Origin of the sequence: Pseudomonas sp. 2995-1 (genome assembly GCF_002742505.1) — a bacterium.
In the GTDB taxonomy this organism is placed as follows: domain Bacteria; phylum Pseudomonadota; class Gammaproteobacteria; order Pseudomonadales; family Pseudomonadaceae; genus Aquipseudomonas; species Aquipseudomonas sivasensis.
This window is the reverse complement of sequence record NZ_LJSA01000580.1, coordinates 1-56,331: the sequence shown is the minus strand read 5'-3', so window position 1 is coordinate 56,331 and position 56,331 is coordinate 1. Positions and strand designations below refer to the sequence as shown.

Here is a 56,331-nt window from a genome sequence, read left to right as displayed (position 1 = left end):
GCTTGAGGACGAAAGCCGCATGATCGGCAGCTGCGCCTTGCCGCTGAACCTGCACCGGGGCATGCAGGTGTATCCAATGGTGTGGCTGGAAGAAAGCCTGGAAAACCGTGTAGAGCGGGTATTACGCGAGTACGTGACCGATCTGTGTGCGCAGTTCTCCGTAGCGTTTGGCGAAGCGGGTTTCGAGCGGTTTGCCGAGCGGCTGACCCAGAGCCTGGCCAATATCCACAAGCGTCTGGGGGGCGAGCGCTATCAGCGTTTGCACGCGCTGATGCAAGCGGCCCTGGCTGAACAGGCCCGCAGCGGTAGCGTGGATTTGCATCGGGGTTGGATCGTGGGGTTGCGTGAGTACTACGACCCTATGTACGCGTTTCAACGTGAGAAGAAAGGTGCACGGATCGAGTTTGCCGGGGAGCAGGCAGCGGTGGTGGAATACTTGCGCGAGCGTGGGGCTCGCTCGCGCAACCGCCATCAGCCTAACCACATAACTAAAGAATGACCGCCCCGATCAGCCCACACACCACTCCCACCAGCATGGTCAACCCGGCCACCGTCACCAGCACCCGCGCATCGAAATCCTTACGCAGCATCAACAGCGACGGGAGGCTTACGCTCGGCAGGGTCATCAGCAAGGCCACGGCCGGGCCGGTGCCCATGCCCAGGGCCATCATGGTTTGTACGATGGGGATTTCAGCCGCTGTAGGAATCACAAACAACGTGCCGACAATCGCCAGCGGCACCAGCCATACCAGGCTGTTGGCCATGGCGCCGTCCACATGGGGGAACAGCCATACACGCGCAGCACCCAGGATCAGCACCGCCAGGATGTAGATGGGGATTGTGTTCCAGAACAGCTGCCACAGGGTGCGCAACCAGCGGCTCAGGAAAGGTTGCGCCTCGATGGTGCTGACGTCGGCGACAGCGTCCAACGCCGCTTCAGGCATCTGGTCCGGGCGAGCAATGCGCTGCGCCACCAACGACACGCCCACCACCAGCACAATTCCCGCCACCAACCGCAACGCGGTAAATCCCCAGCCGAGCACAAAGCCCATGAACACCAGGGTGGCAGGATTGAGCACCGGGTTAGCAATCCAGAAAGCGAGCGCCGCGCCCACCGACACCTGCTGGCGCCGCATGCCCGCCGCCACCGGCGCCGCGCAGCAACTGCACATCATCCCCGGCAAGGCGAATAACCCGCCGAGCACGGTCGAACCGAGGCCGGCGCGGCCGAACAGGCGCAGCAGCCAGTCACGGGGGATCAGCACTTGCAGCAGCGAGCCCAGGATCACCGCCAGCACCGCGGCTTTCCAGATCGCCAGGAAATACACCTGGGCATAGGCCAGCGCTGCCGCCAGGGGCGAGCTTTGTTGATCGTTGAGAATCGAGGCGCCGATGCTGTGATTGTCGGCCGCTACAAATGCCTTGAAGTAGTAGGGCGACCACTTCACGTAATAGAGGCCTATGCAGGCCACCAAGAGGAACAGCGCTGGTTTCCACCAGAACGACCAGCCCCGTACGGGCTGGGTGGAGGAGAGTTTAGACATGCTGATGATCCGCCGGTGAGTCAATAGCGACGCATCATACGCTGTCAGCTATCGGCACTCACCTGTGTCGGTTCCGGGCAGGTTTCATCGCCGTCGTTCAAGCCCTGCTTGTAGTTGCGGCTCAGCAGCGAGGCCTTGCCGTTGTGCCAGGTCAGCGTCAGTACATACAGCGTGTCGTAGTCACTGCCCGACCAATCGTCGGTAATTGTGTGTTTTTCGCCGGACGCTTCACTCGCCACCTTATTGATCAACTCCGGCAGGTAACCGTGGGACCAGGCGGTGTAGATGGTGGCGTTGTGGTATTTGTCTTCGACCAGCTCATCGGCGAGGTCGCTGGTGTCATTCGCCGAGAATTTGATATTCACCGGCAGGCCCAACTTGATGGCGCTGGGGCTGATGGTCATCAGTGGGCGGATGTAGCTGTAGGAATTGTCCAGCTCACCTTCCTCGACATTGCGCGTCGGGTTGGCAGCAAACACAAAGTTGGCCTTGCCGAATTTTTCCGGCAGCAGGGTGGCCAGGTTCATCGCGCGGTTCAGGCCCTGGCAATTGAGCTGGCCGAGTCCGCCGGCGGGTTTTTCGCCGTGGCGCAGGAACACCAGGGTTTGCACACCGTCCACCGGTTGGGCGCGGCTTTCACGGGCATCGAGGGCTGCAACCATGGCGCCGCTGACCAGCAGCAGCGGCAACATGACATACGAATAGTGTTTGAGTCGTTGCACAAGGCGCAGAGGCTTGATCTTCATTATAGGTTCGAGTCTTCGTGCGTCACGTTAAGGCGGACAAGCCTGGCCCCAATGACGCCGGTGGCGTCCTGCGGTATTCCGTGTCGTTATAGCGAGGCGCCTCCATTCACCGTTTAAGCGCACTTATGAGTGCCGGCAGGCGTATTGGTTCGCCTGCGCGGGATAATAGCCCGCTAATGTTGCGCATTGATGACCCATGCAGGACACCGGGGAGATGTCTATCATGGGGACTTTCTGCCTAGCCAGGGATTTCCTGATGAACCCACTTGCCGCATTCCCAATCAATAGCAAATGGCCTGCCCAGCACCCCGAGCGCTTGCAACTGTACTCGTTGCCCACGCCCAACGGGGTAAAAGTCTCGATCATGCTCGAAGAACTGGGCCTGCCTTACGAGGCGCACAAGGTCAGTTTCGAGACCCAGGACCAGTTGTCCCCCGAGTTCCTGTCCCTGAACCCCAATAACAAAATCCCCGCGATCATCGACCCCGACGGCCCGGCTGGCCAGCCGTTGGCGCTGTTTGAATCCGGCGCGATATTGATTTACCTGGCAGAAAAAACCAGCCAGTTGCTCTCCGAAGATCCTGCGACACGCTATGAAACGATTCAATGGCTGATGTTCCAGATGGGCGGCATCGGCCCGATGTTCGGCCAGTTGGGCTTTTTCAACAAATTCGCCGGCAAGGCCTACGAAGACAAGCGACCCCGCGACCGCTACGCCGCCGAATCCCGCCGCCTGCTCGAAGTCCTGGAAAAACGCCTGCTCGGTCGCACCTGGATCATGGGCGATGACTACAGCATCGCCGACATTGCTACCTTCCCATGGATTCGCAATCTGATCGGCTTTTATGAATCGGGCGATATCGTGGGCATCGCCGACTTCCCTAACGTACTGCGCGCGCTGGACGGTTTTGTTGCCCGCCCGGCAGTGATCCGTGGCCTAAATATTCCGAGCTGAAGCATGCCGACTTTCGATTTCAAACAACTGGATGTGTTCAGCCGCGTGTCGCTCAAGGGCAACCCGCTGGCGGTGGTTTTGGGGGCCGACAGCCTCAGCGATCAACAGATGGCGGACTTCGCTAAATGGACCAACCTCAGTGAAACCACGTTTTTACTCACACCGCGCGATCCTCGTGCTGACTACCGAGTGAGAATTTTCACCACTGTGCATGAGCTGCCGTTTGCCGGGCATCCGACGCTGGGCAGTTGCCACGCGTGGTTGACGGCGGGCGGGGTGCCCAAAGGTGAAGAGATCATCCAGGAGTGTGAAATCGGCCTGGTGCGAATCCGTCGTCAAGGTGATGAACTGGCGTTTATCGCGCCGCCGTTGTTGCGTTCGGGGCCGCTGGAGGAAGACCTGCTGGAGCGTATTCGCCTGGGGTTGGGCCTGGAGCCGGGCTGCATCCTACGCAGCCAGTGGGTCGACAATGGGGCGGGGTGGCTCGCCGTGATGTTGGTGGATCGTGATCAAGTCCTGGCTTTGCAGCCGGATTATTCACAGCTGAAAGGGCTGGCCGTAGGCGTGATTGCCCCCTGTAACCCTGAACAAGACGACGTGGATACCCAATTTGAAGTGCGTGGCTTTGTCGCAGGCGACGGCGCGCCGGAGGATCCGGCCACGGGCAGCCTGAATGCAGGCGTTGCCCAATGGTTGCTGGGTGAAGGCCTGGCGCCGGAGCGCTACGTGGTCAGTCAAGGCACAGCCATGGGGCGCGCGGGGCGTATAAGCGTCGAACGCCAGGGCGATGAAATCTGGATCGGCGGCGCTGTTGCGGTGTGCATCGAAGGGCGTCTACAGCTCTAGATCAATACATTATTACGAGCGTCGCAATACACTGTTGGCCCCTTGGTATTTGTGCTGCCGGGGCCTGGGGGCATAAGCTTTCGCCCCAAAGTTTTAGCCTTTATGTCAGGAAAACCATGACCAGCCAGTTCCCCCAAGCCCGCCCACGCCGCCTGCGCCGCTCTCCGGAGCTGCGTGGTTTGTTCCAGGAAACCGAGTTCACCCTCAACGACCTGGTGCTGCCGATTTTCGTTGAAGAAGAAATCGACGACTTCGTGCCAATCACCAGCATGCCGGGTGTGCAGCGCATCCCTGAGAAAAAGCTCGCTGCCGAGATCGAGCGCTATGCCCGTGCCGGTATCAAGTCGGTGATGACCTTTGGCGTGTCTCACCACCTGGACGCCAACGGCAGCGATACCTGGAAAGAACGTGGTCTGGTCTCGCGCATGTCCTCGATCATCAAGGACGCCGTGCCGGAAATGATCGTAATGTCCGACACCTGCTTCTGCGAATACACCGACCACGGCCACTGCGGCGTGATGCACGGCGCCCATGTCGATAATGACGCGACCCTGATCAATCTCGGCAAACAAGCCGTAGCCGCCGCCCGCGCCGGCGCCGACGTGATCGCCCCGTCGGCCGCCATGGACGGCCAGGTCCAGGCCATCCGCCGCGCGCTGGATGACGCCGGTTTCATCCATATTCCGATCATGGCCTACTCCACCAAATTCGCCTCGGCCCTCTACGGCCCATTCCGCGAAGCCGGCGGCAGCGCCCTCAAAGGCGACCGAAAGAGCTACCAGATGAACCCCATGAACCGCCGCGAAGCCGTGCGCGAATCGCTGCTCGACGAACAGGAAGGCGCTGACGCTCTGATGGTCAAACCGGCCGGTGCCTACCTCGACATCATCCGCGACATCCGCGAAGCCTCACGTCTGCCGGTGGCGGCTTACCAGGTGAGCGGTGAGTACGCGATGATCAAGTTTGGTGCCCAGGCGGGTGCGATCGATGAGGATCGGGTGGTGCGTGAGACGTTGGGTTCGATCAAGCGCGCGGGTGCGGATTTGATCTTTACTTACTTTGCGATGGACTTGGCGTTGGCTGGGATCTGAGGGCGGCGTTTAACACTGTGGCGAGCGATATTGGTCGCTCGCCATGCCTACTAATAACGGTTGATTATCTTTTTGCTTCGCTCAAGGTTAAATAGACATGTTGTAGCCATAACATCCCATTTTTCCATTCGTGAGGATAATAGTAGTTACAACCTATGCCATAAAAAAGAAAATCTTGAATTTCCTGTTCGGACTGTTCAGCTAACATTAATTTATTGAGCTCTTGCTTTACGTTGGTTATTGTTTCTCTATCTGATTCAGATATAAAGCTCGCAATAACTTCATCTGCATTTTTATATTCATCTACCCAGTCTTGATGAAAGTAACCAGCTAGAAATTGTTGTAGTTCGGGGAAATCTTTATTCATGGGTTTGGATATCCAGTATGGATTCTGTAGCCGTCTGGCATCTTTTTGTCTCTGCGAATGATAAGGTAAATTTCTTTCCCAGGAACGGTTGTCAGAGAACCTCTTTTTAGGCTGGTGCCTACACCTTCTTTAACCTCTTGAGTAATGACAATTTGATTATCCTTTCCTCTGAGAAACTTGCTTATTTTTGCGTGGTTTTGGGCGAGCACTTTTGAAATTGCTGACTCAGCTGTTGCACGATCAGGGAAAGTAGACGCGGTAGGCACGTGAGGTTCTTGCTTCAATCGTTCAGCGAGTTGTTCATCCGTCCTGCCAACATGCTTTTGTATGAGGTGTCCGCCGGCCGCTTCGTGGGCGTCCAAGCCCCCACCAGGAACGATTACGCTATACGGGCCTTCAGGGCAGTTAGTGGTCTTACAACTCAACCCTAATGGATCCACCCACCCCGTAGGATTAGGCACGTACTGGTACGCGTTGATCCCCCCCGCCAACTTCACCGGATCCGGCGTCAGGTAACGACCAACATCCGGATTGTAGTAGCGATGCCGGTTGTAATGCAGTCCGCTTTCCTGATCAAAGTACTGACCCTGAAAGCGCAGCGGATTGTCTATTTTGCCTCTGTCGAGACGGCTGATCTGGCCGTAGGCGCGGTAGTGCGCGGACCAGACGATTTCGCCGTTCGGATCGGTCAGTTCCTGCGGTGTGCCGAGGTGGTCGAGTTGGTAGTGGTAGGGCTTGGTTTCCTCAGGACCCAAGCCTTCCAGCAGTGCCAACGGGCGGAAGCTGTCGGGTTCGTAGACATAGCTGCGGTGGCTATCCGTACGATGCTCGGCAATCAGCTTGTCGCCTTGCCAGAAAAACTCCGTGGTTAAACCGTCGACGGTTTTGCTGATACGTCGGCCGAACGGGTCGTAGCGGTAGCTGGCGGTTTGGCCGTTGGGCTGGGTAATGCCAATCAACCGGTGTTGGCAGTCGTAGCGGTATTCGGTGACCAGCGCGTGCCCACGGCCGCGCCGTTCGCGGATGAGGTTGCCGAAGGCGTCGTAGTCGTAATGCCGGTCGCCTTGGATCATCAGGCGGTTGCCGGCAACGATGTCGGGGCCGGGGCGGTCGTGCATGAGCAGGTTGCCGGCCGGGTTGTGGCCGAAGCGTTCCTGTAGGTCTTGGGAGTGATCGGCGCGGGTGAGGCGGCCTAGTGGGTCGTAGTGGTAGTGGTGTTCGCCTTTGCGGGTGTCGAGCAGGCGGGTGAGGTTGCCGGATCTGTCGTAGTCGTATTGGCGTTGGAGCAGGTGGTGTTCTTGCTGCGTTACGGCATGGGCATGCAGGCGGTGTTGGTCGTCGTAGTGGTAGTGGCTGAGCAGTTGGCCTTGTTGGCGTTGGTGTTCCTGGCCGGCTTTGAACAGGTGCGAGGTGAGGGTTTTGCCGTTGAGTTCGACGGTGGCGAGGTGGCCGCCTTTGCTGTGGTTGAAGGTGAGGCGGTTGTTGTCCGGCAGGCGCAGGTGTTGAAGTTGGCCGCAGGCGTCGTAGCCATAACGCAAGGTGCCCCAGCCTTGATGCTCGGCGGTGAGGCGGTTTTGCTGGTCGTACTCGTAGGCCAGCGCCCAGTGGCCGTCGTCGACGCTGAGGAGATTGCCTTGGCGGTCGTAGGCGTAATCGGTCTTGCTGCCGTCGGGTAGCGTTTTTCTTACGAGGCGGCCGGCGTAATCGCGTTCATAACGCGTGACGAGCTGACTGCCGTCGTCGCCGTGTTCGGTTTTTTCCTGCAGGTTGCCGTTGAGGTCGTAGACGTAGGCGGTGCGTTGCCCATCAAACCCGACTTCCTGCTGGATCAGGCCGTTGGGGTGGTAATCCAGCCGGTAGGTTTCGCCGACTTCGTTTTCAATTTCGGTCAGCAGTAGACGGACGTTGTCGTAGCGATAGTTGACCTGAGTGCCATCGGCGTTGATGCGACGGCTGATCAGGTGCAGGCCGTCGGCGTATTCGTAACGGGTAATGCGCCCCAATTCATCGCGTTCGGCGGTGATTTTTCCGTAGGGGTTGTAGCTGTATTCCCGAGTTGCGCCGCCGGGCAGGACAATACGAACCAATCGACCGACTGCATCCCACTGATACTGGGTCAGCGCGCCATGTTCATCCTCGCGGGCAATCTGCCGGCCCAGGTCGTCGTAGCGATAACGCTTGATCCCACCATTGGGCAGTTGCTCTTCAACCCGTTGGCCGCGTTCATTCCACACCAACCGCTGACAACTGTGATCGGGATGCCAAACGCCAATCAGTTGCCCGTATTTGTTGTAGCTGTAGTCGGTGATATGGCCGTCGGGATCGGTCCTACGGGTAACGTCGCCCTGGTCGTTACGCTCGTACTTCCAGACCGCTGAGCCACGCCTTACAACCCGTACGAAGCCATTGTCATGCTCGTAGGACGTTGGCTCATCGTCTCCAGGAAACAGCGCCACCAAACGTCCGGCATCGTCGTACTGATACGCCGTTACTGCACCGAGCGGATCCTGCTCGACCGTCAGTCGACCCTGGGCATCGTAGGATTTGAAATGCTTAGCGCCGTCCGGATCGATGCGCTGCACCAGCCGTGCGCGGTCGTCGTGGACGTAAATTTCCTGGCTATCATCGGCGTTGTGAACGACAACACTGCCGTCGTCCCCCCAGACATACCGCGTATCCATCTGCGAAAAACTGGCCCAATGCCGGACACATCGCGCCGCTTTGCCGGACCGTTCCCACGCCCAAAAGAAACTCGCCCCACCGGCCAGACCGCGCTCAAGAATCACGTGCTGATCGTCGTAGCGGTAAGCCTCGCTTTCGCCTACCGCATTGGTCGCCGAAACCAATCGGCCAATGTCGTCATAGGCGTAGGAAACAACACTCTGCTCCGTGATCCAGGCGTAAGGCTCAAGTCCCTTGGCCCGCTGAACCTGGTAGTCCACCGCCATGATGCGGCCCGACTCGTAACGCAAGAACAGCGAAGAACCCGCACCGTTATCCAGCCGTTCAATGCGCCCTGAAAAGTCCCGGGAAATCCGCAGCCGGTTGTCGTACGCATCACTGATCGAGACCAACGCCCCGTCGCGAAAGTGATAAAACTGCGACGCCTGGGCCAGCACCAACTCATCCGGCGACGCGCCTAAATAGATCGCTGCTTCGGCCAGGCTGTTGGTGATCGAGGGGCGAGCCACCGTTGGCAAGGGCAGGGTGGTCGAACGGTTTTCATGGTCCGTCCACGTCACGGAATCGCCCGACACAACAAGCCGATGCGCCAGCGAATGACTCCATCCAAACCCCAGCCCACAATCCACTTCCACCGCACTGGTGCGATACAACCGCGTCCACTCGAACGGCAAAATCCCGTCCAACGTGCCATCGGTGAGCGTGAGCAATTCCTCCCCGGTAACCATCGACACGGGGCAGCCGTTGGTTACCGTCTTATCCGAAGAAGCCGCTGCATCGCCCTTCGGATTCGTCGATACAGCAGGCACATCATCGACAGGCTCCTGCCTGACCAACGCCGTCTTCTGTGTCCTGTTACGAACCGCCGGCACCGGGTTGGAAATCAACTGATCCCCAGCCTTCAACGGTGCAACCGGCACCGCCTTGATCGGCGTCGCCGCACTGCTCAACAACAACGGCTTGAGCGCCTCGGCATGGGCATCCAGCTTCGGCCCCACAAGCTGCTTGGCCAGCAACTCCAATAACGCCCGCGCGCGGCCGGATTTGATCGAACTCAGCGTCTGCGCACCCACGCGTACCGCCACACCTGCGCCCGCCGTCGCCCACATCAGCAGCAGGTTGATCAGCACTTCACCGGTGATCTCGCCCAGTAATTCATACATGTCTGGCGGCGGTAGCAGACGTATCCAACTGACGATCGCCGAGACATAGATGAACAGCAGTGGCTCATCGCTCAGCACCAGCAAGCCCTTGGCAATCGCGTCTGCACCCTGTTTCAGCAGCTCATCAAGCTCGGCCTGGGAGAGGTAGTGCAGCAGCTTCTCGCTATTCGCTTTGAGATCGGCGAGCAGGTCATAGAGCTGGGTGATGTTGTCCCACAGGTTGTAGAGCGCATTGGCCATCCCGGTTGAAAATGCCACGCCCTGCATCGCGCTGCGTTCCAAGGGTGTGGCGTTGGCAAAGTCTTGCCATTGGGGTTGGAACGTCTCCGTCCACTCATCCCGCAGACGACCCTCCAACCCCGCAATCACCGTCTGATAAGACGCATACAGCGCCTTGACGTGATCCTTGGAAACGTTGGGATAGAAGGTGATTTGGTAGAGCTGATTGCGATCACACTCGGTGATTTCGAGGATGCCGCTGGGGCCGATGGTTCGATACAGCGGCAGACCCATTGGGCTGCCGTCCGCCGCGATGGCTTGCAGCATCACCGGCGTATTGCCGATAGGCACGAAGCGCGTGCTTTCGAACATATGCACCAAGGTCAACGAGCCTTGGGCACTGCACATCGCAACTGTTTTGCTCGGGGCTTTGGAAGAAACCGGCGCGACCAGCGCCACCTCGTCCCCTACCTTGAAGACCTGCTCGACTTCCAATGCCGAACCGCTCCAGAAGCTTTCGGCCCAGGTATCAAAGGTGTTCAGGCAATGACGGAAGTCCCCAAAGACGCGCTCAACATCCGGCGCCTCGGGATCCATGGGTGCCAGGACAAAGCTGGCAATGACGGGAATCAAAAGACAGCCCCATCAGTTGGGGCCTTAACGAAAAAAACCATCTGCAATCCCTCGCACTGTGTATTCAGGCGAGGGACTTTGCAGGCGTTTTCCGCAGCGGGGAGTAGCGCTTATCCGGCGCTTGCGTGGGAAGTTTCCGCGGCGTTTACACCCCTTCGGTCATACAGCAGGCAGGGACGCGAACCCGCGTTAGACTTACCGGTCAATATCCGCAACGCCTGGCCCATCGTCCTCAAGGAAGCCCCATGTCCCCACGCCGCCTGATCCTGTGCCTCATCCCCTTGCTGGTGCTGGCCGGTTGCTCCACTTCACGCGGTCCGCAGCAACCGGAGCGCAGCGAGGCCGAGGTGAAGGCGCAGATCGTGCGTCTGCTTCCAGCCAAGGTGGCGGATCGCAATGGTTGGGCCCAAGACATCTACACCGCTTTCGACACCCAAAAGATCTACCCCAGCACCGAGAATATTTGCGCTGTGCTGGCGGTGACTGAGCAGGAGTCCACTTATCAGGTGGACCCACCCGTACCCAATATGGGCAAGATCGCCCAGGACGAAATCCTGCGCCGCGCCGGCAAAGTGCATGTGCCGGCGTTCGTGGTGCGCAGCGCGCTGCAATTGAAGTCGCCCACCGGAAAGTCCTACGCCGACCGGTTGAGTGCGGCACGTACGGAGAAAGACCTCAGCGCCATCTTCGACGACTTCATCAGCATGGTGCCCTTGGGCAATACGTTGTTTGGTGGCTTCAACCCTGTGCACACCGCTGGCCCCATGCAGGTCAGCATCGACTTTGCGCAGAAACAGGCGCGGGGTTATCCCTACACGGTGGACGGCACGATTCGTCGGGAGGTCTTCACTCGGCGTGGCGGCATGTACTTTGGCATCGCCCACTTGCTCGGTTATCCGGTGAATTACGACCAGCCGCTGTACCGTTTTGCCGACTTCAACGCGGGCTGGTATGCGAGCCGCAATGCGGCGTTTCAGGCAGCGGTCAGCCGTGCTTCAGGGGCTGAGTTGGCGCTGGATGGGGACTTGATCCGCTATGGATCACTGCTGCCGGGCACCACCGAACTGGCGGTGCGCTCCCTGGGCGCCAAGCTGGACATGCGTAACCCCAGCATCCGCAGCCAACTGGAGCAGGGCGAGCAGTTGGATTTTGAGGACACCACCCTTTACAAGCGTGTATTTGCGTTGGCTGACAAGGCTGCTGGTAAACCGATGCCTCGGGCGATCCTGCCGGGCATCGTGCTCAAGAGTCCAAAGATCACTCGCAACCTGACCACGGCATGGTTTGCCAAGCGGGTGGATGAGCGGTTTCAGCGCTGTATGAAGCGCTGATCACCTTTGTGGCGAGGGGGCCAGAGGACGCTCACTGGCCACAGGACGCCTGCCCCTCACGACAAACTTACGCCACAGCCAAACCCACAACCACACCACCGGGAACGCCAGGATCACGAACGGCAGCACATAGCTGGCGCGTTCCAAGGCATCTGCGGTGCCCTCTACCAGATTAGTCCCCAGGTTGCTGAACATCCGGCTGAAGCGTGAAGCTTGGTTCGCGCCATCGGATGAGCGGAAGTTCAAGGTGACGCGGTTGGTGTCGAGACGACGTTGCTGGCCGGCGGCAATCTGGGCAAGTTCCTGCAGGTCGTTTTCAATGCCGGCCTGTTCCTTGCTCAAGGCGATCAGGTCGCTAACGGTGATGTCCTTGCGCTTGGCCAGTTCGTCGAGACGTTGTTGCTGGGCCTGCAGGCGGGCTTGGCGGCGGTTTACATCGGCAACTGCGTCGGCCAGGTCTTCGGCGGTGGTGATGCGCTGGCCAAGTGTGCCGCCTTCAGCCGCCATGGCGACTATCGGTTCCACACCCGTTGGTGCGATGCGCAAGATGATCTCGCCACCGCTACCGTCTTCGGTGATACCCAGGATATTGCACGCGCCAAACCTCGCTGTTTCACACGCCTCACGGGTGGCCTGCATCCTTGGCGCGAGCAGGGCGCCGGGCAGGGCCAGGGTCAATTCATGCTCATAGGCCAATTGGGCACCGGCTTTGCCTTGTTCACCGTTGATCACCGTGGCGCGAGAGTGATCCTTGGGGGAGCAGCCGGCCAGGGCCAGGCCGGTCAGCAAGATCAACAGTGGCACGCGAAGCGATTTAAGGTTGCCGTCCGGATGGCGCATTGCAGTTCCTTGAGGTGTACGGGGAAATTGGCGGCGATTAAAGCGGGTCTGGCGGATTAACGCAAAGCATCGCGCAAGATTTGCGCAGTTGATGGTGATGGCTACCGTTTGGAGCGTGGCGTACATGTCAAACCTGACGCCAAGGAAGAACTGCCATGATTGCTCGCGCCGTGCCTGAAGGTTTTGCCCCTCTGCCTCGTAGCAGCCCATTGCTCGACCTGCTTGGCCCTGCGTATTGCCGGGGGGAGGGATTGCAACTGGAAGTCGGCCTGCGCGCCGACAATCGCCACGCCAATGGGCGCGGCACGGTGCATGGCGGGGTCTTGGCAACCCTGGCGGATATCGGCATGGGCTACGCGATGGCGTTTTCCAGTGAGCCGCCGTTGCCGCTGATTACTGCGAGCATGACCGTGGATTACCTGGGGGCGGTGCAGGTGGGCGAGTGGATTACCGTGCGCTTGGAGCATCACAAACGTGGGCGGCAGATGGCATTTGGGACGGTGAGTTTGCAGGTGGGGGAGAAGGTTGTGGCGCGGGCGAATGCGGTGTTTGCGGTGCCTCAGTCTGACACCCAATGAAGATCTGATGTGGGAGGGGGGCAAGCCCCCTCCTGCATTATCAGCCGCGTTCGAGGGCGAGGGCTACGCCTTGGCCGCCACCGATGCACAGCGTTGCGAGGCCTTTCTTGGCGTCGCGCTTGATCATTTCATGCAGCAGGGTCACCAGCACGCGGCAGCCTGAAGCGCCGATGGGGTGTCCGATGGCAATGGCGCCGCCGTTGACGTTGACCTTTTCGGCGTCCCATTCCAGCTCTTTGCCCACCGCCAACGCTTGAGCGGCGAAGGCTTCATTGGCTTCGATCAGGTCCAGGTCACTCAGTTTCCAGCCAGCTTTATCCAGGCATCGACGGGTGGCCGAGACCGGGCCGATGCCCATGATCGCCGGGTCGACGCCGGCGTTGGCGTAGCTGGCAATTCGCGCCAATACCGGCAGGCCGAGGGCCTTGGCTTTGTCGGCACTCATCAGCAGCACCGCTGCGGCGCCGTCATTGAGGCTTGAGGCGTTGCCGGCCGTGACACTGCCGTCTTTCTTGAACGCTGGTTTGAGCTTGGCCAGGGATTCGGCGGTGGTGCCGGCGCGCGGCTGTTCATCCACGGCGAAGGACACGGGGTCGCCCTTGCGCTGGGGGATCAGGATCGGTGTGATTTCGTCCGCAAAGCGCCCGGCTTCGATGGCCGCGCTGGCTTTTTGCTGCGATGCGGCAGCGAACGCGTCCTGGGCTTCACGGCTGATGTTGTACTTGTCCACCAGGTTTTCGGCGGTGATGCCCATGTGGTAGTCGTTGAACGCATCCCACAGGCCATCGGTGATCATGCTGTCGACCATTTTGGCGTGGCCCATGCGCAAACCGGTACGTGCCGCGGGCAATACGTACGGGGCAAGGCTCATGTTCTCCATGCCGCCGGCGATGATCACGTCCGCGTCGCCGCAACGGATGGCTTGGGCGCCGAGGTGAAGAGCCTTGAGGCCTGAGCCGCAGACCTTGTTCAGGGTCAGGGCGGGCACGGCGTGGGGCAGGCCGGCGAGGATCGACGCCTGGCGCGCCGGGTTCTGGCCTGAGCCTGCGGTAAGTACCTGGCCAAGGATCACTTCATCCACTTGAGCCGGGTCCAGGCCGGTCTGCTCCAGCAGGCGACGGATCACGGCGGCGCCCAGTTCCGGCGCCGGGATGCTGGCCAGGGAACCTTGAAAGCTGCCCACGGCGGTGCGGGTGGCAGCAACAATCACGACGTCTTGCATGGAATCTGTCCTCACTGGAAGTGCATTTCTGGAACGTGGTCCGGGACGATCAGTTTACCGGCGGTCTTGCTCACAATCTCTTCAACGCTGACGCCTGGTGCGCGTTCCTTGAGGACAAAAGCGCCATTTTCGATTTCCAGGTACGCCAGGTCGGTCAGGACACGCTTGATGCAGTTGGCGCCGGTCAGCGGTAGGCTGCACTGGCTGAGCAACTTGGATTCGCCGTCCTTGGACGCGTGAGTCATGATCACGATGATGTTTTCCGCGCCTGCCACCAGGTCCATGGCGCCGCCCATGCCTTTGACCAATTTGCCAGGGATCATCCACGAGGCGATGTTGCCGTGTACGTCGACTTCAAACGCGCCAAGCACGGTGAGGTCGACGTGGCCGCCGCGAATCATCGCGAAAGACTCGGCAGAGGAGAAAATCGACGCGCCGATACGCGCGGTCACGGTTTGCTTGCCGGCGTTGATCATGTCGGCATCGATGGTTTCTTCGGTAGGAAACGGCCCCATGCCCAGCAGGCCGTTTTCCGATTGCAGCATGACTTCCATGCCTTCGGGAATGTAGTTGGCCACCAGGGTCGGAATGCCGATGCCGAGGTTCACGTAGAAACCGTCCTGCATTTCGCGGGCGACGCGTTGAGCCATTTGTTCGCGGGTCAGAGCCATGGTTGTGTTCCTCTTATTCTTAGGGCTGGAGGCGGATTATTTGCGCACGGTGCGCTGTTCGATGCGCTTCTCGAACGTGCCGCAGATGATCCGGTCGACGTAGATGCCAGGGGTGTGGATCTGCGCCGGGTCCAGCTCGCCCGGTTCGACGATTTCCTCGACTTCGACCACGGTGATCTTGCCGGCAGTGGCGGCCAGCGGGTTGAAGTTCTGGGCGGTGTGGCGATAGATGACGTTGCCGAAGTGGTCGGCTTTCCAGCCTTTGACGATGGCGAAGTCGCCGGTGATGGATTCTTCCATCAGGTACGGACGACCATTGAATTCACGGGTTTCCTTGCCCTCGGCGACGGGGGTGCCAACACCGGTGGCGGTGAAGAAGGCCGGGATACCGGCACCGCCTGCGCGCATTTTCTCTGCGAGGGTGCCCTGGGGGGTGAGGACCACTTCAATTTCGCCGCTGAGCAGTTGTTTCTCGAACAGAGCGTTTTCACCCACGTAGGAGGCGATCACTTTGCTGATCTGTTTTTCTTCCAGCAGCACGCCCAAGCCGAAACCGTCGACACCGCAGTTGTTGGAAACGACGGTCAGGTCGCGGGTGCCTTTGCGCTTGATCTCGTTGATGAGGTTTTCTGGAATGCCGCACAGGCCAAAACCGCCGGAGAGTACGGTCATGCCGTCTTCCAGGCCTGCCAGCGCTTCTTCATAGGACGCTACGCGTTTATCGAAACCTGCCATATGCACCTCTTTTATTGTGTGTGGTCCAGCCAGTGAACCGAGTGTTGCGCTGACGGATTGATTTGTTAAGTTGTTTTTTAAGGTTGATTGATTTAAAAAACAGCATAGTTCATTCCCCCTCGGAGCAGCGTCATGACCGTTAAGCAGATGCGGGCGTTTCTCGCCGTGGCCCAGAGCCTGAGTTTTGCCGCCGCCTGCGAGCGCTTGCATCTCTCTCAATCGGCGCTGAGCCTGACGATCAAGGGCTTGGAGGAAGGATTGGGTGGCCGCTTGTTCAGCCGTAACACCCGCAACGTTGCACTGACCCCGGAAGGTGAATCCCTGTTGCCCCTGGCGCGCCGGCTGATTGCGGATTGGGACAATGCCGAAGATGAGCTGCGCCAACGGTTCACGCTGCAACGCGGTCGGGTCACGGTGGCGGCGATGCCATCGTTTGCAGGCAATTTGCTGCCGCCGATCCTGAAGATATTCCGTGCACGTTACCCCCAAGTGAATGTGACAGTGCATGACTTGATCAATGAGCAAGTGCTGGAGATGGTTCGCGACCGTCAGGTGGAGCTGGGCGTCGCATTTGAGCCGTCGGAAGGCTCGTCTTTGGCATTCACACCGTTGTACTTGGATCGCTTTATTGCCGTAGTGCCGGGTGATTCGCCTTTGGCGCACTGTGCCGAGATCGATTGGGCGACGTTGCTGGAGCAGCCGTTCATCACGTTGCAGCGACCGTCCACGGTACGAGTGATGCTGGAAGAGCACTTGGGCGCCTTGCGGATGAAACTGCCCGTGGCGCTGGAAAGCCATCAACTGGCAACGGTTGGCAAGATGGTTGCCAATGGCCTCGGCGTCAGCGCCGTGCCTGCGTTGTGTGCCCAGCAGATGGAAGAGGCTGGCGCCCATTGCATCACCTTAAACAGCCCGGTGATTGAGCGGCCGATTGGTGTGCTGACCAAGCCTGGGCATGAGCTGTCGGCGGCGGCGCAAGTATTGTTTGATATTTTTCGGGATGAGGCGGGGAAGGGGCGGTTTCCGGCGTTGTTATAAGGCAGCAATTAAAAAGCCCGCTCGAACTAACGAGCGGGCTTTAATATTTAATGCTGAGTGATCAGCAGTATCTATCAATCACTTTTACTTGCGATTGGCCTTTAAGGTTCTGCCATTCGGTATTGAGTGTATGAAAGACCTGTTCGATAAAGTTGCGATCAGCCGCGGCCTTCTTGCCGACATAACCCTGGCCACGGCGGTACACCTTCAGGCGCGCTGCCAGTTCACGGTTATTGCGGTCAAACTCGGCTTCTTCGGTATTGGGCTCCAGGCAGTCAAGTTGCACTTCGCCCGATTTGCCAATCCACAAGATATGGTCGTCGAGCGTGTCTTTCTGCGCTGCGAACATCTCAGCCAATTCATCGATAGTTGGTTGGTTGTTCAGATTCATGTGTAAGCCCCTTGACCAGTTGGCGATCTATCAGTTAATTCCGTTAAAACTGCTTAGTTGTCTCCGGTTCTGAAAACCGGGCGTCAGTGACGGTCTGCCGAGTACGGGCAGGGTCTTGAACCTGATGCATGTAGTCTTGCTGATGAACTGCTACGCAATGGTTTCATAACGAAGACAAGCAGCGTTTGAGCTCCTTGTACCCATCCCTCCGGGGTGGGTCAGCTTCATCAATCTGCCTTGTGGGCAGTGCACATCCGGAAAAAACAGCTCGGCGGTCAGACGAGCTCTTTCAAAACGCTTGTTACCAACGCTCCCGATCCGGGAGACGTCTCGATAATGCAAGGACAAAAAGGTTACGTCAACGGTTATGTAGTGATTATTTTTATTCACTACATAAATCATTGTAGGGACGGGGAAATGCGGGATAACGTGACTTGGGCGTCACTTTTTGGAGGTTTGGTTCGATCTTCGAAGGCTTGGCGAGCATCCAGGGTGAGCGTTCCACACGTCAGATAAGCCGTTCTGCCAGCAAGGGCAGTAATACCTCGCACGATGCTTGGACCTTCATCTGCAACAACTCATCCCCACGGGTCTTGCCCAGGTTGATGGCGATCACCGGTTTGCCTTGCTCGACCATTGCCTTGCACAGACGAAATGCCGAATAGGCCATCAGCGACGATCCCACTACCAGCAACCCCTCGGCATGTTCCACCGCAGCCATCGCTGCGGCGGCCGTTGCCGTGGCGACGTTTTCACCGAAAAACACTACGTCCGGCTTGAGTCGTTGACCGTGGCAATAGGGGCATCGGGGAACTTGGAAGCGCTCTTCAAACGCAGGGTCGAGGAGGGTATCGCCATCCGGCGCTTGAACGGCATCAACGCCCGCCAGATAGGGATTCTCGGCTTCCATCAACCGTTGGATAACGTTGCGATCACTGCGCTGCTGACAGTCCAGGCATAGCACCCTGTGCAGGCTGCCATGCAGTTCGATCACGTCGTGGCTACCGGCTTGGTCATGCAGCGTGTCGACGTTTTGCGTGATCAGCCCGCTGATGCGCTGGTGTTGCTGCAGCGTCGCCAGCGCCATGTGCGCCTTGTTCGGCGTGGCAATGCGTACCCTTGGCCACCCCAGCATCGCGCGTGCCCAGTAACGGCGACGAGCCTGTGGCGTGGCCAGGAATTCCTGGTACATCATCGGTGCCTTGCCTCGGCGCACGCCCTCGCTGTCGCGGTAATCGGGAATTCCCGATGACGTACTGATCCCTGCACCGGTCAGCACCAGAAAGCGCCGTTCGGCCATGTCCCGGTGCAGGATGTCGAGATGGTCTTCCTGGTGTTCCTGGCTGTCGAGCATGGGGTCTCCCTATTCGCCGCGGATGTACTGCTCCAGCTGTTTAATCAGGTCTGCCTGGTCGGCAATGGCTTCCTTCACCAGATCGCCGATGGACAGCAGGCCCAACAGCTGACCTTCTTCGACCACAGGCAGGTGGCGAAGGTGACTGTCGGTCATGATATTCATGCACTCATCGACCTTTTTGTGAGGGGCGACGCATATCACCGGCGAACTCATAACTTCATCGACCCGCGTCGTTACCGACGATAGACCTTTGAGAATGAGCTTACGTGCGTAATCGCGCTCGCTGATGATCCCCACCACCACGCCTTCCTTGACGACCGGCAAGGCCCCGACGTTTTTCTCCGACATCCGCACCAGCGCTTCAAACACGGTGTGGTCCCATTGGATGGTGTGGACGTCCTGGTTTTTAAGATCCTTGGCTTTGAGTACTTCTGCGACAGTTTTCATGGCGGCCACTCCGGTGTTGTTATCAGGTAGTCAAGGTGCCCTAAAGAATCCTAGACGGCCTGCGCGGGAGCAAGGTCCAAAGCGGCGTTAAACCCGTCGAAAAACGTCATTCGCCGGATTTTTTTGCGGTTTACCCCGCAGTTGTCGGCTTTTTGGCGCGCTTTGGTCCGGTAGCGGTCTTGCGGGGGGCGCTTTTGCGTTTCTTTTTCCACGGGGCTGTGCCTCGACCTGCGGGGCTCGCCGGACCGGTGATGATCATGCGCATACCATTGCATCGCGCCACTTGTTTGCTCATCCAGGCCGCCTGCTTGGCGACGAACTCTTCCAGGCTCATTTCGCCGCTTTGCACCATGTCCAGCGCTTGTTCCCAGATTGCGGTGGTGCCGGGGTCAGCGATGGCGCGGGGCACTGCGTCGATCAGGCTGAACGCCGCCGGGGTAGCCGACAGCGCCTTGCCGTTCTTCACCAGGTAACCTCGATCAAGCAAACCCTGGATAATCCCGGCGCGGGTCGCTTCAGTGCCGATACCAGTGGTGTCCTTGAGTTTTTGTTTGAGGAGCGGGTCTTCCACCAGTTTGGCGACGTTTTTCATTGCCTTGATCAGGTCGCCTTCGGTAAAGGGTTTGGGCGGCTGAGTCCACAAATCCTTGAGGTTGACCTTGTCCACTGCGTAGTCCTGGCCCTGTGTCAGCGTCGGTAAGGCCTGTGGCGCAGGTGTCTCACGGCCTCTGGTCGGCGCCAACGCTTCGGGCAGGGCGCGCTTCCAGCCTGGCTCTATCACGACTTTGCCGACCGCGCGCAATGCGAAACCTGCGCAGTCGAAATCCGCCTGGGTGCGATCGTATTCATGGTTGGGCAGGAACTGCGCCAGGTAGCGCGCACGAATCAGCGTGTACACCGCGCGATGTTTACCGGTGAGTTGCCCGACGTCCTTGCCAGCGCCCGTGGGGATGATGCCGTGGTGAGCGCTGACCTTGGCGTCGTTCCAGGCCCGCGAGCGGCGTTGGGGGTCGATATGGGGCATCAGCTCGTTGACTGCCGTATCGGCACGGCCCAGTGCGGCGAGAATCTTTGGTGCGTCGCTGTGTTGGCTCACCGGCAGGTAGCCGCAGTCACTGCGCGGGTAGGTGATGACTTTGTGGGTTTCGTAGAGGGATTGGGCGATGTCCAGGGTTTCCTGGGCGCCGAGGCCGAGCTTCTTGGAGCAGATCTCCTGCAAGGTACCCAGGTCGAAGGGCAGGGGCGCCACTTCGCGCATGCGTTCGGTTCGCAGTTTTACCAGGCGTGCGCTGGAGGCGCGGGTCATGGCATCGGCGGCTTCTCGGGCAAGTTGCGGGTTCAGGCAGCGGCCTTGGTCGTCGCAGGCATCTTCGGCAGCCCGCCATTGGGCGGTGAAGGTCATGCGTTCGTGGCGCAGGTCCACATCGATGGCCCAATAAGCCACGGGGACGAAATCGGCGATGCTGCGATCGCGGTCCACCACCAGACGCAAAGTCGGGGTTTGCACCCGACCCACCGGCAGCACACCTTGATAACCGGACTGACGCCCAAGGAGCGTAAACAGGCGACTCATGTTCATACCGATCAGCCAGTCGGCGCGGGAGCGGCCCAGGGCCGAGTGATACAGGCTGAAGGTCTCTGCACCCGGCTTGAGCGCCGCCAGGGCTTTGCGAATGGAGGCGTCATCCAGTGCCGACAGCCACAAACGCTGGATCGGCCCGCGATAACGACAGTGTTCCACCAGCTCCCGGGCGATCATCTCGCCCTCGCGGTCGGCGTCGGTGGCAATCACCAACTCCTGCGCTTCCCCCAGCAGGCGCTTGACCGCTTTGAACTGGCTGGCGGTCTTGGGCTTGACCAGCATTTTCCATTTTTCCGGGACGATTGGCAGGTCGGCCAGTACCCAGCGCTTGTACTTGGCGTCATAGGCATCGGGCGGAGCGGTTTCCAGCAGATGGCCGATGCACCAGGTGACGGTGACCCCATTGCCCAGCCAGCAGCCATCGCCCCGGCGACTGGCGCCGAGCACGGCCGCGATGTCCTTGGCCTGGGAGGGTTTTTCACAGAGGTACAGCCGCATGGTCAGCCCATTCGTTACACAGATGAATGGGGAGCAGAATGGGCAAAAGAAGGGATTTGATCAACCTTTATCTGGATGGATATACAGCAAATTATGTGAGCACTGCGAAGCCAATATGCGAGGGGGGTTGCTCCCGATTGTGGTCTATCAGTCACTGTAACGGTGACGGAACCACTGCTATCGGGAGCAAGTCCCCTCCCACAGGGGACTGTCGCCGTTCTGTAGATCAGTTGTTATCGATATCCACATGCCGCGTTTCTTTAAGGAAGAACAGCCCGACAATCAGGCTCACCCCGGTAATCACCACCGGGTACCACAAGCCGTAGAAGATATCCCCTGTGTACACCACCAGCGCAAACGACACGGTCGGCAGGAACCCGCCAAACCAGCCGTTACCGATGTGGTATGGCAGTGACATCGAGGTGTAGCGGATACGCGTCGGGAACAGTTCCACCATCAGGGCCGCCAGCGGGCCGTAGCACATGGCCGCGATCAGGATCAGCGCAACGATCAGTACCACCACCATGACTTTGTTGACCTGAGCCACATCCGCCGAAGTCGGGTAACCGGCCAAGGTTACCGCGCCACGCAGGGCTTTTTCGTCAAAACCGTCGATACGCACGTCGCCCACGCTCACCTGCACCGGGCTGCCGGCGGGGGCGGCGGCGCTGCTGTAGGGCAGGCCTTGCTTGACCAGGAAGGTCTTGACCTTGTCGCACGGGCTGTCAAATTTTGCCTTGCCCACGGGGTCGAACTGGAAGGTACAGGTGGCTGGGTCGGCCAGTACGGTGATCGGGGCCTGGGTACTGGCCTGGTCCATCGCCGGGTTGGTGTAGTGCGCCAGGCTCTTGAAGATCGGGAAGTACAGCAAGGTAGCCAGCAGCAGGCCGAGCATCAGCACCGGCTTGCGCCCGACTTTGTCCGACAGCCAGCCAAAGAAGATAAAGAACGGCGCGCCGATCACCACGCTGATGATCAGCAGCATGTTGGCCAATGCAGGGTCCATCTTCAGGAATTGGGTGAGGAAGAACAGCACGTAAAACTGCGCCGCGTAGAAGGTCACCGCTTGCCCGCCGTTAATGCTGAACAGCGCAATCAGCACGACCTTGAGGTTTTCCCACTTTCCGAAGGACTCGCGGATCGGCGCCTTGCTGGCCTTGCCTTCCTCTTTCATCTTCAGGAAGGCCGGCGACTCGTGCAGGCTCATGCGGATCCATGTGGAAATGCCCAGCAGTACGATGGAAAACAGGAACGGAATGCGCCAGCCCCACACTTCGAACTGGTCGCCAGTGAAGTAGCGGCAGGCCAGCACCACCAGCAGCGACAGCAGCAGGCCGAGGGTAGCGGTGGACTGAATCCAACTGGTATGGAAGCCACGTTTGCCGGCGGGTGCATGCTCGGCCACATAGGTCGCCGCGCCGCCGTATTCACCGCCCAACGCCAGGCCTTGCAGCATGCGCAGCACGATCAGAATGATCGGCGCCGCAATGCCGATGCTGGCGTAGGTCGGCAGCAAACCGACGCAGAAGGTGGCGACACCCATCAGGATGATAGTCACCAGGAACGTGTACTTGCGCCCGATCATATCGCCCAGACGGCCGAACACCAGCGCGCCGAACGGGCGCACCACAAAGCCGGCTGCAAAGGCCATCAAGGCAAAGATAAATGCCGTGGTGTCGTTGACCCCGGCAAAGAACTGCTTGCTGATCACGGCCGCCAGCGCGCCGTAGAGGAAAAAGTCATACCACTCGAACACCGTCCCAAGGGACGAGGCGAAGATGACCTTCTTGGAGTCGTTGCTGGCGCTCGCGTCTCTCGTCGAGCCCAGGGTTTGAGCGTGTTCTGACATCGGGTAGCCCTCACAGTGATTATTTATTGTTGTTCCACTGTCGGCGCCAGGTTTGGCGCCGCTATTCAGATTGCATGAACCAGTTCTTTCTCCGGGGCGAGACTCCTTGTGTTCGGCGAAAGGATCAGCTGCGCGGCCTTTTCCGCGATCATCAGCGTCGGTGAACAGGTATTGCCGGACGTAATGCGCGGCATGATCGAGGCATCGGCGATGCGCAGGCCGGGCACGCCATGCACCCGCAGTTGCGCATCGACCACGGCGTCTTTGTCGCTGCCCATGCGGCAAGTGCCCACCGGGTGGAAAATGGTGGTGCCGATACGGGCGGCGGCTTCGTGCAGTTCCTCTTCGGTTTGCAGCGAGTCACCGGGCAGATACTCCACCGGCTTGAACTGGCTCAGGGCGGGGGCAGCGACGATGCGTCTGGTCAGGCGAATCGCGTCGGCGGCCACGCGCAAGTCTTGCGGATGGCTGAGGTAGTTGGGTTGTATCAGCGGCGCATCCGCCGGGTTGGCCGAGCGGATATCAATACGGCCACGGCTCTGCGGGCGCAGATCACACACCGAGGCGGTGAATGCCGGGAATGCGTGCAGCGGCTCGCCGAAGCGCTCCAGGGATAGCGGCTGCACGTGGTATTCGAGGTTGGCCGAGGTTTGTTCCGGGCCGGAGCGGGCAAACGCGCCGAGCTGACTGGGCGCCATCGACAGCGGGCCGCTGCGGTCGTACAGGTAGCGCAGCCCCATGCCCATTTTGCCCCACACGGTGCCGGCGATCTGGTTCAGGGTGCGGGCTTTTTCCAGCTTGTAGATCAGCCGCAGTTGCAGGTGATCCTGCAAGTTGCCGCCAACGCCAGGCAGTTCATGCAGCACATCAATGCCCAGAGGCTTGAGTACGCTGGATGGGCCGATGCCTGAACGTTGCAGAATGCCTGGCGAGCCCACGGAACCGGCGCACAGCACGATCTCCTTGCACGCCTTCCAACTCATCTGCTGACCGTTTTGACGCCCGACCACCGCCGAGGCGCGACCGTTTTCCAGGACCACGCGGTCGACTTCGACTTCTGTCAGCACGGTGAGGTTGGGACGTTGGCGGATAGGCTTGAGAAACGCCTTGGCCGCGTTCCAGCGCACGCCGGCTTTCTGGTTGACCTGAAAGTAACCGCAGCCCTCGTTATCGCCCTGGTTGAAGTCATTGATAGCGGCGATGCCGCTTTGCGCTGCCGCCTCACGAAATGCATCCAGGATCGGCCATGACAGGCGCTGCTGCTCGACCCGCCATTCACCGCCGTCGCTGTGGAATTCCGAGCCACCGGCAAAGTGGTTTTCGCTCTGCTTGAACAGTGGCAGCACATCTTTCCAGGCCCAGCCCGGGTTACCTTGCGCCGCCCAGCCGTCGTAATCCTGGGCCTGGCCGCGCATGTAGATCATGCCGTTGATGGACGAGCAGCCGCCCAGCACCTTGCCGCGCGGGTAACTCAGGGCACGGCCTTGCAGGCCTTCCTGGGCTTCGGTCTTGAAGCACCAGTCGGTGCGTGGGTTGCCGATGCAGAAGAGGTAGCCGACGGGGATGTGGATCCAGGGGTAATTGTCGCGGCCACCGGCTTCGAGCAGGAGCACGCGGTGGGCAGGGTTGGCGGACAGTCGATTGGCCAGCAGGCAGCCTGCGGGGCCGGCACCTACTACCACGTAATCGTATTGTGCAGCTGCAATGGGCATCTGAGGCCTCGCTTGTTTTTCTTATTGGTTCCATCCTAGTTGTTAGTTTTCGTCTTAAAAATGTTAGTTTTTACCCAGCTGCTGTGCGTTTTTAAACAGCGTTGCCCTGGCTGATTGAATGGAGGCGATATGTTCGACTGGAATGACCTACGGTTCTTTCTTGAGCTCCAACGCAGTGGTCGTCTGCTTACTGCCGCGCAGCGCCTGAAAACCACCCACGCCACCGTGGCCCGGCATATCGAGGCCATCGAAAAAAGCCTCGGCACCGCGCTTTTCGTGCAGCACGCCCAGGGCTACGAACTGACGCCTTCCGGCGAGGCCCTGCTCAAACACGCTGAAGCCATGGAAAACGTTGCGCTGCTGGCCGAAGACGAACTCACGCATTCCGCCGCGCCGCTGGGCAAGATCCGCCTCGGCGTGGCTGAAGGCCTGGGCGTGATGTTTCTCGCCAGTCGCATGGGCGGGCTGTTTGAACGTTATCCGGGATTGGAAGTGGAACTGGTGGCGGTGCCGCGCTTTGTCAGCATCCTCAATCGCGAAGCGGAAATCAGCATCCACCTAGAACGCCCCAGCGTCGACCAACTGGTCACCCGCAAACTCACCGATTACCGCCTGGCCCTTTACGCCAGCCGCGCTTACCTGGACCGCAACCCTGCCATCGAAAAACGCGAAGACCTCGCTGCCCATTCCTGGATCGATTACGTCGACGACCTGTTGTTCAGCCAGGAGCTGAAATTCCTCAGCAGCTTCTGCCGTAACCCCAAAGTGGTGTTTCACAGCACCAGCGTGATCGCACAACACCAGGCTGCGCGCTCCGGATTGGGCATTGCGGTGTTGCCGTGCTTCATGGCTGCCGGCGATCCGGAGCTGGTCGCGTTGCTGCCGGGGGAGGGGATCCAGCGCAGCTACTGGATCAGCTCGCGCAGGGAGCTGCACAAGTCGGTGCGGCTGCGGGTGTTGTGGGATTACGTGGTGGAGTTGTGCGCGCGGGAGCAGCCACAGTTGCTCGGCGAGTCGACCTGAAGAAACCGAAGCAAAACTGTGGGAGTGGGCTTGCTCTCGGTAGCGGTGGGCCGGTCGCCAGATGGGCTGGCTGATACACCGCTATCGGGGGCAAGCCCCTCCCACATTGAGCGGCGGTGTTGGCTAAACATCGGGTTAATCGCGCAATTCGAATTCAGCGCTGCCGAGCCTTTCTCCATTCAACAGCACATGCACCCTATGCCGACCGGGATAGTGCTTGCGTGTAGTCAGTTCACGAATATGTTGCTCGCGGCGCAGGCTGTGTCGTTCTCCCGCGCCCAGCGTAAACGCCTTGAGCTTGAACACCTTGCTCGCGCTATGCCCGGCGCTTTTTACATAGTCGATGGCGTAATCCACCACCAGTTTTTGCGCAGTGGCCGCGGTGGATTCCAGGCTGAACGACAGGTTAATCCGCTCGCCCAGATTGATCACCGCCGGCGTCACGCTCAAGTTATGGAGCTTCACCTCGGCCCTGGCGCCGGCGCCCATGATGGTCAGCGCACGGGTGTTGCCCTGTTTGATCAGGCTGCGCAGCGCATGACGGGCAATCCAGGCAGTGTGCGGGTTATCCAGGTTCCAGCCTTCGATCAGGCTGAGCACCCATTCCGGATGGTCCTTGGTGATGTCGTTGAGGTGATTGGCCACGGACTTGCGCACATAAAGGCTCGGATCGGCCTTTAGGTTGTCGAGGATCGAGGCGCATAACGCTGGGTTGGCCTGCACTTCGGTCAGGCGAAACGACCATGGCAAACGGGGCCGCGAGCCTTCGCTGGCCAGGCGGCGTACGTGGTCGTTGTCATCCAGGGACCATGCCTGCATCACTGCCAGGGAGCGTTCGAAGTCGTGCAGCAAGAAGTGTCTTATCGCGAACTCGGCCGAGCCAAAGGTGGTGAAGTACTTGAGCGCCGCCATGGAGCGCTCGAAGTCAGCCAGGCCGTAACTTGCCACGTAGTGCGGTAGAAACAGGCTGACAAATCCACTGTTCAGGCGTGGCGCCAGGGCGTAAAGCAGCTTGAGGCTTTTGGGGTAATCCAGGGGGATCACCGTGTGTAGGCTTTCGCTGACCCGTGCCATGCGCTGCATTACCGACAACTCGTCCAGCCCGGCGGTGGCGTGTTTGAGGAAACCTTTGGCGTCGAACGCGGGATACACCGCCGTCATTTCAGTGGCGATGTGTTGCAGGCGTTCGACGTTGAAGATTTCCTTGAGGGTCGGGGCGCTTTGGTCGGTCATCGGTGATTCCATGGCGGTTGAGTCAGAGAAACCAGCGGTATTCCCGCGCGTGGATCTCTTGCTGGAAGGCCAGGTGATCCTGGCGTTTGTTCTCGCAGTACACGTCGACAAATTCGGCGCCCAGCTTATCGCGCAATACTGGCTGATGCTGCATGGCGCGCACGGCATCAAGCATTTCCACTGGGAAGTCGGTGCCGCTGGCGCGGTCCTCGTTCAGTGGCGCGATGGGCTCCTGTTTGGCTTCCAGGCCATGTTCCAAACCGATGAGGATCGCCGCCAGCACTAAGTACGGGTTGGCGTCGGCGCTGGCCAGGCGGTGTTCGATGCGCAGGTTGCGCGGGTCAGACTCAGGGATGCGCACGCACGCGTCGCGGTCCTCAAACCCCCAGCAGGCGCGGGTGGCAGCGTTGACCGTGCCGCCCAGGCGGCGGAAAGCGTTGTGGTTGGGCGAGAAGATCGGCATGCAGTGGGGCAGTAATTCCAGGCAGCCGGCCACCGCATGGCGCAACGGTTGTTGCTGATGCGCCGCCAGCAGGTTGTTGCCCGCGCCGTCGTAGAGGCTGACATGCACGTGCATGCCGCTGCCGGGAAATTGCAGGTAGGGCTTGGCCATGAAACTGGCGCGGTAGCCGTGTTTGAGTGCCACGCCCCGGGTGCTGCGACAGAACAGGGCGGCCCAGTCGGCGGCGCGCAGGCCGTCGTCGAGGTGGCCGAAGTTGATCTCGAACTGGCCGGGGCCGAGTTCGGCAGTGATCACCGTGATGTCGATGCCCTGGTCCTTGGCGGTCTGGGCCATATCGTCGAGTACATCGTTGAAGCGTGACAGCCGTTCGATATGCAGGTTGGGCTGGTCGTCGGCGTCATCGCTCAGTGGGTCACGGGCAAATTGCGGCAGGCCGTTGTCGAGTTTCTTGTCGAATAGATAGAACTCCAGCTCGAAGGCCACTACCGGGTGAATACCTTTGTGGTGCAGGCGTTCCAACACCTTGGCCAAGACTTCGCGAGGTTCGAACTCGATCGGCGCGTCGGTACCGTCCGAGGTGATCAACATCTGGCCCAAGGGCTGCGATTCCCAGTTCGCCGGCTTGAGCGTGCCCGGCACCAGGCGGCGGTTGGCGTCTGGGTCGCCGTCGTTGAAGCAGTAATCGCCGATCTTGAACAACCCGCCCTGGGCGCCCAGCAGCACCGCGTTCTGTGGCAACTTGAGCGGGCTGCCGGAGGCGACCTTTTCCAGCATTTCTATGGGATAACGCTTGCCGTAGAAATGCCCGGGGATGTCCAGGGCGATCAGGTCGACGTAGCGCACGTCGGGGTGGTTCTGGCGAAAGGTCCGTACTTCGGCCAGTAACGTGGCGGCATGGCTTTTCACGGGTGCAGCTCCTAGTTGTAAACCCACAACACGCGGGCGGGCAGTTCAGTCAAGTTGGCGTAGCGGCAATGGGCAAAGCTGGCGAGGTGGAAGCTGTCGCCAGGGCCGAGGGTGACCGAATCGGCCTCGCCTTCGACCCACAGTGTTAATTCACCCTCCAGCACAAAACCGGCCTGCTCGGCGCGGTCGCTCATGGTCTGCTCACCACTGTTGGCACCGGGAGCAAGCAGGCTGTCGAGCATCGAAAACGCGCCGTTCATGCTGGGGGAGACCAGGATGTCGGTGATGCCATTGGCGTAATACACCGTGCGCCGCTCGTTGGGGCGCGTGATCCAGTCAATGGCCTTGGGTTTGGGCTGGCTGTAGAAATACGTGGTGGGCACGTCGAGGGCGTGGCTGATGGCAGTGAGGTCCGCCACGGTCGGACGTGACAGGCCGCGTTCCACCTGTGACAGAAAGCCTACCGAACGCTCGATCTTTTGCGCGAGTTGGGCGAGGGTCAGCTTCTTGTGCTTGCGCAGGTCGTGGATCAGGATCGCCAGGGCGTCGAGTTCTTCTTGCTGGTTCATGAAATTTATATCGAGAAATTTCATGAAAAATTACAGGTTTTATTTCATGGAGGCAATGGGGGCGGTGAAGTCGTCGGTAGATGTCTTTAAGCAGCGTTCTTTGCTGAATGATTGCGAACCCTCGCGGTCCGAACCTGGGTACGTGTCATTAATTGAAGGAGCACCCATGAAGTCTAAAACCCTAGCTGCCTGCCTGTTGGTCGTCGCCAGCCTGTCCACCGCCAGCTTTGTGGTACAGGCCGGTGATACGCCTCAGGAAACTGTGCAACCTTCCAACATCAACACCCGTGACCTGAAAGAAGGCGATCGCGCGCCGGATATTCTGATGCGCAAGGAGTCGGCCGTGAGCGACTGGAAAAAGCGCGGTCTCAAGCAGCCCGAGGACGAAAGCCAGTGGGCGCGGGTGGGCGATAAATACGTACTGCTCAAGACCACCAACGGCACCATTCTGGAGATCACACCCGTCAAGAAGTGACCCTCCTTTTTGCCTTGTTCTTGCGTTAAGGTAGCCGACCGCAATGGTCGCGTTACCTTCAAAGAATGAGAGCAGGATGCTTGCCACAATAAGAAACTACCCCCGCACCGTTAACCTGTTGCTGAGCGCCACGTTGCTGCTGACGCTGGCCAAGGCGATTACGTTTCCCTACTTGGTGATCTACCTCACCCATCATTTCACCCTCGACATCACGCAAGTTGGCCTGGTGATCGGCAGCTCGTTGATCGTCGGCTCGCTGCTCAGCGTGTATGGCGGTTTTCTAGTCGACCGCATCAACAGCTATCGGTTATTGCTCTGGATGAGCGTGCTGTTTCTACTGGGGTTTATTGGCACGCTGGTGGCGCAGAACATCTGGACGTTTTATAGCTGCCTGATCCTGATCAACCTTGCGTACGCGGTCATCGATATTGCGGTGAAGGCCGGCTTTGCGAGCCTGCTGCCGGAAGAGGCGCGCAGCGAAGTGTTTTCCATCAAGTACACCCTTACCAACATTGGCTACGCGGTCGGGCCGTTTTTCGGTGCGATGGTGGCGAAGATGGATATCAGCCTGCCGTTTATGTTATCGGCGCTGCTGGGGGCGGGGTTTTTCCTGCTGTATTGGCGCTGGGGCGATCGCACGTTAACCACAGTGGACGTGGCGCAAAAGCCAGTGTCGTTTCTTGCCGTTGGCCGTGTATTGCTGCAGGACCGTCGGCTGGTGTGCTTCACGATGGGCGGTGTGCTCAGTGCAGTCGTGTTCGGCCAGTTCACGGCCTACCTGTCGCAGTACCTGGTGATCACCACCACAGCGCAACACACTTACACCGTGATCAGCGCCGTGCTCACCACCAACGCGGTGATGGTGATCGCTTTGCAATATGTGATCGGCCGGCGCATATCACACCGTCATTTGAGCCAGTGGCTCATCTTCGGCTTGAGCATGTTCATGTTGGGGCTGATCGGCTTTGCGCTGTCCACCAGCGTGATGTGGTGGGTGCTGGCAATGGCGGTGTTCACGGTGGGGGAGATTATCGTGTTCCCGGCCGAATACATGTTTATCGACCGGATTGCCCCGGACCATTTGAGGGGCATGTACTACGGCGCGCAGAACCTGTCCAACCTCGGCGCAGCCCTGGGGCCGGTGTTGTGTGGGCTGGTACTGGCCAACCTGCCGGCCCACACGATGTTCTACATGCTGGGGATGTTTATCGTGGCCGGCGGTGTGTTCTATTTCATTGGTTCGTCGTTGAAGGGAAGTCATTCAGCGTGAGCTTGCCCATGGTGTTGCTCTGCAGTTCGTAGCGCAGTTCTTCCACCATTTTTTCCACTTCTATCGGGGTCTGCAGCCGGTTGGTGCTGATCCCGGTAACCACCAGATCAACCCGGCCGGTATCGGCGTCGTAGACCTTGAGGGTCAAGGACGCATCCCGGCACAGGGTGAACTCGCAGGTCAGTGGCGACAGGCCTTCTTCGATGCAATTTCGCAGTTGGGCGAGGGTAAACATGCGTGTTCCTTCAGGGCATCCAGTTCGATGCCTTGAAGGTTATTGCTTACGCCGCCCCGCCATAAGTTGAATTCGCACTAGCTGCACTAGTGCATTTGCACTGTCAGGGCTTGTTTTTCAGACGCAGTTCACTCGCGAACAGCCCGCGTTCGCGGGCCCAAACGATGGCCGCGCTGCGGCTGTGCACCCCCAATTTGGAGTACACAGTGGCCACGTGGTTGCGCACGGTGTTGGGCGCCAGTTTCAGGCGTGAGGCGATCTCTTTGTCGGCCAGTCCTTCACAGATCAAGCCCAGCACATCGCGCTCGCGGGCGGTGAGGTCGGTGAAGTTGACGTTAGGCAGGTTGGGGCTGTTGACGCTCTTGGCGTTAGCCAGCTTTTCGATCAGGGTCTGGCTGAACCAAGAGGCGTCCTGCATCACTTCCTCGATGGCCGCCACCAACTCCAGTTCCGAGCGCTTGCGTTCGGTGATGTTCATCAGCACCAGCAGGTAGCAGGGCACGTCCTGGATGATCACGGTGTCGGCGGAAACCACGCAGTCGATCACTTCGTTGCCCTTTTTGCGCACCTTGAGGTCCTGGCCATCCAGGTTGCCGGCTTTTTCCAGGGTGGTGAACAACTGTGTGCCTGCCTGGGGGCTGTCGATAAAGTCGATGTCTTCGATGGACTTACCGATCAGTTCTTCGCTGATATAGCCAGTGATGTTCATAAAGGCTTCGTTGACGTCTACCACCTGGCGGTTAGCGGCGTTACACACCAGCGTGGGCACCGGCGTGAGGCGGAACGACTTGGCGAAACGTTCTTCACTTTGGCGCAGGGCCACTTCGGCCTTGCGTCGAGGCTCAAGGTCGGTGAACGAAAACAGCATGCAGTCTTCTTCGTTCATGTCCAGCGGCTGGCCGGCGACGATCACCAGTTTGCTGCCGCCTTCGGGCAGTTTCAGTTCGGCCTGCATCTGCGGGATGGTCGCGCCTTCGCCCAAGCGCTGGATGGCCAGGTCTTTGCGCTCTGCCTGCTCCAGCACATCCAGTTCATACACGGACTTGCCGATGACCTGGTCGCGGTTGTGGCCGGTCATCTCCAAAAAGCCCTGGTTGACCTTGATGTAGCGCAGGTCGCTCAAGCGGCAAATCACCGCGGGCGCGGGGTTGGCGTTGAAGGTTTTTTCGAAGCGCTGCTCGGCGCTGGCCCATTCGGTGGCGTCGCTGAGGATCAACACCAGTAACTCCGGCTCGCCGTGGGAGTCAGTGATCACAAGGCTGCGCAGGCGGTGGACCCAGGTTTTGTCCGGCTCGGCGATGGGCGTGACTTCCACCACCACGTCGCTGAATTCATCGCCTGCCGCCGCGCGGGCCAATGGGTAACTATCCGGCTGTACGGGATGGTTATTGCGATAACGCAGGGTAAAACGCTCGGCGTAGGCCTGGGCGTTCGCACCCAGTGCCTCCACGTCATCCACACCGTGCATGGTCAGCGCGGCTTCATTGGCCCACAGGATGGTCTGGTCGACTTCCGCGAGGATAATCCCATCGGAGAGCCCGGAGATAATCTGCTGCAGTTGGCGGCGGTTGGTTTCTTTGGCAAGTACATCCTGGGTCATGATTTCTCCGGTGTAGGGGCGCATGGACGTACGACATCCTGCCTTCACGATAGTGCAAAGAAACTGAGTACGGGGGAGTGCGAATGCACCAGGCGCACTGGTGCATTTGGGCCATGACTGAACGTATGTCGTTTCGCCAGACTCCATCCATCAAGGCATTTCGCCTTGCCTCAACAACATGTGAAGGACCTCTGTATGACCACTGTCTATGAAACCAATCGCTCGTTGTTTCGTGTGTCCTGGAGCTCGGTGCTCGCCGGTAGTGCAATTGCCCTGGTGACCTACCTGGTCCTCAGTGTGTTGGGCACTGCCATCGGTGCCAGTGCGGTTAACCCGATGCAAGCCGGTAACCCGCTGAGCGGTTTCGGCACGGGGGCCGGGATCTGGCTGTTTGTCTCCACATTACTTGCCATCGGTGTGGGTGCCTTCGTCGCCGGCCGCACGGCCCCGGATCGTGGCGGCCTGCACGGCGTGCTGACCTGGACCGTCACCACCTTGCTTACCACCTGGCTGTTGGCAGGCTTGGCCGCCAGTGTGGTTGGCACCGCCGGTAACGTGGTTGGTAAAGGCTTGTCTGCTGCCGGTAGCGGGATTGCCGCCGCCGCGCCTGGCATCAGCGATAGCGTCAAGCAGCAACTGAACGAGCAGGGCATCCAGCTGGACTGGAAAAGCCTGCAAGGCGAACTGGACACCTTGCTCAAGCAAAGTGGCAAGCCTGAGCTGGACCCGGCCAATGTCGAGCAGAAAACCGACCAGGCTGCCGCCGATGGCAAGCAGACAGCGACTACCGCAGCGACCGATCCTGCCCAGGCCGGCGATGCGCTGAAGCAGTGGTTTGAGCGCGTCAAAGCCTCCGGTGAGCCAGCGCTTAACGCGGCTGACAAAGAAGCCTTGGTCAATATCGTTGCTGCCCGTACCGGCAAGAGCAAGGAAGAAGCCACACAGATCGTCGACAACTATGCCCAGGCTTATCAGCAAGCCATGCAGAAGGTTGACGAGCTGAAACAGCAGGCTGAGCAGAAGGCCCGTGAAGCAGGTGAAGTCGCGGCCAAGCAATTGTCCCGCGCGGCCTGGAGCACGCTGGCGATGCTGTTGCTGGGTGCGGCGTTGAGCTTCTTTGTAGGGCGCATGGCATTGACTAACCGTCGCGTGCCGTTGGCTTAAGGCCGGCGATAAGGTGGCAGGGACGCCGCTTTACGGGTTGAAGCTACGCTCGACCTGATGGTGATGCGCGTAAACGGGCGACCTTTTTACGCGCATCACGCAAAGGTGACATTAGAGCGCAAGCAAAGGCGTCTAACTGATACTTCTCTTTTGTGCAGGCGCGTTCGCAGATGTATGCGGGCCACTATGCGAGGTGCAAGGATGCTTGGGGTGAGGTTCAGGAGTCGATGTTGGCAATGGCTTTAAAGGGTTGCTGTTATCCCTATGGCAAGCGGGTACGCTCACTCGCCACAGGGTATTGCTTGAAGCGTACTTGCTTAATGCGGCCGCATGCATTTCGGCAACCGATCGACCCCCACGTCCGTCAAGTTCCCAACCATCCCACTACCGGCACAATCATCAACGTACTCAATGCCATCGACATCACATTGCCGATGTACGGATGAAAGTGAGCAGGCAACTTAGATGCGATGGCACAGGCCAATGGTGGTGCGATCAGTGCGCCGAGCATTGCACTAGAGCCAATCACCATCCAACTGCCACCATGGGTAAGTACGGCTGCGGGTACCACAGATACCAAGGGAACATAGGTTGGATACCAACCCCGCTTGATCCATTGGCGTCGCCAGATCACGACCCCGATGGCAGAAGTCAGTGCCTGCGCACCTAGCAAGTGTAGAAGCAAGCCTGAACCATAGGCCGGACTCATGGGGTTGAGTGCATAGGCGAGCAATACCCCGGCTAACAGCCCGAGGCTGGCTAGCTCATTCCCGAAAAACGGTGCTTCGGAAAAGTCCGCCAACACGCGGCGCAGGCTCCAGATTACGCCATACGATTGCGGTGGAGCGGGTGATGGCCTAGTGGGGGCGATGTAGTCTGAACGCACCAACGATGGCACCTGGCGACACAGTGCAAACGCGATAACGCTTCCAGACGCCATTCCAAGCACATTGCCGATAACTGCCGGCAATCCCAATGGAATGCACACGAAATTGACGAGCAGTAGGCATGCCGGTGTAACCAGCAACGCGCCCAGCACCGCACCATTGAGTGCGACTTTCCAACCCCCGCCAAACATCAACACCATCGCGGCTGGCAACGAAACAAACGCCGCAAATGTTGGCTGCCAGGTTTCGGCGGTGACGCTCCAACCCCACAGCACGTTGCTTAGCAGCAACCCGATCAAAGAACTTGTTATCAGCCAAGGCCATAATCCGCTGCCATAGCAAATGGAAAAACCCTGCCAGGCTTTTTCGCGCTTGCTCGCCCACCATGCAAGGTAAGCGCCGCTCAACAGGCCAAGTGATGCAAGTTCATGTTTATAGAAGGCAACCTCGCTGATATCTCCCACTACCCACCGCAACCAGGCGGCCGGATGGGGGAAGCCTGTAATCATCTCGCTGTATCCCGGCCAGGAGCCTCGATGGCTGAATACGACCCACAGCACCAGCGAGCTGACGATCAAGCCTACGATGAGAACCGTAGTATCGGCTCTTGAGCCAGTTAAGGTTTTTTTGGCAAATAAGGTTTCCATGGCATGCCCTCTTTTCAGCGAGGCAGGGCAGAGTGTTTGGAATATCCGAGCATCTGATCGTAAAGATCATGGCGTCGGTCTCTTTGCAGATCGTTGAGACTGTTCCAGATCGGTGCGCTGCGGGCGCTGGTGATGTCGATATCGGCGAACAAAATCTCCTGACGATTTGCCGATGCGACTGCGCCGATCGGCCAGCCATTGGTTCCTGCGATCAGCGAGCATCCAAGGTAGCGCGCATCCCGCTCCTCACCGATGCGGCTGGCGGCAGCGATAAACACGTTGTTCACATGGGCTGCTGTCATCGTCAAATACGACGCCATGCACTTTCCGGCGTCATCGAAAAGAGGTGGTGGCGTCCACACCCAGTTGTTCAGACTGCAAATGATATCGGCACCTTGCTGACTGAGAATGCGCGGTACCTCAGGGAACCAGATGTCCCAGCAAATCAGCAGGCCGATGCGACCAATCGGCGTTTCGAATACCGGAAATCCAGTATCTCCAGGGGTGAACCAGAGTTTTTCCAGGTTCCACAAATGGGCCTTGCGGTACTTGCCTATAAACCCACCGGGACCTATCAATACCGCTGTGTTGAACAGCTGCATCCCGTCGATCTCGCTAAGACCGGCCACCAGATACACGTTGTGCTGACGGGCAAAATCTATCCACTCCCGCATGCTCTGCCCGCTGGGTACCGTCTCCGCATGATCAAAGGCGTCTTGGCGACTGCTGAAGAAGTACCCGCAGTTGGAAAGCTCGGGCAGTACGATCAGATTGGCACCGCCGTTTGCTGCTTCGGTGGCCAGCACGAGGCTCTGGCGTAGGTTTTCACTTCGATTGCGCACGCCCACCTGGGGATCGAACTGAATGACGGCGACGCGGGCAGGGCTTGTTGGTTCGCTCATGGGTTGACCTCTTATTTTTATGCAACCGGGGTTGGTTGGATGTTTATAAGAGGCGATGAAGTGTTTAAAGGGTAGTCAGATGGTTCCTGTTGCGTTGTAGTCGCTTTCTTATACTTTGATTTAGCTCTCCGTTCTGTACTCAGGATAGTCACGCAGGCTGAAACCACCGTTGAAGTTTGCTCGGGTTTTGCTGCAGATATTAATTACAGTATCGATGGCTCCTCTGAAACACGGCTCTGTCCACCCGGCATCAACAGAGAAAGATTCACCGCAAAAATAAAGGCCCGATACGTGAGAGAAGTCTCTATTGTATTTCATAAGGCCTACAGCGTCGTAGTAGGTACCTGCCCGATATAGTTTCGCACAACCAAGGGAGTTTTTATCATTCATCCATCGCTGAACAACTGCTTGTTCGCGCCCGATGTAAGGCGAGATAATTTCTTTTATATTTGCCGACTTTAAAAGAATTCTGTCTAACTCTTCTATGCATTTGTCGACGAGCTCCTTATCGTTGAATAATGATAGTTTTGTAGCGTCATCTTCCCAGGTATAGCTTAAGAGTATGCAGTCGTAGGTGCTGTTGTCGTTGTAGCGATACATGTAGACGTCATGTATAAAGCTGTCGGTAACAATAGCTTGAGGTATGTTTTTGTTGTGTGAGAGAAATGATTTTTTGAGTGGGGCATATACTTTGCAGCTCGTTTCCCAATGTGCTGTTTTGTAAGCGGAAATTGTTTCGTGTGGCAATAGTTCTGGACTAAAATTCTCGAGTGATATTTGTGTTTCTATCAGCCATGAAGGAAGGGTAATTACAACGGAGTCTGCATCGACGAAGTTGGTTTTGGCCTTGTCTAGGTGTGTGGCGCTACGGTCGAAGTAAACTCTTATCTTTCCAGTCTCAAGTTTTTCAAGCTTTATTACGGTGCTGCTGGTTAGTAAGCCTGTGGGGCTTTTGATTAAGTGCTCGTAAAGTGATTCCTTCACTTCATCCGGTTTTATAAAAAGTAGGGACTCGGCGAGAGAGGCAAGCCCTACATAGTTTGGTTTGTTGAAGCGAAGACCCTCTGAGTCGTATGTTTCTGAAGCTTCCAGGTAAGGTGAGGCGACAGGTACTCCCTTCGCATCCACACGTCCGTGGATCAACTGAAGATGGCTACTAAAACCAAATATTGCAGTGCGTAGGGGATATATCGAGCAAACATCATAGAAGGCTCCCCAACTGCCATCCCCAATTCCTATAGAGTAGAAAATCGCAGATTCTTGCGAAGTCATGCCCATTCCTCCAAAGTTGCCAGGGTCATTTTGGCGCCAATGGTTTATGACGGGCATCTTTACCAAGTCACGGAATGAAATGCCTTCGTATTTTTTGACTATAGAAGCCCACATGCTTTCCCAGCCTCTGGAGCCATAATGCTCTGATACCTTTAGCGTCATGCGCTCGGCAAATGTTTTCCACTTAGCAAAGACGACACCCAATAACTCACCGGGCGGCGCTGTTTTGCCATCCGTATTTTTCCAGATTAGCATCGTCGGTTCTGTGCCCCCCTCCAAGCTCCCCTCTCGCAGATATATTCCCGTTGATTGGACTGTAGGGCTGCCAGGATTTGGGAAGTCAGAATGGACAAGTTCGAACTCTTTGGCGTAATAGGCCATGAGCGAGCGACCGTCTTTCGGATGCTCGTTTGACTTGTTGAAAAAGGGCATTCTCATTGCGCCCATCTCAAAGGGAGGCCGCCCGGTGGTATTCGTATTATGTTTTCCGAGCGCTGTCAGATGTCTACCACCAATACGCTGTGATTTTTCAATTAATGTAATGTTTGTGAAGCCACATCTATGTAATTCGCGCGCTGTCGTTAAACCGGTGATTCCGGCGCCGATAATACATATTTTATGTAGGGTATCAGTCGCTGTGGCGATGCCGTTTTCCTGTTCTACTAAAGCACGATAGTCAAAGCACAAATCTGGCGGGTTCGGGAACGTACCTCTCCATTTATTATCGGTGGAGCGCTTTTCTCGATGACGTCGCTCAGCGATGTCCGCGGGATAGTTAAAATTAGATCCGATGGTCATGTTTATCTGCTGTTTGAATGGGTTGTTTTATAGGTTGAGCGTGAGCAGTGCGGAAGAAAATAAGCAGGATGTGATTTTTGGTTAGGGTATGTTGTGATTATGCGTAGGCCGAAGGGAAACTTGCGAAGTCAACTGTTCCCACACTTGCCAATCCCACCCAATTCTGGGAAAAACCCACCCTCTACGCCTTCAACGAGAACCCCCATGAGCAACAACGAACTCCAGATCACCGACACCCGCCCTGGCACCGGCAAAGCCGTCGTCAAGGGCGCGCTGATCACCACTCAATACACAGGCACCTTGGAAGATGGCACGGTGTTCGATTCGTCTTGGGAGCGGGGCAAGCCGTTCCAGTGTGTGATCGGTACCGGTCGTGTCATCAAAGGTTGGGACCAGGGCTTGATGGGCATGCAGGTGGGTGGTGTGCGTACGTTGTACGTGCCGGCGCATCTGGCTTATGGCGAGCGCTCCATGGGCGCGCATATCAAGCCCAACAGCAATCTGCGCTTTGAGATCGAGTTGTTGGAAGTACTGACGCGGGATGAATGAGAAGAGTCGAGCGATATGGATATCAACTGCACCATCAAGGACGTTTATATAGTTGAACTGGGGGCCGGCGATGAGGCTGAGCTCCAGCGTTTTTTTGAGCGGGCGCCGGATTACTTCATGGCGGTTAACGGCGAGCCTGCCAGGCCAACCGAAGCGCACGAAGCGTTGCAGAACCAGCTTCCGCCGGGCTGGCGTTGCAGCCGGATCTACTGGTTGGGTTATCGCGGTGCGGACGGGCAACTGGTCGCCGTAGTGAATATTGCGGCCGATTTGCTCGCAGATGGCGTATGGCATATCGGTCTGCTGCTGGTAGATGCCCGTTTTCATGGCACTGGACTGGCGCAGCAGGTGCATGCGGATCTTCAAGCGTGGGCGATCGAAAATGGCGCTCGGTGGCTGCGGCTGACAGTGGTTGTTGGCAATACCAAGGCCGAGCGTTTCTGGCCGAAGCTCGGCTATGTCGAGGTGCGCACCCGCGAGGGAATCAGGATGGGCCGCCAAGTGAACCATGTGTCGATCCAAGTCAAGGTTCTGGCCGAAGGGCAGCTTGATGAGTATCTGGCATTGGTTGCCCAGGATCGCGCCCTCCCACATTTTGATCCTCAGTGAGCTAAGGAAAACGCCTACCTGAACCCATCCTGAAGAATCTTCTTATTCATCCTGCGGAAACTTTCCTACGGTTTACTCTCCTGAAGTCGGGGCGTAAGCTTCGCGCGTTTTCATCAATAGCGGAGACCCTCAGTGGGTACTTGTTCGAGTGACAGTAGTCGGCCGGTTTCGGTAACCGGCATAGGCTTGGCAAGGTAACGCGCATTTATCCGATGCCGTTGTCTCGCCATCAAAGCGAGAAGCGGCATCCCGACAGCGGCCAGTTCTGGTCCTGTCTCGATCCTCTTTCATCGACGCTGACCAGCACCTGAGTGACCTCAGGATGCTACGGACGCGCCTGCCTTTTGCGGCGGGCGGGCCAAGCTTACTGCGCCTGTCTGACAGGCGTGGTGCGCAGCGGCAGTGCCTGCACGACGGTTTTTCCTCGCGCAGGAGTAACACCATGAACCTCACTCTGTTGAAAGAGTTCTTCGCCGGCTTCCTGCGGACCCGGCACATCGCCCGGCACTTCCGTCGCCTGGCCATGCTCGAAACCGTCACCGACGCCAGCGTCAGCCGCGAAGTGCCGCCGACCCTGGCGCAAACCCTGGTGGCCGCGGCCAACAGCAGCACCACGCAATTGCTCGGCACGTTGGGCAGTCATGCCGAGGGCTTGAACACCCAGGAAGCCGATGCCCTGCGTGTGCAACACGGCCTCAATGAAGTCGAGCACGAGCAGCCGCTGCCGTGGTGGGTGCATCTGTGGCACTGCTACAAAAACCCCTTCAACCTGTTGCTGACCTTGCTGGCGGTGATCTCCTGGCTGACCGAAGACATGAAGGCCGCCACGGTGATTTTCTCCATGGTGGTGCTCTCGACGCTGCTGCGTTTCTGGCAGGAGGCCAAGTCGAACAAGGCCGCTGATGCCTTGAAAGCCATGGTCAGCAACACCGCCACGGTGCTGCGTCGTGATGAGGCCAAGCGCGTCGAGTTGCCGATCAAGCAGTTGGTGCCCGGCGACCTGATCGTGCTGTCGGCCGGTGACATGATTCCCGCCGATTGCCGCGTGCTCAGTGCCAAGGACCTGTTTGTGAGCCAGGCGGCGATGACCGGTGAGTCGATGCCGGTGGAGAAGTTCGCCCAGCATGAGGACGCCAATACCCGCAATCCTCTGGATCTGGACAACATCCTGTTCATGGGCACCAACGTGGTGTCCGGTGCGGCGACGGCGGTGATCCTGACCACCGGCAACAACACCTACTTCGGTGCCCTGGCCCAGCGCGTGACCGCCACTGATCGCGCTACCACTTCGTTCCAGCATGGGGTGAACAAAGTCAGTTGGTTGCTGATCCGCTTTATGTTTGTGATGGCGCCGTTGGTGCTGTTTATCAACGGCTTCACGAAGGGCGACTGGACCGAGGCGCTGCTGTTCGCGCTGTCGATTGCCGTGGGGCTGACCCCGGAAATGCTGCCGATGATCGTCACGTCCACCCTGGCCAAGGGCGCGGTGTTTTTGTCGCGCAAGAAGGTCATCGTCAAGCGCCTGGACGCGATCCAGAACTTCGGCGCGATGGACGTGCTGTGCACCGACAAGACCGGCACCCTGACCCAGGACAAGATTTTCCTGGCGCGCCATGTGGATGTGTGGGGTGAAGAATCCGACGACGTATTGGAAATGGCCTACCTCAACAGCTACTACCAGACTGGCCTGAAGAACCTGCTGGACGTGGCGGTGCTGGAACATGTGGAGGTGCATCGCGAGCTTAAAGTCGGCACCGCCTTCCATAAGGTCGACGAGATCCCATTCGACTTCAACCGCCGCCGTATGTCGGTGGTCGTCGCCGAGCAAGGCTTGCCGCACCTGCTGATCTGCAAGGGCGCCGTGGAGGAGATCCTCTCGGTGTGCAACAGCGTGCGCCACGGCGACACCAACGAAGCACTCACCGATGAGCTGTTGGCGCGCATTCGCCAAGTGACCGCAGCGTTCAATGAAGAAGGCCTGCGTGTGGTGGCCGTGGCTGCGCAACCGATGGAACCTGGGCGCGACACCTACAGCTTGGCAGATGAGAACAACCTGACATTGATCGGCTATGTGGCCTTCCTCGACCCGCCCAAGGAAAGCACCGCGCCTGCGCTGAAAGCCCTGAAAGCCCACGGTGTTGCGGTCAAAGTACTGACCGGTGATAACGAACTGGTCACTGCAAAAATCTGCCGCGAAGTGGGATTGGAGCAACAAGGTCTGTTGATGGGCAACGACATCGAAGACATGACTGACGCTGAGTTGGCCAGGGCCGTGGAAACCACCAATGTGTTCGCCAAGCTGACGCCCAGCCATAAGGAGCGCATTGTGCGCCTGCTCAAGGCCAACGGGCATGTGGTGGGTTTCATGGGCGACGGCATCAACGATGCACCGGCGCTGCGCACGGCGGACATCGGTATTTCGGTGGACAGCGCGGTGGACATCGCCAAGGAAGCGGCCGACATCATCCTGTTGGAAAAGAGCCTGATGGTCCTGGAGGAGGGCGTGCTGGAGGGCCGCCGCACTTTTGCCAACATGCTCAAGTACATCAAAATGACCGCCAGCTCCAACTTCGGCAACGTGTTCTCGGTGCTGGTGGCGAGTGCGTTTATCCCGTTTCTGCCGATGCTGCCGATGCACCTGCTCGTGCAAAACCTGCTGTATGACATTTCCCAGATTGCGATCCCGTTCGACCACGTCGATGACGAGATGCTGGCCAAGCCGCAACGCTGGCAGCCGGGGGATGTGGGGCGCTTCATGCTGTTTTTCGGGCCTATCAGTTCGATCTTTGACATCACCACGTTCGCACTCATGTGGTACGTGTTCGATGCCAACACACCAGACCATCAGACGCTGTTCCAGTCGGGCTGGTTTGTGGTGGGGCTGCTGACCCAGACGCTGATCGTGCACATGATTCGCACCCCGAAAATCCCGTTCCTGCAAAGCCGTGCGGCGATGCCGTTGATGGTGATGACGGGCGTGATCATGGCCGTGGGGATTTTCCTGCCAATGGGCCCGCTGGCGCACTACTTCAAATTACAGGCGCTGCCGTCGCTGTACTTTATGTTTTTGCCGGTGATCCTGCTGGCGTACATGGCGCTGACCCAAGCGGTGAAGGGCTATTACATCCGTAAGTTTGGCTGGCAATGAATAGGGAAGCTCTCCTATGCAAGCAATCAACAACATCAACCTCAACTCCCTGATTGACACCCTGGTCAGCCTCACCGCCGCGTTTATCCTCGGTGGCCTGATCGGTTTCGAGCGCCAGTACCGGCAGCGCACGGCGGGCCTGCGCACCAATGTGCTGGTGGCGGTGGGGGCAGCGATTTTTGTCGACATGGCCAACCGACTCGGTGGCGCGGAAGGCGCGGTGCGAGTGGTTGCGTATGTGGTGTCGGGCATCGGCTTTCTTGGTGCCGGCGTGATCATGCGCGAAGAAGGCAATGTGCGTGGCCTCAATACCGCCGCCACGCTGTGGGCGTCGGCGGCCGTGGGGGCGTGTGCCGGTGCCGACCTGGTGCTCGAAGCGTTGCTGGGCACGCTGTTTGTGCTGGCGGCCAATACCTTGCTGCGGCCAATCGTCAATAACATCAACCGCCAGCCGCTGGATGTGGTGTCGGCGGAAGTCACCAACATCCTGTATGTGATTGCCCGACGTACCCAGCAAACCGCGGTATTGGCGTTGCTGGAATCCGAACTCGCGCGCTGTAACTACCCTGCCAGTGATGTCGACGTGCGTCCGTTCGGCACCGAGGAGGTTGAAATCGAAGCCACACTGGCGGTGACGTCGGTCGACGGTGACGAGTTGGACGCCCTGGTGGTGCGGATTTCCAGGTCGACGCTGGTGGTACAGGCCTTCTGGAGCCCGAGTACCACCGAGTAACGTTCGATGACTCAACCTTGCTGTGCCGAGGAAAAGTCCTACATTTAGTCGAGATTATCCCTTCATTGGAAAAAACAGTCGGTTGTTAAGGTTGCGCGCTTGCGCCTGCTCAGGAATCAAGGCGCGGCTTTACGTGTTTACTGTTTTTTTCAAAAGGAGGGGCCTTTACTGCCTGAGTTGTTGTAGGGAGTAATCAGCACCGTTTGTCGGAACTGTTACTTTTCACAGGTAGTTGGGTCTCGCGTGATATGTAAGCGTACTGATCTTCTCAGGGGAGTCTTATGAGCAACAAAGCTTTAATAGTGGATGACCACCCTTTTATACGCGCCACCGTCAAATATCTGCTGAAGCAGGAGGGCTTCGACAAAATCTACCAGGCGGGTAACGGCGCTGACGCCATGCAGATTGCTCGCGAAACCCGCCCTGACCTAATCATTCTTGACCTGGCGATGCCTAAGCTCGGTGGGTTGGAGGTGATCAGCCGGATCAAGGCGCTGGAGCTGCCTTGCAGGATCCTGGTGCTGACCTCTTATCTGGCGGTGTTCTTTTCGACTCGTTGCATGCGCGCTGGTGCGATGGGGTTTGTCGCCAAGACAGGTGAACTTGATGAGCTGCAGAAGGCGATCAGGGCGATCAGGTCTGGCTACAGTTGCTTCCCCAGCCTGCCCACCAGTTCGGTGCGTCGCGACGATTTGCAGTCCACTGAGCAGGAGTTGGTGGCGGCGCTGTCTGACCGCGAATTGACGGTTTTGCAAAAGCTGGCGCTGGGCCTGGGTAACAAGGAGATCGCCGAGGACATGCTGTTGAGCCATAAGACCATCAGTACCTACAAAACGCGGCTCAAGGAGAAGTTGCGCATGTCCTCGGTGGTTCATCTGTCCAAGTTTGCCCAGCGCAATCATCTGATCTGAAATGATTACCTCCCGGCTGGCGAAACACGCGGCCATCCTGCTGATGGGGCTGTTGCCTTGGGCGGCGATGGCCATCGAAGCACCCCGCGACCTGAGACTGCTGGGTCACTCCACTTTTGCAAACCCTTCTGTAGTGTTGGACGAGGCCGACTGGCGCTGGCTGCGCGAGCGGCGCACGCTGTCGATGGGCGTGTCGGCCCCTGATTTCGCCCCCTTTGACCTGAGCAGCAATAACGATGAATTGGAGGGCATCACCGCCGATTATGCGGCACTGGTCGCCCAGGCACTGAATGTCTCGATCGACGTGAAGCGGTACGACACCCGCGATGAGGTGATCGATGCCCTCAAGGCCGGCGAGGTAGATTTTGTGGGGTCGGCCAATGGCTATGAGGCGGCTGACTCGGAGTTGGTACTGTCCCGTTCTTACGCTAATGACCAACCTGCGCTGGTAACGCGCGCAGGGGAAAGCCAGGCGCTGAAAGCTGACCTTTCGGGTAAGCGCGTGGCGATGCTCTACCACTACATGCAGCCCGACGCCGTTCAGACGTTTTATCCCAATGCACAGTTGCTCTTATTTGCCTCGGCCTTCGAAGCCATAGGTGCTGTCGCGTTCGGCCAGGCCGATGTGTACCTGGGGGACGCTATCAGCACTCGTTATTTGATCAACAAGAACCACCTCAACAACGTGCGCATGGCGGATTTTTCCGCACTGGAGGTCAACCCTTTCGGGTTCGCATTCGCCAAGGACAATACACGCCTGTTGGGCATCATCAACGCTGCTTTGGCCGACGTTCCGGCCAGCCAGCAGCTGGAAATCCTACGTCGTTGGAGTGCCGGTGGCAGCGGGTTTCTGGAGGCGGATCAGCTGCGCTTAAGTGAAAGCGAGCAACGCTGGCTGGAGAAGAACCCTCGGGTGAAAATCGCGGTGCTCGACAAGTTTGTGCCGCTGTCTTTTTTCAACGGGCAGGGGCAATTCGAAGGGTTGAGCGCCGAAGTACTGTCGCGCATCAGTTTGCGCACAGGCTTGAAGTTCGATGTGGAGCGCGGCAGTTCGTTGCCCGCGCAAATTGATCAGGCCAGCGCCGGTCGTGTGGACATGCTGGCGGTCGTCACCCCGAGTGCCGAGCGGTCCGAAAAGATCCGTTTTACCCGACCTTACCTGTCCAACCCCTATGTGTTGGTGGTGCGTGCCGACGACGAGCAACTGGTGACCCTGGAAGATATGCCCGGCAAGCGCCTGGCAATCGTTAGCGGCGACAGCCTGGTCGCACAAATCGCCAAGGACTATCCCAATATCGGGTTTGTCGACGCGCAGAACCCTGAGCAGGCAATGGAATGGGTGGCCAATGGCAGCGTCGATGCGACGGCGGTTTCGCTGATCAGCGCGCGCTACATGATCGCGCGCCATTACCTTAAGCGTTTGCGTATCACCAGTACGGTCGGGAGGGAGCCTGCGCGGATTACGTTTGGAGTCAACCGCAGCGAACTGGAGTTGTACTCGATCCTCGACAAGGCGTTGTTGAGCATTTCACCCGAAGAAATGGATGAGCTGACCAACCATTGGCGCAGCGAGATCATCATCGAAGACAACTACTGGATGCGTCACCGCAATATGATTATCCAAGGGTTCGGCTTAGCCGCGCTGCTGTTGCTGGTGACGCTGGGCTGGGTGTTCTACCTGCGTAATCTGATTCGCAAACGCGCCCAGGCCGAACGTGCTTTGAGCGACCAGATGCGTTTTATGAGTGTGCTGATTGATGGCACGCCGCACCCCATTTATGTGCGTGATCGCCTGGGTCGCTTGATGGCCTGCAATAACGCCTATCTCGATGTATTCGGGTTCAAGTTGGAAGACGTCATCGGTAAGACAGTGGTGGAAACCGATACAGGTAACCCGCCCCAGGCTCGTTCGTTTCATGCCGATTATTTGCGTTTGATGGAGTTGGGTGAGCCGCAGATCCATGACCGCGTGCTCAAGGTGCCGGGTGGTGGCGTTCTGACCATTTACCAGTGGATGCTCCCGTACCGCGATAGCAATGGCAGTGTCGTGGGCATGATTGCGGGCTGGGTGGATGTCAGCGAGCGCCAGCGCCTGTTGCGCCAGTTGCAGGAAGCGAAGGAGGAGGCTGACGCGGCCAATCGTGCCAAGACTACGTTCCTGGCGACCATGAGTCATGAAATCCGCACTCCCATGAACGCAGTGATCGGCATGATCGAGCTGGCGCTGAAGAATGCCGAACAGGGCAGGGCTGACCGGGATGCGCTGGAGGTCGCGTCGGTGGCGTCCCGGGGCATGCTGGAGTTGATCGGCGATATTCTCGACATTGCACGGATCGAATCCGGCCACCTTTCCCTTAGCCTGGAGCCAGCCAATCTGCACGAACTGTTGGCCTCCGTGGCGCGGGTGTTTGAGGGGTTGGCGAGGGACAAGGGCCTGTTGCTGCGAGTGGAACTTGACCCGTTGATAGATCGACCCGTGATCGTCGACCCGCTGCGCTTCAAGCAGGTGGTGTCCAATTTATTGGGCAATGCGATCAAGTTCACCGCCTCCGGTCAAGTGTCGCTGGGCGCCCAGGGCGTACCTGTGTTGGACAGTGACCAACTGAACGTGCGGTTGTGGGTGGAGGATTCGGGCATTGGCATCAGCGCCGAAGACCAGCAGCGCTTGTTCAACCCCTTTATCCAAGGCAGTAATAATGAGCAGCCAGGGCGAAGTGGGTCGGGTCTGGGGTTGGTGATCAGCCGTAACCTGTGCGAGATGATGGGTGGTCAACTGCATTTGAGCAGCGTGCTGGGCAAGGGCACGCGAGTGGACGTGACATTGGCGCTTGCGATGACCACCGCCCTGCCGGTCTCTGCACCGGTCCCGCATATACCGCCTGCCCGTGGGTTAAACATTCTGGTGGTGGATGATTACCCAGCCAACCGCTTGTTACTGGCTCGACAACTGAGTTTTCTAGGGCATCGCATCACTTCGGCAGAGGACGGTGCCCAAGGATTTGCACTGTGGCAGGCCGGACATTTTGATGGCGTGATCACCGATTGCAATATGCCCTTCAAGGACGGTTACGCGTTGGCGCGTGACATTCGTGCACAAGAGCACCAGCTTGGGTTGACGCCGTGCCTGTTACTTGGGTTCACCGCCAACGCACTGCCGCAAGAGGCTGAACGCTGCCGGCAAGCAGGCATGGACGGTTGCCTGTTTAAACCTACCGGCCTTGAGGACTTGCGCTTGGCCTTGGCATCACGGACCGCCGGAGTCGCCACGGATAACGCCGGAGCAGCGTTTGATTTAAGCCCGCTGCTCACGCTGACGCAGGGCGATGACGATGCTCTCAGCGAGCTGCTGACGCCTTTGCTGGACAGCCTCGAAGAGGACCGTGCTTTGCTGTCGACGCTGAAAGGGCAAGGCGCTTTCGCCAAGCTTCACGACCTGGCTCATCGTGTCAAAGGAGGCGCGCGCTTGGTCAAGGCTGAGGTGCTGACCTCCTGCTGCGAGACCTTGGAGGGCGCATGTGAGCGGCGTGATAGGGGGGCGTTGGACGCTGCAGTTGAGTCCGTAGACGCGGCCATCGAACAGTTGCAGCACAGCCTGAGTCGTTATGGCAATCAGGCTTGACTGAGGAGGAGGGCCATTCGGTTGATTTGGGAGAACTCCTACGCGAAGCGGGAATATGCCTGATTTTGTCTTCGGGATATGTCTGGAAAATAGGCGTCGCTCACTGACGAGCGCTGCCTGCCCAGGTGTTTGCCATGCCGAACAAAGCACTGACCATCCTGATTGCTGATGAACAACACCTGCAACGGTTGTACATCGAAAAAATGCTCAATCAGTTGGGGTACCACCGGATCGTGCCGGTACAAACCTTCGAAGAAGTCCAGATACTCACGGCTATCCCAGCCGAACCCTTTGACGTGCTGATTATCAGCGCGGGTTTGATAACCCATGGCTGCGGGCCCCAGCCCCAGGTGCGCCATGTACTGGTCTACGATCACCTGGATTTGGGGGCACCCTGCGGCGCAACATCGGCGGTGGTGGTACGGCTTCCCGGTGTGCCGGACAACGTCAATCTCGAACACTTCATGGACATTATCGACCCACCCGAGGCCACGGTCGGCCTGCGGGTGTTGCCGTGGCTGCGCGAGTTATCGCGCAAAACGGTGGCGGGGGTTTAGTCCCACTTCGGCGCGATGCCCTTGGGGCTGGTCAAGCGGTGGCCACGTTCCAGCCCGGCAATCTGCGCCATATCGGCAGGGCTCAAGGTCAGCTGCATGGCCTTGAGGTTGCTTTCCAGATTGGCGTGTTTGGTTGACGAAGGGATGACCGCGTAACCCAACTGCATGGCCCAGGCCAGGGCGACTTGTGCCGGGGTGGCTTGGTGGTGCTTCGCGATCTGCTGGATCACGGGGTCTTTGAGCACTTCGCCGTAAGCCAGAGTCATGTACGAGGTGATCTGGATACCGTTGGCGGTGGCAAAATCCACGACGTGCTGGTTTTGCAGGTAGGGGTGCAGTTCGATTTGGTTGGTAGCGATGTGCTCGGCGCCCACGGCTGCGATGGCCTGCTTCATCAGGTCGATGGTGAAGTTGGAAATACCAATCTGGCGCGTCAGGCCCATGCGTTTGGCTTCCAGCAACTGCCCCATGAACTCGGCGACGGGCACTTGGTCTTCCGGCGACGGCCAGTGGATCAGGGTCAGGTCCAGGTAATCGGTCTTGAGCTTGCGCAGGCTTTCCTTGAGGCTTGGGATCAGTTGGCCTTCGGCGAAATTGGCGATCCAGATCTTGCTGGTGATAAACAGCTCACCCCTTGGGATGCCACTGTCGGCGATAGCTTGGCCAACATCTGCTTCGTTCTCGTAGATTTGCGCGGTGTCGATGGCCCGGTAGCCCAGTTCAAGGCCGGTGCTGACGGATTCGATTACCACTTGGCCTTGCAGGCGAAAGGTGCCGAGGCCGAAGGCGGGGACTTTTTGCGTGAGGATAGACATCAGTAACTCCATTAGGGCTGTAGGCAATGGAGTCAAGTATCCCCTCGTCGTTCCTTTGCAAACACAGTCGAATCCGAAAAGGACTCTTGACTGAATGTCACGAATGGCAAGTGTGTGGGGCTGGGGCATGAGGCGCTGTACCCACTGTAGCAGCGCCTTGAACGATCAATCTTAAGCGCGCAGGCGCTCGGCAGCCGCTCGCAACAACTGCTCGGTGGCGGTCCAGCCCAGGCAGCCGTCTGTCACTGACACACCGTATTTCATCGAAGGGCTCAACGGCTGGCAGCCTTCGAACAAATGGCTTTCGAGCATCATGCCGATCAGCGAGGTGTCACCCTGCAAGCGTTGCTCCAGCACGTCATTGAAGACGGCCGGCTGACGCAGTGGATCCTTGCCGCTGTTAGCGTGGCTGCAATCGACCATGATCCGTGGCATGACCTTGGATTGGGTCAGGCCGTGCTTCACCTCAGCCACGCTCTGAGCATCGTAGTTCGGCCCACGGTGACCACCGCGCAGCACCAGGTGGGTATCGGGGTTACCTGAGGTCTGAATGATGGCCGGGTGGCCCTGGCTGTCGACGCCGAAGTGACGGTGCGGATGGGACGCCGAACGCATGGCGTCACAGGCGATCGCGACGCCGCCGTCGGTGCCGTTCTTGAAGCCCACGGGCATGCCCAGGCCGCTGGCCATTTCGCGGTGGATCTGTGATTCCGTGGTGCGCGCGCCAATCGCCACCCAACTGAGCAGGTCATCGAAGTAGCCGGCGGCCATGGGTTGCAGCAGTTCAGTGGCGACGGGCAGGCCCAGGCGCAGCATCTCGCGCATCAGTTCGCGTGACAGGGTTAAACCGGCGGCCATGTCATCACTGCCATCCAGGCGAGGATCGTAGGCCAGGCCTTTCCAGCCGATCGTCGTGCGTGGTTTTTCGACGTAGGCGCGGATCACCAGCAACATCTGATCACTGACCTCAAGGGCCAGTTTCTTCAGGTTGCGGGCGTATTCCATGGCCGATTCCGGGTCGTGGATCGAGCATGGGCCGACGATCACCAGCAAGCGGGAATCTTCGCCATTGAGGATGGCGCGCACGGCTTGGCGATGGGCGTGGATCTGTTCAGTGAGGAACGGGCTGAGGGGCAGTTGGTGCTTGAGCTCAAGGGAGCTGGGCAGACGCTGGGTCAGGGTTTCATTGGCGCAAGTCAGAGCGGCAACGGGTAGAGCGGCGACGGAGGAGTTCATATTCATTGCTTCCTGGTCAAGCGGCGGGCTATTCCCGCGCGCTTGGCCTACTGGGGTGTTCGACAATTGGCCGTATCGGCTACGTGTGTTGGCTTGCCACCAATAGGTGACCGATCGGAGGCGGCAGGCTGTCCCGAGCGGAGCTTGCTAAATCGCCATGCAGTGCAAGTGTCGTAGCGGTAATAGGTGGCGTAGTTCATGTCGTGATTCCTTTAAGTGTTCTTGACCAAGTTGAAAAGTGTATGGAGGCCTGAAAAACAAAACCCCCGGTCGGGGAGCCGACCGGGGGTTAGATTTCTCTGGTAGGCGACCCCTTGAGTAGTGGGCGCCGATTTCAGGTATCAGGCGCGGCAGTGGCTAAACCAATACCCAAAATAAAAGCTGACCAGTGCGCTCGAACCGTTCACACGGGTAGCCGACACCGAGCGCTGGGCGCTGGCAGCAGTGCAAACCTGAGTGTGGGTGAGTTGCAACATGGTGTGTCTCCAAATGATGGTCGGAGCTTACTAGAGGCAAGCAGGGAGATTCAATCAGTAATTTCTATTGTATGGGGGTACTTACGGCTATGGGGTGAGTGCCGATATGCTGGTCACACTCACATACCGATTGCTTGGACGCGACCATGACTGCCTTCAGCCTTGCTGCTGCTCAATCCATTTCCATTGCGGGCGATGTGCCGGCAAACATCGAACGTCATTTGGCATTTATGCGTGCCGCAGCGGAGCAGGGGGTGCAATTGCTGGTATTCCCCGAGTTGTCGTTGACGGGCTATGAGCCGTCGCTGGCCGCTGAACTGGCGATTGCGCCAGAGGATCGGGTGCTGGCGCCCTTGCGGGAAATGGCGCAGGAGCTGCGACTGACGGCGGTGGTGGGTATGCCGATCCGACTGGCGCCAGAGGCGGGTGTGTTGATCGGTGCTCTGGTGCTGGGCGCGGACGGCTCCCTGGCGGTCTATACCAAGCAACATCTGCATGACGGCGAAGAAGCCGCGTTTGTCCCAGGGCAGGGCGGTGCTGTTGTTGAATTTGGGGCTGACCGGATTTCACTGGCGGTGTGTGCAGACTTTTCCCACGCCAGTCATCCGCGTGCTGCGGCGCAAGTGGGCGCCACTGTCTATGCCGCCGGTGTGCTGATCAGTGAAGGCGGCTACGCAACTGACAGTGCGCTGCTCCAAGGCTACGCCGCTGAATATGGCTTGCTGGTGTTGATGGCGAATCATGGTGGGCCTTCGGGTGGCTGGGCCTGCGCGGGTCGCAGTGCGATCTGGGCCGCCGATGGCAGTTTGCTTGCTGTTGTGCCCGGGGTAGGGAATGCGCTGCTGATTGCGAGTCGCCACGCCGAGCGTTGGACCAGCCAAGTGATAGCTCTGTAAATGGCCTTTCACCTGCGCGCTGCGACCGACCAGGACCTGTCCTTTGCACGAACGCTGACCCAACAAGCCATGGCCCGCTATTACGTTCAGTACGGGTTGTGGTGGTCCAACGATGGCTTCGACACCGCGTGGGCAGGTCGGGAAAACTGGCTGATTTGCCGGGACGACACCGTTTTGGGGTTTATCAGTCTGAGCCGTGATAGCCGGGCGCTCTACATTCGGGAGTTGCATCTGCTCGAAGACTGTCGCGGGATCGGCGCCGGGAGTTGGGTATTGGCGCAGATGACGCTCAAGGCGCAGGTGCTGGGCCTGTTGCGCCTGACCGTGTTCAAGACGAATCCGGCCAAAAAACTTTATCTGCGTATGGGATTCAATATCGTGGGCGAAGAAGACTACTTCTTGCGTATGGAGCGTGTCTGCAGCTAAACCATGCGTTCAATCCTAATAAGCGCATACTGGCTTCAGGAGTTGACTTCCTGATCGGCGTTTTGGCCATCAGCCTCAGAAAGGATAATCCCTTCTTTCATACCCAAAAGGACCGCTACCTTGTGGGCCTCCCCACGCCGTCCCTTTTTGCGCCCAGCGAGCACTTGATAGGTGGTTGCCGGATCGACGCCATGTTCTCGAGCGAACGCTTGAACTGACTTGCCTTGGTGTTCCAGCCAGGCCTTGGCTTGTGCTGCGGTACGGATTCCGGGCATAGTTCAAAACCGTTCAAGTTTGTTTAAATAAGGGATGAGAGTGTCACCTCTTGGGGTGTGCCAAACAGGATCATACATCCAAATGAGTGGAATCGGTTTGCGTTTGAGGCAAGAAAGGGAGCGACTTGGTCTGTCGCAAAAAGTATTTGGTGAAATCGGAGGCGTTGAAGCCAACGCACAAGGTAAATACGAAAGTGGAGGACGTGCACCTAAAGCGGACTACTTGTCTCGCGTCGCCGCGAGAGGTGTGGATGTGCTGTACGTTTTGACTGGCGCAGCCACGCCGATTCAATTGGAAAACCTGAGCCACATCGAAGAGAAGGTACTCGGGGATTACCGCGCAATGTTCAAGGAAGACCAGGCTGCGATCCGTCGCCTGACCTCTACTTTGGCCGAGCATTCATCCTCGATGAATGGAAAAGCCAAGCCAAACCCCCAGGATTCCTGACGCTTCGCCCAGCAAATTGAGCCATCCGCCTCCCGGCGGGTGGTCGTCGCTTAACCAAACTCCATATATATGACGCGTGCAACTAGGTCTGCGCCTTGGTTTTTTGCTAAGGTGTTCGGCAACCTATAAGACCATTTCGCGAGGTGTCTGCTTGATTAGGGTGCTAGTAGTCGATGACCATGATCTCGTTCGTACAGGCATTACACGAATGCTGGCTGACATCGATGGCCTGCAAGTAGTCGGCCAGGCCGAGTCGGGGGAGGAATCCCTGATTAAGGCCCGGGAGTTGAAACCCGATGTGGTGTTGATGGACGTCAAGATGCCTGGGATCGGCGGTCTTGGTGCAACGACCAAATTGCTGCGCAGCCATCCGGACATCAAAGTCGTGGTGGTGACTGTGTGCGAGGAAGACCCGTTCCCGACACGTCTGCTGCAGGCTGGTGCTGCGGGTTACCTCACTAAAGGGGCAGGATTGGCGGAAATGGTCCAAGCCATTCGCCTGGTGTTTGCCGGCCAGCGCTACATCAGCCCGCAGATTGCTCAGCAGTTGGCCATCAAGTCCTTCCAGCCTGTCAGCGACTCGCCGTTTGATGCACTGTCGGAGCGGGAAATCCAGATCGCCTTGATGATCGTCGGTTGCCAGAAGGTCCAGACGATCTCCGACAAACTGTGCCTCTCACCCAAGACCGTTAATACCTACCGCTATCGCATTTTCGAGAAGCTCGCCATCAGCAGTGATGTTGAATTGACCCTGCTCGCGGTGCGCCACGGCATGGTGGACGCCAGCGCCTGACATGACCACACCGTTTGATCCGAGTGCCTTTCTCTCAACCTGCAGTGGCCGCCCTGGCGTGTACCGCATGTTCGACAGCGAGGCCCGCCTGCTTTACGTCGGCAAAGCCAAGAACCTGAAGAATCGTCTGGCGAGCTATTTTCGCAAGAGCGGTCTCGCGCCGAAAACCGCCGCCCTGGTAGCGCGCATCGCCCAGGTCGAAACCACCATCACCGCCAATGAGACCGAAGCGCTGTTGCTTGAGCAGACGCTGATCAAGGAATGGCGGCCGCCCTACAACATTCTGCTGCGTGACGATAAATCCTACCCCTATGTGTTTTTATCGGACGGTAATTTCCCGCGCCTGAGCATTCACCGCGGGGCGAAGAAGGCGAAGGGCAAGTACTTCGGGCCTTATCCCAGCGCTGGGGCAATTCGTGAAAGCTTGAGCCTGCTGCAAAAAACCTTTTTTGTGCGCCAGTGTGAAGACAGTTTCTACAAGAATCGCACGCGGCCTTGCCTGCAATATCAGATCAAACGCTGCAAGGCGCCCTGTGTGGGCTTGGTGGAACCGTCGGAGTACGCCGAGGATGTGCGCCATTCGGTGATGTTCCTAGAAGGACGCAGCAATGCGCTCACCGATGAGCTATCGGCAGCCATGGAGCAGGCGGCGAGTACCTTGGATTTTGAGCGGGCTGCGGAGCTACGCGACCAGATCTCCTTGCTGCGCCGTGTCCAGGACCAACAAAGCATGGAAGGTGGCACCGGCGACGTTGACGTGATCGCGGCCTTCGTCAACCCGGGCGGCGCTTGTGTGCACCTGATCAGTGTGCGCGGCGGGCGAGTGCTCGGCAGCAAGAACTTCTTCCCGCAGACCGGTATCGACGAGGAAGTGGCCGAAGTCATGGCCGCCTTCCTGGGCCAGTACTACGTGAGCAGCCCTGAGCGCGACCTGCCGTCGGAGCTGATCGTCAACGTAGTGCACGAAGACTTCCCCACCTTGATCGAGGCGATCCACGAACTGCGTGGCCGCGAGCTGGACATCAGCCACCGCGTACGCGGCACCCGCGCGCGTTGGCAGCAATTGGCGGTGACCAATGCCGAGCAGGCCCTGAGTGCGCGCCTGGCCAACCGACAGCATGTGGCCGCACGTTTCGACGCCCTGGCCGAAGTCCTCAATCTGGACGAGCCACCACAGCGCCTGGAGTGCTACGACATCAGCCACTCCAGCGGCGAGGCCACCGTAGCCTCCTGTGTGGTGTTTGGTCCGGAAGGGCCGATTAAGTCCGACTACCGGCGCTACAACATCGAAGGTGTGACCGCCGGCGATGACTACGCCGCCATGCACCAGGCTCTCACGCGCCGCTTCAGTAAGTTGAAGGACGGGGAGGGCAAGTTGCCGGATATCCTTCTGGTCGACGGCGGCAAGGGGCAACTGTCCATGGCCCGCGACGTGCTCAACGAGCTGGCGGTACCTGACCTGATCCTGCTCGGCGTGGCCAAGGGGGCCACACGCAAAGCGGGTTTCGAGACGTTGTACTTGAATGATGCCGCCCATGAGTTCACTTTGAAGGGCGATTCGCCCGCGCTGCATTTGATTCAACAGATTCGCGACGAAGCTCACCGTTTCGCCATTACCGGCCACCGCGCCCGCCGTGGCAAAACCCGGCGAACCTCAACTCTGGAAGGGGTGGCCGGGGTCGGCCCGACGCGACGTCGCGACTTGCTTAAACATTTTGGTGGCTTGCAGGAGCTGTCCCGTGCCAGCATTGACGAGATAGCCAAAGCACCCGGTATCAGTAAAAAGCTCGCTGAGCTGATTTATGCGAATCTGCACAGCGAATAGAATGCCTTTCCACCTCGTAGCCAGTTGTGCCGATGAATATCCCTAATCTGATCACCGTTCTACGCGTCTTGCTTATCCCGATTTTCATTTTGTTGTTCTATCTGCCGTACGAATGGAGCTACTTGGCCTCCAGTTCGGTGTTCGCCTTTGCGGCTGCCACCGACTGGCTTGACGGCTACCTGGCCCGCCGCTTGGAGCAGAGCACGCCTTTTGGCGCGTTCCTGGACCCCGTGGCCGACAAGCTGATGGTGGCTGTCGCTCTGGTCCTGCTGGTGCAAGAGCACGGTAATCTGTGGCTGACACTGCCGGCCGCGGTGATCATCGGTCGTGAGATCGTCGTCTCGGCTCTGCGCGAATGGATGGCCGAAATTGGCGCCCGCGCCCACGTAGCCGTGTCCAACATGGGGAAATGGAAAACTGCCGCGCAAATGCTCGCGCTGGTCATCCTGCTGGCGAACCCGTCGGATTTCTCCTTTTGGGTATTGCTGGGCTACGCCTTGCTGCTTATCGCCGCCGGTCTGACCCTGTGGTCGATGCTCCAGTATCTGCGCGCTGCCTGGCCACATCTGCGCACTACTGTTGAAAAGAAATAAAACTTTTTTGAATCAAGAGGTTGACTGGTGCTCAGGATTCTATAGAATGCGCATCACCAAGCGGGAATAGCTCAGTTGGTAGAGCACGACCTTGCCAAGGTCGGGGTCGCGAGTTCGAGTCTCGTTTCCCGCTCCAAGCATTACGAAAAAGCCACTCAATAGAGTGGCTTTTTTTTGCCTGTGATTTATGGAATGGACGCTTCGGCGTCTTTTTTCGTTTCTGCGCAAAACCACTGTAAACCAGGGTAATCCCGTACGTTTGAGTGGTGTCTTATGGCGTTTTTACGGGGCGCCTGGAAATCGTATGTTGGCTTGCCTCTTCAGGTTACCGGAGGAGCATTAGGTGCTGACTTCCTAACAGGAACTCAGCAACTTTGACGGCTTGTCACCCATGCTGATCCGCTAGTTTGTGTTCCAGGTAGTGAATGTTCACACCACCTTCGCAGAAGCCTTCATCACGAACCAGGTCCCGATGCAGCGG

General features: G+C 58.5%; 50 protein-coding genes and 1 tRNA gene (1 of these 51 only partly in view). 25 read left to right on the top strand and 26 right to left on the bottom strand.

Annotated elements, in window-relative coordinates:
* Positions 1 to 499, top strand: the 3' portion of a protein-coding gene (gene mnmH / locus AOA61_RS28115) for a tRNA 2-selenouridine(34) synthase MnmH (RefSeq protein WP_099603186.1). Its footprint begins 635 nt before the window's first position; 499 of the gene's 1,134 nt are visible here — the last part of the coding sequence; its start codon lies off the left edge, out of view; the stop codon is at positions 497 to 499.
* Here the strand turns inward: mnmH and AOA61_RS28110 are convergent.
* Positions 489 to 1,544: a permease gene (locus AOA61_RS28110; RefSeq protein WP_099603185.1), complete on the bottom strand. Its 1,056-nt coding sequence runs from the start codon at positions 1,542 to 1,544 to the stop codon at positions 489 to 491. The two genes, mnmH and AOA61_RS28110, sit on opposite strands and share 11 nt — an antisense overlap.
* Before the next feature lie 44 nt (positions 1,545 to 1,588).
* Positions 1,589 to 2,290: a hypothetical protein gene (locus AOA61_RS28105; protein WP_032886668.1), complete on the bottom strand. Its 702-nt coding sequence runs from the start codon at positions 2,288 to 2,290 to the stop codon at positions 1,589 to 1,591.
* 256 nt (positions 2,291 to 2,546) lie between these two features.
* Here AOA61_RS28105 and AOA61_RS28100 point away from each other — a divergent pair, with 256 nt between their 5' ends.
* The 3 genes from AOA61_RS28100 to hemB all read left to right on the top strand — a co-directional run bounded on the left by AOA61_RS28100 (position 2,547) and on the right by hemB (position 5,182).
* Positions 2,547 to 3,245 (top strand): glutathione S-transferase N-terminal domain-containing protein, encoded by a 699-nt coding sequence (locus tag AOA61_RS28100; protein WP_032886667.1) that lies wholly within the window; start codon positions 2,547 to 2,549, stop codon positions 3,243 to 3,245.
* A gap of 3 nt (positions 3,246 to 3,248) precedes the next feature.
* The gene (locus tag AOA61_RS28095) at positions 3,249 to 4,091 is read left to right on the top strand and encodes a PhzF family phenazine biosynthesis protein (protein ID WP_099603184.1); all 843 of its coding nucleotides are present in this window, start codon (positions 3,249 to 3,251) and stop codon (positions 4,089 to 4,091) included.
* A 116-nt stretch (positions 4,092 to 4,207) separates the two neighbouring features.
* Complete coding sequence (gene hemB, locus AOA61_RS28090) at positions 4,208 to 5,182, top strand: porphobilinogen synthase (RefSeq protein ID WP_099603183.1); 975 nt, start codon at positions 4,208 to 4,210, stop codon at positions 5,180 to 5,182.
* Between the two features lie 64 nt (positions 5,183 to 5,246).
* Here hemB and AOA61_RS28085 read toward each other — a convergent pair whose 3' ends face one another.
* Together AOA61_RS28085 and AOA61_RS28080 are read right to left on the bottom strand one after the other, a co-directional pair.
* Positions 5,247 to 5,549 (bottom strand): contact-dependent growth inhibition system immunity protein, encoded by a 303-nt coding sequence (locus AOA61_RS28085; RefSeq protein ID WP_095186449.1) that lies wholly within the window; start codon positions 5,547 to 5,549, stop codon positions 5,247 to 5,249.
* Entirely contained in the window at positions 5,546 to 10,210 is a 4,665-nt protein-coding gene (locus tag AOA61_RS28080) for an RNase A-like domain-containing protein (RefSeq protein ID WP_099603182.1), read from the bottom strand. Before AOA61_RS28080 ends, AOA61_RS28085 begins: the two co-directional genes overlap by 4 nt.
* A 281-nt stretch (positions 10,211 to 10,491) precedes the next feature.
* Between AOA61_RS28080 and AOA61_RS28075 the strand changes: the two genes are divergently transcribed.
* Positions 10,492 to 11,577, top strand: a complete 1,086-nt coding sequence (locus tag AOA61_RS28075) for a DUF1615 domain-containing protein (protein WP_095186508.1) — start codon at positions 10,492 to 10,494, stop codon at positions 11,575 to 11,577.
* On the opposite strand, the gene AOA61_RS28070 is transcribed toward AOA61_RS28075, so the two are convergent.
* A complete protein-coding gene (locus AOA61_RS28070) occupies positions 11,578 to 12,417 on the bottom strand; it encodes a DUF4349 domain-containing protein (RefSeq protein WP_099603181.1) in 840 nt (279 codons plus the stop codon). It abuts the gene before it with no gap.
* 155 nt (positions 12,418 to 12,572) lie between these two features.
* Here AOA61_RS28070 and AOA61_RS28065 point away from each other — a divergent pair, with 155 nt between their 5' ends.
* Positions 12,573 to 12,995 carry a PaaI family thioesterase gene (locus tag AOA61_RS28065; protein ID WP_032886656.1) on the top strand — a complete coding sequence of 141 codons (423 nt, stop codon included), beginning with the start codon at positions 12,573 to 12,575 and terminating at the stop codon, positions 12,993 to 12,995.
* Positions 12,996 to 13,035: 40 nt separating this feature from the next.
* On the opposite strand, the gene AOA61_RS28060 is transcribed toward AOA61_RS28065, so the two are convergent.
* The 3 genes from AOA61_RS28060 to AOA61_RS28050 are packed head-to-tail and all read right to left on the bottom strand — an operon-like array spanning position 13,036 to position 15,623.
* Positions 13,036 to 14,217: an acetyl-CoA C-acetyltransferase gene (locus AOA61_RS28060; protein ID WP_095186510.1), complete on the bottom strand. Its 1,182-nt coding sequence runs from the start codon at positions 14,215 to 14,217 to the stop codon at positions 13,036 to 13,038.
* An 11-nt stretch (positions 14,218 to 14,228) separates the two neighbouring features.
* Complete coding sequence (locus AOA61_RS28055) at positions 14,229 to 14,888, bottom strand: CoA transferase subunit B (RefSeq protein ID WP_032886654.1); 660 nt, start codon at positions 14,886 to 14,888, stop codon at positions 14,229 to 14,231.
* Between the two features lie 36 nt (positions 14,889 to 14,924).
* Complete coding sequence (locus tag AOA61_RS28050) at positions 14,925 to 15,623, bottom strand: CoA transferase subunit A (RefSeq protein ID WP_032886653.1); 699 nt, start codon at positions 15,621 to 15,623, stop codon at positions 14,925 to 14,927.
* Between the two features lie 132 nt (positions 15,624 to 15,755).
* Here AOA61_RS28050 and AOA61_RS28045 point away from each other — a divergent pair, with 132 nt between their 5' ends.
* A complete protein-coding gene (locus tag AOA61_RS28045; protein ID WP_099603180.1) occupies positions 15,756 to 16,661 on the top strand; it encodes a LysR family transcriptional regulator in 906 nt (301 codons plus the stop codon).
* A 61-nt stretch (positions 16,662 to 16,722) separates the two neighbouring features.
* Here the strand turns inward: AOA61_RS28045 and AOA61_RS28040 are convergent, their stop codons facing one another.
* From AOA61_RS28040 to AOA61_RS28010, 6 genes are all read right to left on the bottom strand, one after another.
* Positions 16,723 to 17,052, bottom strand: a complete 330-nt coding sequence (locus AOA61_RS28040; protein ID WP_032886651.1) for a hypothetical protein — start codon at positions 17,050 to 17,052, stop codon at positions 16,723 to 16,725.
* 508 nt (positions 17,053 to 17,560) lie between these two features.
* Positions 17,561 to 18,406 carry an NAD-dependent protein deacetylase gene (locus AOA61_RS28030; RefSeq protein ID WP_099603178.1) on the bottom strand — a complete coding sequence of 282 codons (846 nt, stop codon included), beginning with the start codon at positions 18,404 to 18,406 and terminating at the stop codon, positions 17,561 to 17,563.
* 9 nt (positions 18,407 to 18,415) lie between these two features.
* Complete coding sequence (locus AOA61_RS28025) at positions 18,416 to 18,856, bottom strand: CBS domain-containing protein (protein WP_099603177.1); 441 nt, start codon at positions 18,854 to 18,856, stop codon at positions 18,416 to 18,418.
* Positions 18,857 to 18,986: 130 nt separating this feature from the next.
* The gene (locus AOA61_RS28020) at positions 18,987 to 20,936 is read right to left on the bottom strand and encodes a DNA topoisomerase III (protein ID WP_099603176.1); all 1,950 of its coding nucleotides are present in this window, start codon (positions 20,934 to 20,936) and stop codon (positions 18,987 to 18,989) included.
* Positions 20,937 to 21,162: 226 nt separating this feature from the next.
* Positions 21,163 to 22,785: an MFS transporter gene (locus tag AOA61_RS28015; protein ID WP_032886646.1), complete on the bottom strand. Its 1,623-nt coding sequence runs from the start codon at positions 22,783 to 22,785 to the stop codon at positions 21,163 to 21,165.
* Positions 22,786 to 22,850: 65 nt separating this feature from the next.
* Complete coding sequence (locus AOA61_RS28010) at positions 22,851 to 24,497, bottom strand: GMC family oxidoreductase (RefSeq protein WP_099603175.1); 1,647 nt, start codon at positions 24,495 to 24,497, stop codon at positions 22,851 to 22,853.
* Between the two features lie 129 nt (positions 24,498 to 24,626).
* On the opposite strand from AOA61_RS28010, the gene AOA61_RS28005 reads away from it, so the two are divergent.
* A complete protein-coding gene (locus tag AOA61_RS28005; RefSeq protein WP_099603174.1) occupies positions 24,627 to 25,520 on the top strand; it encodes a LysR family transcriptional regulator in 894 nt (297 codons plus the stop codon).
* Positions 25,521 to 25,655: 135 nt separating this feature from the next.
* Here the strand turns inward: AOA61_RS28005 and AOA61_RS28000 are convergent, their stop codons facing one another.
* Genes AOA61_RS28000 through AOA61_RS27990 form a run of 3 tightly spaced genes read right to left on the bottom strand, consistent with a single transcriptional unit; the run spans position 25,656 to position 28,691 of the window.
* Entirely contained in the window at positions 25,656 to 26,753 is a 1,098-nt protein-coding gene (locus AOA61_RS28000; RefSeq protein ID WP_099603173.1) for a DNA alkylation repair protein, read from the bottom strand.
* A 22-nt stretch (positions 26,754 to 26,775) separates the two neighbouring features.
* On the bottom strand, positions 26,776 to 28,122 hold the full coding sequence (locus AOA61_RS27995; protein WP_099603172.1) for a glutamine synthetase family protein: 1,347 nt from the start codon (positions 28,120 to 28,122) through the stop codon (positions 26,776 to 26,778).
* An 11-nt stretch (positions 28,123 to 28,133) separates the two neighbouring features.
* Positions 28,134 to 28,691 carry a helix-turn-helix domain-containing protein gene (locus AOA61_RS27990; RefSeq protein WP_099603171.1) on the bottom strand — a complete coding sequence of 186 codons (558 nt, stop codon included), beginning with the start codon at positions 28,689 to 28,691 and terminating at the stop codon, positions 28,134 to 28,136.
* A gap of 166 nt (positions 28,692 to 28,857) precedes the next feature.
* Here AOA61_RS27990 and AOA61_RS27985 point away from each other — a divergent pair, with 166 nt between their 5' ends.
* Positions 28,858 to 29,166 (top strand): RcnB family protein, encoded by a 309-nt coding sequence (locus AOA61_RS27985; RefSeq protein WP_099603170.1) that lies wholly within the window; start codon positions 28,858 to 28,860, stop codon positions 29,164 to 29,166.
* A 76-nt stretch (positions 29,167 to 29,242) separates the two neighbouring features.
* A complete protein-coding gene (locus tag AOA61_RS27980; protein WP_099603169.1) occupies positions 29,243 to 30,436 on the top strand; it encodes an MFS transporter in 1,194 nt (397 codons plus the stop codon).
* On the opposite strand, the gene AOA61_RS27975 is transcribed toward AOA61_RS27980, so the two are convergent.
* Both AOA61_RS27975 and AOA61_RS27970 read right to left on the bottom strand, forming a co-directional pair.
* Positions 30,399 to 30,671 (bottom strand): DUF1652 domain-containing protein, encoded by a 273-nt coding sequence (locus tag AOA61_RS27975; RefSeq protein WP_095186519.1) that lies wholly within the window; start codon positions 30,669 to 30,671, stop codon positions 30,399 to 30,401. The two genes, AOA61_RS27980 and AOA61_RS27975, sit on opposite strands and share 38 nt — an antisense overlap.
* A 103-nt stretch (positions 30,672 to 30,774) precedes the next feature.
* On the bottom strand, positions 30,775 to 32,271 hold the full coding sequence (locus tag AOA61_RS27970; RefSeq protein WP_095186527.1) for a PAS domain S-box protein: 1,497 nt from the start codon (positions 32,269 to 32,271) through the stop codon (positions 30,775 to 30,777).
* Between the two features lie 195 nt (positions 32,272 to 32,466).
* On the opposite strand from AOA61_RS27970, the gene AOA61_RS27965 reads away from it, so the two are divergent.
* Entirely contained in the window at positions 32,467 to 33,435 is a 969-nt protein-coding gene (locus AOA61_RS27965) for a hypothetical protein (protein ID WP_032886629.1), read from the top strand.
* 364 nt (positions 33,436 to 33,799) lie between these two features.
* Here AOA61_RS27965 and AOA61_RS27960 read toward each other — a convergent pair whose 3' ends face one another.
* From AOA61_RS27960 to AOA61_RS27950, 3 genes are all read right to left on the bottom strand, one after another.
* Positions 33,800 to 34,969, bottom strand: a complete 1,170-nt coding sequence (locus tag AOA61_RS27960) for a hypothetical protein (protein WP_178075223.1) — start codon at positions 34,967 to 34,969, stop codon at positions 33,800 to 33,802.
* A 14-nt stretch (positions 34,970 to 34,983) separates the two neighbouring features.
* Positions 34,984 to 35,871, bottom strand: a complete 888-nt coding sequence (locus tag AOA61_RS27955) for a nitrilase family protein (protein WP_099603168.1) — start codon at positions 35,869 to 35,871, stop codon at positions 34,984 to 34,986.
* 120 nt (positions 35,872 to 35,991) lie between these two features.
* Positions 35,992 to 37,941, bottom strand: a complete 1,950-nt coding sequence (locus tag AOA61_RS27950) for an FAD-dependent oxidoreductase (RefSeq protein ID WP_099603167.1) — start codon at positions 37,939 to 37,941, stop codon at positions 35,992 to 35,994.
* Positions 37,942 to 38,145: 204 nt separating this feature from the next.
* On the opposite strand from AOA61_RS27950, the gene AOA61_RS27945 reads away from it, so the two are divergent.
* The 7 genes from AOA61_RS27945 (at position 38,146) to AOA61_RS27915 (ending at position 48,067) form a co-directional block, all read left to right on the top strand.
* Positions 38,146 to 38,490, top strand: a complete 345-nt coding sequence (locus tag AOA61_RS27945; RefSeq protein ID WP_095186520.1) for an FKBP-type peptidyl-prolyl cis-trans isomerase — start codon at positions 38,146 to 38,148, stop codon at positions 38,488 to 38,490.
* A gap of 15 nt (positions 38,491 to 38,505) precedes the next feature.
* The gene (locus AOA61_RS27940) at positions 38,506 to 39,099 is read left to right on the top strand and encodes a GNAT family N-acetyltransferase (protein WP_099603166.1); all 594 of its coding nucleotides are present in this window, start codon (positions 38,506 to 38,508) and stop codon (positions 39,097 to 39,099) included.
* Between the two features lie 442 nt (positions 39,100 to 39,541).
* Complete coding sequence (gene mgtA / locus AOA61_RS27935; RefSeq protein WP_099603165.1) at positions 39,542 to 42,247, top strand: magnesium-translocating P-type ATPase; 2,706 nt, start codon at positions 39,542 to 39,544, stop codon at positions 42,245 to 42,247.
* A gap of 16 nt (positions 42,248 to 42,263) precedes the next feature.
* Positions 42,264 to 42,980: an MgtC/SapB family protein gene (locus AOA61_RS27930; protein WP_032886625.1), complete on the top strand. Its 717-nt coding sequence runs from the start codon at positions 42,264 to 42,266 to the stop codon at positions 42,978 to 42,980.
* A gap of 281 nt (positions 42,981 to 43,261) precedes the next feature.
* On the top strand, positions 43,262 to 43,891 hold the full coding sequence (locus AOA61_RS27925; RefSeq protein ID WP_032886624.1) for a response regulator transcription factor: 630 nt from the start codon (positions 43,262 to 43,264) through the stop codon (positions 43,889 to 43,891).
* A gap of 1 nt (position 43,892) precedes the next feature.
* Entirely contained in the window at positions 43,893 to 47,510 is a 3,618-nt protein-coding gene (locus tag AOA61_RS27920; RefSeq protein ID WP_099603164.1) for a transporter substrate-binding domain-containing protein, read from the top strand.
* A gap of 134 nt (positions 47,511 to 47,644) precedes the next feature.
* Positions 47,645 to 48,067, top strand: coding sequence for a hypothetical protein (locus AOA61_RS27915; protein WP_032886621.1), 423 nt, complete (start codon positions 47,645 to 47,647; stop codon positions 48,065 to 48,067).
* On the opposite strand, the gene dkgB is transcribed toward AOA61_RS27915, so the two are convergent.
* The 3 genes from dkgB to AOA61_RS32450 all read right to left on the bottom strand — a co-directional run bounded on the left by dkgB (position 48,064) and on the right by AOA61_RS32450 (position 50,594).
* Positions 48,064 to 48,882, bottom strand: coding sequence for a 2,5-didehydrogluconate reductase DkgB (dkgB, locus tag AOA61_RS27910; protein ID WP_099603163.1), 819 nt, complete (start codon positions 48,880 to 48,882; stop codon positions 48,064 to 48,066). The two genes, AOA61_RS27915 and dkgB, sit on opposite strands and share 4 nt — an antisense overlap.
* A gap of 171 nt (positions 48,883 to 49,053) precedes the next feature.
* Positions 49,054 to 50,118 carry a 3-deoxy-7-phosphoheptulonate synthase gene (locus AOA61_RS27905; protein ID WP_032886619.1) on the bottom strand — a complete coding sequence of 355 codons (1,065 nt, stop codon included), beginning with the start codon at positions 50,116 to 50,118 and terminating at the stop codon, positions 49,054 to 49,056.
* A gap of 341 nt (positions 50,119 to 50,459) precedes the next feature.
* A complete protein-coding gene (locus tag AOA61_RS32450) occupies positions 50,460 to 50,594 on the bottom strand; it encodes a hypothetical protein (RefSeq protein ID WP_256583508.1) in 135 nt (44 codons plus the stop codon).
* A 146-nt stretch (positions 50,595 to 50,740) separates the two neighbouring features.
* On the opposite strand from AOA61_RS32450, the gene AOA61_RS27900 reads away from it, so the two are divergent.
* Complete coding sequence (locus AOA61_RS27900; protein ID WP_032886618.1) at positions 50,741 to 51,490, top strand: carbon-nitrogen hydrolase family protein; 750 nt, start codon at positions 50,741 to 50,743, stop codon at positions 51,488 to 51,490.
* Positions 51,491 to 51,916: a GNAT family N-acetyltransferase gene (locus tag AOA61_RS27895; RefSeq protein ID WP_095186524.1), complete on the top strand. Its 426-nt coding sequence runs from the start codon at positions 51,491 to 51,493 to the stop codon at positions 51,914 to 51,916.
* A 35-nt stretch (positions 51,917 to 51,951) separates the two neighbouring features.
* Here AOA61_RS27895 and AOA61_RS27890 read toward each other — a convergent pair whose 3' ends face one another.
* Entirely contained in the window at positions 51,952 to 52,191 is a 240-nt protein-coding gene (locus tag AOA61_RS27890) for a DNA-binding protein (RefSeq protein WP_032886615.1), read from the bottom strand.
* Between the two features lie 82 nt (positions 52,192 to 52,273).
* On the opposite strand from AOA61_RS27890, the gene AOA61_RS27885 reads away from it, so the two are divergent.
* The 5 genes from AOA61_RS27885 (at position 52,274) to AOA61_RS27865 (ending at position 55,986) form a co-directional block, all read left to right on the top strand.
* Positions 52,274 to 52,639: a helix-turn-helix domain-containing protein gene (locus tag AOA61_RS27885; RefSeq protein ID WP_032886614.1), complete on the top strand. Its 366-nt coding sequence runs from the start codon at positions 52,274 to 52,276 to the stop codon at positions 52,637 to 52,639.
* Positions 52,640 to 52,790: 151 nt separating this feature from the next.
* Positions 52,791 to 53,432, top strand: a complete 642-nt coding sequence (uvrY, locus tag AOA61_RS27880) for a UvrY/SirA/GacA family response regulator transcription factor (RefSeq protein ID WP_032886613.1) — start codon at positions 52,791 to 52,793, stop codon at positions 53,430 to 53,432.
* A 1-nt stretch (position 53,433) separates the two neighbouring features.
* Positions 53,434 to 55,257, top strand: coding sequence for an excinuclease ABC subunit UvrC (uvrC, locus tag AOA61_RS27875; RefSeq protein WP_095186526.1), 1,824 nt, complete (start codon positions 53,434 to 53,436; stop codon positions 55,255 to 55,257).
* A gap of 32 nt (positions 55,258 to 55,289) precedes the next feature.
* On the top strand, positions 55,290 to 55,850 hold the full coding sequence (gene pgsA / locus AOA61_RS27870) for a CDP-diacylglycerol--glycerol-3-phosphate 3-phosphatidyltransferase (RefSeq protein ID WP_032886611.1): 561 nt from the start codon (positions 55,290 to 55,292) through the stop codon (positions 55,848 to 55,850).
* A gap of 60 nt (positions 55,851 to 55,910) precedes the next feature.
* Positions 55,911 to 55,986, top strand: a tRNA-Gly gene (locus AOA61_RS27865).
* Positions 55,987 to 56,331 lie beyond the last annotated feature (345 nt).

Excerpts from the sequence above, each read along its gene's own strand:
- AOA61_RS28070 (WP_099603181.1), bottom strand. The coding sequence starts at position 12,417 with ATGCGCCATCCGGACGGCAACCTTAAATCGCTTCGCGTGCCACTGTTG.
- AOA61_RS27970 (WP_095186527.1), bottom strand. The coding sequence starts at position 32,271 with ATGACCCAGGATGTACTTGCCAAAGAAACCAACCGCCGCCAACTGCAG.
- AOA61_RS32450 (WP_256583508.1), bottom strand. The coding sequence starts at position 50,594 with ATGTTGCAACTCACCCACACTCAGGTTTGCACTGCTGCCAGCGCCCAG.
- AOA61_RS27890 (WP_032886615.1), bottom strand. The coding sequence starts at position 52,191 with ATGCCCGGAATCCGTACCGCAGCACAAGCCAAGGCCTGGCTGGAACAC.
- AOA61_RS28100 (WP_032886667.1), top strand. The coding sequence starts at position 2,547 with ATGAACCCACTTGCCGCATTCCCAATCAATAGCAAATGGCCTGCCCAG.
- AOA61_RS27965 (WP_032886629.1), top strand. The coding sequence starts at position 32,467 with ATGACCACTGTCTATGAAACCAATCGCTCGTTGTTTCGTGTGTCCTGG.
- AOA61_RS27960 (WP_178075223.1), bottom strand. The coding sequence starts at position 34,969 with ATGGAAACCTTATTTGCCAAAAAAACCTTAACTGGCTCAAGAGCCGAT.
- AOA61_RS28080 (WP_099603182.1), bottom strand. The coding sequence starts at position 10,210 with ATGGATCCCGAGGCGCCGGATGTTGAGCGCGTCTTTGGGGACTTCCGT.
- dkgB (WP_099603163.1), bottom strand. The coding sequence starts at position 48,882 with ATGTCTATCCTCACGCAAAAAGTCCCCGCCTTCGGCCTCGGCACCTTT.
- AOA61_RS28015 (WP_032886646.1), bottom strand. The coding sequence starts at position 22,785 with ATGTCAGAACACGCTCAAACCCTGGGCTCGACGAGAGACGCGAGCGCC.
- mgtA (WP_099603165.1), top strand. The coding sequence starts at position 39,542 with ATGAACCTCACTCTGTTGAAAGAGTTCTTCGCCGGCTTCCTGCGGACC.
- AOA61_RS27925 (WP_032886624.1), top strand. The coding sequence starts at position 43,262 with ATGAGCAACAAAGCTTTAATAGTGGATGACCACCCTTTTATACGCGCC.
- AOA61_RS27975 (WP_095186519.1), bottom strand. The coding sequence starts at position 30,671 with ATGTTTACCCTCGCCCAACTGCGAAATTGCATCGAAGAAGGCCTGTCG.
- AOA61_RS27980 (WP_099603169.1), top strand. The coding sequence starts at position 29,243 with ATGCTTGCCACAATAAGAAACTACCCCCGCACCGTTAACCTGTTGCTG.
- AOA61_RS27915 (WP_032886621.1), top strand. The coding sequence starts at position 47,645 with ATGCCGAACAAAGCACTGACCATCCTGATTGCTGATGAACAACACCTG.
- pgsA (WP_032886611.1), top strand. The coding sequence starts at position 55,290 with ATGAATATCCCTAATCTGATCACCGTTCTACGCGTCTTGCTTATCCCG.
- AOA61_RS27895 (WP_095186524.1), top strand. The coding sequence starts at position 51,491 with ATGGCCTTTCACCTGCGCGCTGCGACCGACCAGGACCTGTCCTTTGCA.
- AOA61_RS28025 (WP_099603177.1), bottom strand. The coding sequence starts at position 18,856 with ATGAAAACTGTCGCAGAAGTACTCAAAGCCAAGGATCTTAAAAACCAG.
- AOA61_RS27990 (WP_099603171.1), bottom strand. The coding sequence starts at position 28,691 with ATGAACCAGCAAGAAGAACTCGACGCCCTGGCGATCCTGATCCACGAC.
- AOA61_RS28055 (WP_032886654.1), bottom strand. The coding sequence starts at position 14,888 with ATGGCTCTGACCCGCGAACAAATGGCTCAACGCGTCGCCCGCGAAATG.
- AOA61_RS27900 (WP_032886618.1), top strand. The coding sequence starts at position 50,741 with ATGACTGCCTTCAGCCTTGCTGCTGCTCAATCCATTTCCATTGCGGGC.
- AOA61_RS27905 (WP_032886619.1), bottom strand. The coding sequence starts at position 50,118 with ATGAACTCCTCCGTCGCCGCTCTACCCGTTGCCGCTCTGACTTGCGCC.
- AOA61_RS27945 (WP_095186520.1), top strand. The coding sequence starts at position 38,146 with ATGAGCAACAACGAACTCCAGATCACCGACACCCGCCCTGGCACCGGC.
- AOA61_RS28050 (WP_032886653.1), bottom strand. The coding sequence starts at position 15,623 with ATGGCAGGTTTCGATAAACGCGTAGCGTCCTATGAAGAAGCGCTGGCA.
- AOA61_RS28060 (WP_095186510.1), bottom strand. The coding sequence starts at position 14,217 with ATGCAAGACGTCGTGATTGTTGCTGCCACCCGCACCGCCGTGGGCAGC.
- AOA61_RS27950 (WP_099603167.1), bottom strand. The coding sequence starts at position 37,941 with ATGACCATCGGATCTAATTTTAACTATCCCGCGGACATCGCTGAGCGA.
- AOA61_RS28075 (WP_095186508.1), top strand. The coding sequence starts at position 10,492 with ATGTCCCCACGCCGCCTGATCCTGTGCCTCATCCCCTTGCTGGTGCTG.
- AOA61_RS27940 (WP_099603166.1), top strand. The coding sequence starts at position 38,506 with ATGGATATCAACTGCACCATCAAGGACGTTTATATAGTTGAACTGGGG.
- AOA61_RS28005 (WP_099603174.1), top strand. The coding sequence starts at position 24,627 with ATGTTCGACTGGAATGACCTACGGTTCTTTCTTGAGCTCCAACGCAGT.
- uvrC (WP_095186526.1), top strand. The coding sequence starts at position 53,434 with ATGACCACACCGTTTGATCCGAGTGCCTTTCTCTCAACCTGCAGTGGC.
- AOA61_RS27955 (WP_099603168.1), bottom strand. The coding sequence starts at position 35,871 with ATGAGCGAACCAACAAGCCCTGCCCGCGTCGCCGTCATTCAGTTCGAT.
- AOA61_RS28040 (WP_032886651.1), bottom strand. The coding sequence starts at position 17,052 with ATGAATCTGAACAACCAACCAACTATCGATGAATTGGCTGAGATGTTC.
- AOA61_RS28000 (WP_099603173.1), bottom strand. The coding sequence starts at position 26,753 with ATGACCGACCAAAGCGCCCCGACCCTCAAGGAAATCTTCAACGTCGAA.
- AOA61_RS28085 (WP_095186449.1), bottom strand. The coding sequence starts at position 5,549 with ATGAATAAAGATTTCCCCGAACTACAACAATTTCTAGCTGGTTACTTT.
- AOA61_RS27920 (WP_099603164.1), top strand. The coding sequence starts at position 43,893 with ATGATTACCTCCCGGCTGGCGAAACACGCGGCCATCCTGCTGATGGGG.
- AOA61_RS28065 (WP_032886656.1), top strand. The coding sequence starts at position 12,573 with ATGATTGCTCGCGCCGTGCCTGAAGGTTTTGCCCCTCTGCCTCGTAGC.
- AOA61_RS28020 (WP_099603176.1), bottom strand. The coding sequence starts at position 20,936 with ATGCGGCTGTACCTCTGTGAAAAACCCTCCCAGGCCAAGGACATCGCG.
- AOA61_RS28010 (WP_099603175.1), bottom strand. The coding sequence starts at position 24,497 with ATGCCCATTGCAGCTGCACAATACGATTACGTGGTAGTAGGTGCCGGC.
- AOA61_RS27930 (WP_032886625.1), top strand. The coding sequence starts at position 42,264 with ATGCAAGCAATCAACAACATCAACCTCAACTCCCTGATTGACACCCTG.
- AOA61_RS27885 (WP_032886614.1), top strand. The coding sequence starts at position 52,274 with ATGAGTGGAATCGGTTTGCGTTTGAGGCAAGAAAGGGAGCGACTTGGT.
- hemB (WP_099603183.1), top strand. The coding sequence starts at position 4,208 with ATGACCAGCCAGTTCCCCCAAGCCCGCCCACGCCGCCTGCGCCGCTCT.
- AOA61_RS28110 (WP_099603185.1), bottom strand. The coding sequence starts at position 1,544 with ATGTCTAAACTCTCCTCCACCCAGCCCGTACGGGGCTGGTCGTTCTGG.
- AOA61_RS28045 (WP_099603180.1), top strand. The coding sequence starts at position 15,756 with ATGACCGTTAAGCAGATGCGGGCGTTTCTCGCCGTGGCCCAGAGCCTG.
- AOA61_RS28105 (WP_032886668.1), bottom strand. The coding sequence starts at position 2,290 with ATGAAGATCAAGCCTCTGCGCCTTGTGCAACGACTCAAACACTATTCG.
- AOA61_RS28095 (WP_099603184.1), top strand. The coding sequence starts at position 3,249 with ATGCCGACTTTCGATTTCAAACAACTGGATGTGTTCAGCCGCGTGTCG.
- AOA61_RS27985 (WP_099603170.1), top strand. The coding sequence starts at position 28,858 with ATGAAGTCTAAAACCCTAGCTGCCTGCCTGTTGGTCGTCGCCAGCCTG.
- AOA61_RS28030 (WP_099603178.1), bottom strand. The coding sequence starts at position 18,406 with ATGCTCGACAGCCAGGAACACCAGGAAGACCATCTCGACATCCTGCAC.